The sequence below is a fragment of the Enterovibrio calviensis DSM 14347 genome (assembly GCF_000621165.1).
GTDB lineage: Bacteria > Pseudomonadota > Gammaproteobacteria > Enterobacterales > Vibrionaceae > Enterovibrio > Enterovibrio calviensis.
This window is the reverse complement of the sequence record NZ_JHZA01000010.1, coordinates 1-57,671: the sequence shown is the minus strand read 5'-3', so window position 1 is coordinate 57,671 and position 57,671 is coordinate 1. Positions and strand designations below refer to the sequence as shown.

Sequence of the window (57,671 nt, the reverse complement as noted above, 5' to 3'; positions counted from 1 at the left end):
TAGCGTGAAGTACTCTGCAGTAAGATTTTCCATGAAACTCCCGTACCAAAAAATGAAACACGCACACCACATCCATTAATAAGAATGATATCGCAAAGCAAGATCCAATAAAGCAATTAGCTACCTTGACCATTTAAAGGCTACAAGACGCTCTAAAAAGACAGTGTCTCACCATTCAGAAAAACAGTCTCATCCTAAGAGCCACTTGTGCTCAACCCTCTATCTATAGAGCCAAAATGAAGGTAATTGGAAGACAATCAATTCGGCTTCAATGTGAATAATTCATGCTACATGATTGGTAGACAACAGTGAGGTCGCGATAAGAGACCTACTATTTGCGTTTGCCGCAAGCAAGTGCTTAATGGGAAAGTAGACGACTCGGTTGCTCGATAGCATTGGCTGCTAGCGCAGCCAAGAGCGTTTTATTGCCTATTGACCGGAGAAGGGCTCATATCGATTGGGTTCATTTCGTCAGTGCTCGAATATCTAGGTCAAACTCTTTTTCTATGAACTCTATGGTTTCAGGCTGACCATCCAGCGAAGCTCGAACATGTGTCGTCGTATATAAACCAGATTTTTTTACCCATTTAGCATCTTCTCGACCCACAGAAGACAACCATTCAACAAGACAGACATATTCACAAAGATCATCTGAGTCTATATTGTCGCTCATGTTTTGACTGGATAATTCATACGATAGAAGAGGTTTACCCTGAATTGAAACTTCCCTAATTGGCCTTGCTACTTCTGAGATACGTCCTACACCGACGAAACCATGGGACTTAAGATAAGCCGAAAAAATGTCGCCTTTTTGAAAACCTTTTAGTGAATCTTTCCAGCGTACACCTTGTCCTGCTGAAATAAAGCCAAATCTTCTAAAGTCTTCCCAAGTTCTATGTTCTCCTTCCCCAACATTGTAATAAAAAATCCCATTCTTGTAATCAAAGCCGGACAGCTCCATGTGCATAGTATTATGAGGTCGAAATTTATCACTGAAATGCCCCGAGGCAACATTAGTAGTTAGATTCCCAAGTTTCCATAGAAGTGTTTTTTCTACAAGTAAGGCTTCTGATTCAGTCAAACCCTTCGCAATTACTCTGATTATTGGCTTTAAACCAGTGTTTTTTATCTCGTTAATTCTCTTAACTTTTTTCGAATCATTTTTATCAAAAAGGTGTTCATGTTTGCGCGAACCTTTTCCTTTGCCAAAATAGAACTCTTCATAATTTCTTGGGTCTACGTAAACATATACGTAGTAATTACCTGACATAACAAAGTCCTTTTTAAGTTACTTAACACTTATATAGCAAAAAAACACAACTCCTCCTCGTGCTGGTTCCCACGACAAGGGCATCATCTACAAATCAGTTATAGAGTTAAACCACTAATTACATTAGCAAATATACCAGTAATACGTATAGGCTTAGAAGCGTGTATTGACACGCATTATTGGGAAATCGAGAGAAGGAACAACAGGGACAGATACTTCAAGAGGCACGTAAATGACGTGTTAAACGGGAGTATTTTTAATCATCGTGTGCATCAAGAAAAATAAAAGGCGCTAAGAATAGGTTCTTAGCGCCTTTATACCGCATACAAGCAGCGGATTGCTGCTTAGTGGCTACTTACAACAATCGACTGCGCTTGGGTAGATCTACAGTTTGAACTGAGATGTCATTACATGTAGCTGATTGGCCAACGATGACAGATCTTCACACGCTTGCGTAGTTTGAACTGCACCTTCGGTAACCTCACTTGCAGCTTGCGTAATGCGCAGAACATTGCCACCAAGCTCTTCAGAAACAGCAGTTTGCTGCTCTGTTGCACTTGCAATTTGGCTGCTCATGTCAAAGATTTCGCTAACGGATAGGTTCATTTCGCGGATGACATCGCCGCTGCGGTTTACCGCTTCGACGCCTTTAGACATCTTCGCTACGCTTTCTGTCATTGTCATTTCAGCGGCAACAGCTTGTTCTTGCAGACGCTTAATGATATTCCCGATCTCTCCGGTAGAGTCTTGCGTACGAGTAGCTAGCGAGCGAACTTCATCAGCAACCACGGCGAATCCACGGCCTTGCTCACCTGCACGTGCAGCTTCAATCGCGGCGTTTAATGCGAGCAAGTTGGTTTGGTCTGCAATTGCGTTGATCACATCAACGATTGAACCAATGCGTTGGCTTTCGTCAACCAACTGGCGGATGCTGTCAGTTGTAATGGTCATTTCTTGTTCAACAGAGCGGATAGCAACGACAGTTTCATCGATAGCTTCGCCACCAACTTGCGCGTTATTCGCTGCACTGCTGGTTGCGTGAGCGGATGATTCCGCATTTTGAGCAATATCAGCTGATGTCGTGCGCATTTCTTCCATGGCTGCAGAAAGCGAATCCAGTTGCTCTTGTTGCGAGCGCATGTTTGCAGAAGATTGCACCGAGATAGCACTTACTTCTTCAGAGGATGAACTCAACTGCGCGCTAGACTCAATGATTTTGCCTAGTACGTCTTTGATGTTTAATCGCATGCTATCAATCGAGCGCGACAGCTCACCAAACTCATTTTGTCCATCGTCAACAAAACTCAGGCTGAGATCGCGATTACCAATGGCTTGAGCTGCAAGCAATGGGAATTGCAATTGCGCACTCATGCTTCGAACGACGATTAATGCAATCACCAGTGCAAGGACCAAAGAAGCGATCAACAGCGTGATAAGTAGATTGTTTTTTTCTTTCGAATCAAGAAGACGCTCATCAGCAAAGTGGAATCCTTGCTCGCCCAATCGGTTTTGCAACTCAGTTAGGGCTTTGTTCAGTTGGGCGCCAATCTCGATAGAGGAGCGGTGGGCGTTGTGATAAGCATTGATATCCTTATCAAGCATTTCCATCGCTTTTTGGTAGCGCTTTGCAGCTTCATACGCCTTAGCGGTAGCACTATCAGAGGGATTTTTTGCAAGAATAGTAACGGCAGCATCAATATTGTTAATCGCATTTTCGAGGTAGTTAATGCGCATGCCTGCTACAAAACCGTTGTAGTACAACGAAGCTGCTTGTAAATGGTTTACGGCGGTTAGTGCTTCCCTCTCCCATTGGCTGTCATAGACACCGTTTGAGATATGCAGTGCGTATTCGCGGTAAACATTGCCTGAGCCTACAACACCATACTTCACTGCTTTATCAACGGTCCGAAAATAATCAAACATGATTTTTGATTGAGCAATATACAGCGGTACAGTTTGTTTCAATAGCTGTCCAGATTCGCTTTGTGGTTTGTAGTCATTTGACTCTTCGCGTAGCACTTCCATCATACGCTCAGCGCTTGCAACGCGATCAAGATCGCGAGGATTTGACCATGTCATTATCAATGCGACGCGTGCCTGCCACAAATGGATACCGAAATCGGTAGCAATTTGTAAATGATCAACGCGGGTGACGCGTTGGCTTTGATAGGTTGCTTCATCATTTTTTTGATCGCTATACAGCCACCAAGAAAGACAAGCGATTACCAAGCCCATTAATAAGCTAGGTATTAGGACGGACGTGCGAAAGCCGATATCTTTTAATCGAAAGGTAAGCACTTTCATTAACCTCAAATAGGGTGTTTAAAATTTAGCCACCGTCCGTGGTGTTGTGGAATTGTTGCGTTCATGCAGCCAACTCACTCAAAAAGCCGCTATTTTTAACCCAAAAATGTGATTTAGCCAACATAAATATGGGGTTTTGAACAAATATAAAGAGACATGCGGCTGGGTGCTGAGATAGTGCATAATCAAGACGGTTTTATCTTCTTAATTTTCAATGAGGTAAGTTGATTTTTAACTGTGGGGTATGCGCTATGGATTGTACGTGATTAGTATTCTACGAAGCGGTTAATAAGGGGCGCTGGTTATTAATTGAACGCAATTAGTTTATTTATTGCCAGGATATGGTGTGTTGACTGATTATTTATTGCGCCTTTTCTCTGCGCTCTAAACCGACAGCTTCTATGCATTTTGCAGACGCCAATAATTGGGAAAATGCAGCATTGATGCTACTCCCTACTATCACTGTGTTTCTCGCTGTGTTCGTCGTTCATTTCTGTGTGGTTACGATGAACGAGCGCAGCAATCTTATGAACACCGAAGAGGATGAAAACACCGAGCCATGCCTATTTCCTTTTGCGGGAAATCCTCGACAAGAGATGCCCGACGGTATTCCTTTTCGTTTGATGGATTACCTAGAGCTTGTTGATTGAACTGGGCGTCAAACCCGAGAAGATAAACGCGGTCATATTGATAGTCAGGTGCCTGAGATACTCAATCGTTTAGGGTGTGATTCAGCTGAATGGCTCGACACTTACCAGCATGCAGAAAAAGGAGCCATGATTGGCACAGAGTCATCCATTAAGGTCGCCTTGCCGTTGCTCGGGCGAAAGCGACTCAGTGGATTTCGAATACCTGCTAGCTAGCGCCACGATAATTACCTTCAATTGTCTAATCCCCACCGTACAGGTGGCTTTCGCATATCTGATCTTTACTAATCCTCTGTAAATTGACCAAATTTCTATTCCAATGGTGAAAAATCCAGACGATGTTGCCTTAATGCCATGAATCAAAGAGCGCTCTTTGAGGTTGTTTGAGTTTTTTCCAAGTATGTGTGTCCCATTTTTACCATTTTTAATTCTTGTACTTTTTTTCATTCTAAATCAACTGTTTTCCCACCTATGATATAGCCCAATAAAAGAACTAAGAACTTGATTGCTATTCATTTCTCTTTGCTTATATTCAACAAAACCTCTAAAACAATGATAATAAACTTTTATAAGATCGAAAAAGTAATCCTTTAATATTTCCTCATTGACAACCTCATAAGTAACAAGGTGCGAAACTCTCTCAAAGTAATTGAATATGCAAACTAGAGATTCATGATGCTCTCTATTCTCTTTTAAAAATTCAGCAATCTGATTTCCATCCATATCCCGAACCCTATTTCGTATTTCGTATCCTTTAGTAATAATCTTCGACATTTCAGGGTTTTGCCATTCAGAAATCACCTCGGAAGAGTGCTTTTTCTTTTCAATCTCCAATATCTCCAAGTGATGTTTAGCACCTTGCTCCATAGCTAATTCGTTATAAGCCAGCACATTATGAAGATTCATTGCAGTATAAACTAGCGTTGCAAGTGCTACATTAGAGCCAATTATACCTAAAGCTATCGTTACTTCATTTGAACTCGAGAATAAATAGTACATTAGCACTGAAACTATCGAAGAAGCCACTGATAATATTAGAACCCAGTACTTCACTTCAAAATCAAAATTGATTTTGTCCATGAAACAAACCCCTAGTAAGATGCAACCAGAAAGATTAAATTATATACCACACAATAAAAAACCAATCAACTAAATGTAAATTCATCCCGCAATTGGTAAATTAAAATTAAATTTTCTCACAAATAAAAATCATGGCAAAAACTCGAGACCTTTTAATTGATTTAAGCACATGAAATCACATATTCTTTCGTGTTTAAAGAGAGGTTAAAATCAACGATTTCGGTATTATCACCGACTCGAAAAATACCGAATGTATAACAAACACAAGGGACACACACTCTAAGAAAATCATAACCCAGTCAGTTTCAATGGGTTTGTATATCTAGGCCTAAAAGCGTTCAGTGGAGATGAATGCTTGGTTGTTGAGCGATATGCTTTTTCGTAAAGTGCCTGTCTAGACATTCTTCCTGTCTAGGTATTCTTGCGAATCTCCGCAAGAAAAGTATATAAAAATGGACATAACTGGGCTTTTTATAACAAATGCCTAGTCATATATTCTCCTCATCATTCTCTCTTTTTTTCTTGCCTGTGTGATGGGAACATTTTTTCGCGAAAAATTGTGAAAACTCCCATCAAAATTGGAGGTGCGCGTTGCTCTTTGAGGCTATCTTAATAATGAGACGGCATGCAAAGAGAAGAAGATGAAAGGCCAACGAATTTCTAAGTCACAGTTACATAAAGGGTTATATGTCAAATTGCCTCTACGCTGGCACGAGCACCCTTTTTTAAGAAGTGCGTTTGAGGTGAGTACGGCGGAAGAAGTTGCGCTTATCAAGAAGTTGCCTCTCGATTACTTGTTGTACTTCCCTGAAAAGAGCAGTACGACGTTGAAAACAGTGGAAGAGGTGATCAAAGCGAAAGAAGAAACATTAGAAATTGAGCCAACCAAAGAGGAAGTCGTCCAACTCTCCGTGGATTTACATAAGCACAAACAAGAACAAATTAAAGAAATGGCAGCACTACGAAATCGCCAATCTGAGTGCGAACAGCAATACAAACAATCCATTCTTAAGCTCAGGTTAGGGATCAGTGAGATGGGACGAAATCCAGAGCGTGCTTGTACAGACATTAAAGGATTGTCTACGGAGCTCTCTTCGATTGCGAGTGCGGGTCCTCTCACCATGCATCTTATCGACAAGAAAATCGACAATGATGAACACTTCGTTCATACGCTAAACGTGGCCGTATTTGCTCTTATGATCGGAAAGATGCGTGGCTATTCAGAGCATGAAATGACAGAGCTCTTAATGGGGGCTTTTTTGCACGATATTGGGCTGATTGACATTAATCAACCTATGGGAGCAGATGGGAAAATGGCACTGGCGTCGGCAGCCAAATATCGCGAGCAGCACACCATCTTTGGTGTGAGAATGGTGGAAGATTTTGAGGTGCTTACACCCAATGTGCTAAATGTGATCCAGAATCACCATGAGTATTTTGACGGCAGTGGCTTTCCAAAAGGGCTGCAAGGCGATGCGGTGGACGATATGTCTCAAATCGTCTCGATTGCCAATATGTACGATGATATTTGCCAACCGCAAAAGTCAGGAAAAGCCTATCAACCTAGTTCAGCCATTGCTCTACTATACAAAAATATGAAATCGAAATTTCGGCCAGATTTGTTAGAGCTGTTCGTCAAAATGATTGGCATATATCCACCGGGGTCGATTGTGTTGCTCTCCGATCAAAATGCGGCAATGGTGCTTTCGAACAACCATGATGCTCTGCTAAAGCCCAACGTGGTTGTCTACGATGTTATGATCCCCCGCGACCAAGCACCGATTGTGGACTTAAGCCAAACTGATCTGTCTGTGAAGCAAGTGGTGAAGCAGAAATCGGTGCCCCAGCACATTTATGACTACCTTTGTCCGAGTTCCAAGTTTCATTACTTTTTTGACACCACAGTGTGACCCATTTTATGTCTGGTTTGTTATTTTAGTGTGCTAAATTAATAAGCATTCTTATACCAAATAGTTAGCATTTGAATTTTTTTACAATTTAAGTAACGCTTCGTTTTTTGCGAATGTGCCTTTTGGGTATTCCTCTGTCATATCACTTCCTCTGTTTTTGCAACTTGTAACGATGAACTCAATATACGCAGTGGTGGCAAACAACAGCAAACAACAGCAAACAACAGGGACACACACTCTAAGAAAATCATAACCCAATCAGTTTCAATGGGTTTGTGTATCTAGGCTCAATTACGTTCTGTGGAGATGAATGCTTGGTTGTTGAGCGATATGCTTTTCGCATTGCTCGATAATCGGCCATTTTGAATCACTATGACGAAAGCTCGCTCTTCCCTTATTAGCATTGATGCTACTCCCTACTATCACTGTGTTTCTCGCTGTGTTCGTCGTTCATTTCTATGTGGTTACGATGAACGAGCGCAGCAATCCTATGAACACCGAAGAGGATGGATTGAAAAGCGACTGTTAGCGCTTGCCAATGCATTTTGTATCGATGTTTGTGCCTACGCCATCATGAGTAACCACTATCACGTGGTGCTGCACATCAATACGAACAAGGCCAAAAAGCTCTCACAGACTGAAATCGTCGATCGTTGGCTCGCTTTTCATCAAGGCCCTGCATTAGTTCAGCGTCTGATAGCGGGAGATAAACTTTCAGATGCCGAAGCAGAACGATGCAGTGAAATCACTGAGGTGTGGAGAGAGCGCCTAACGTCAATCAGTTGGTTTATGCGTTTGCTCAACCAGCACATCTCATCAGAGGCAAACCGAGAAGATAAATGCACAGGACATTTCTGGGAAGGCCGCTTCAAAAGCCAAGCATTACTGGATGAATAAGCGTTGGCTGCTGCGATGGCGTATGTTGATTTGAATCCAGTACGAGCTGCGATAGCGGAAACACCAGAAACGTCTGAATATACATCCGTCAAAACGCGTATTGAGTCACTAAGGAAAGCAGAAAACACCGCGCCATGCCTATTTCCTTTTGCGGGCAATCCTCGACAAGAGATGCCAGACGGTATTCCTTTTCGTTTGATGGATTACCTAGAGCTTGTTGATTGGACTGGGCGTCAAACCCGTGAAGATAAACGAGGTCATATTGATAGTCAGGTGCCTGAGATACTCAATCGTTTAGGGTTTGATTCAACCGAATGGCTCGACACTTACCAGCATGCAGAAAAAGGATCCATGATTGGCACAGAATCATCCATTAAGGTCGCTTTTCCGTTGCTCGGGCGCAAGCGACTGAGTGGATTTCGAATACCTGCTAGCTAGCGCCACGATAATTACCTTCAATCGTCTAATCCCCACCATACAGGTGGCTTTCGCACATCTAATTTTTTCTAATCCTCTGTAAGTTGACCAAATTTCTACTCCAATGGTGAAAAATCCAGACGATGTTGCCTTAATGCCATGAATCAAAGACCGCTATTTGAGGTTGTTTGGATTTTTTCTAAGTATGTGTGTCCCATTTTTACCACCCGCTTTAGAAACAAACCGATAAAGCTTCAATCACGACCAAGCCAGATACATATCACTAGCTATGAAAATAGGTTTAGCTCGTCAAACCTCGAAGCAAAGTACATTCATTGAGAACATGGGATAACGCCTCAATCTAGCGAATCCCCTCAAAATTCCTTTTCTAAACAATGAGAAAGACGCGCACCGACCCTTTTGATCTAATGAATTTCGCCAAAAACCACATTCCACCAAAAGGGATGAACGATGCGCGATATTCAAATACTACAAGATACTTTACAAAATCAGTGTCCCACTATTCATAAAAAACGGCTTCACTCTCTGATACTTGCGACGCAATCCTCACTCGATGGGGCGGACCTTACGCTCACTAAACTTGGCCGCTCTCTGAACGTCATGACCACCGCTAAACATGCCATCAAGCGTATCGACCGTTTGCTTGGCAATACGCAATTGCATCGTGAAAAAGACGATATCTATAAATGGCATGCCAACCTTATTGCCCGCGCTAACCCTTGCCCGGTGATTTTGGTCGATTGGTCGGATGTTAGGGAGCAACTTCGCTATATGACATTGCGAGCCTCTATCGCTCTCGACGGTCGTGCCGTGACGCTGTACGAACAAGCCTTTGAATATGCGCAATATAACTCGCCCAAAACACATCAACACTTCGTTGATAAACTTCAAGAAATCCTTCCTCTTGGCACTACACCTATCATCGTTTCTGATGCTGGCTTTCGAAACACCTGGTTCCGACAGGTTCAGAATAACGGTTGGTTCTGGCTGGGTCGTGTCCGTGGTGAGGTCGCTATCAAACTCGACCGTCAAGATTGGCAATGCAATAAAGCACTCTATCCCAATGCGAGCAACAAACCCGCCTATCTGGGCACTTGCCAACTGGCACGCCGCTCTCCACTTGCTTGTCATGCTCATCTTGTAAAACAGACCCCGAAAGGACGTAAAGTGCAACGTCATGCCCGTACCAGCAAGAAGCATACGGCGTCTCGTCTCTTTGCCAAAAGCGCCAACGAGCCTTGGTTACTCGTCACTAACATCCCGGATAATACGCTCAACGCGGTTCAGATAACTCGCTTATATGAAAAGAGAATGCAGATTGAAGAAGCCTTCCGCGACTTGAAAGTCCCGCATATGGACTGGCTCTGAGACACAACCGAACGCGTTGTATTAAGCGCCTCAACATCTTGCTATTGATTGCGCTGTTGGCAGAGATACTCATGTGGTGGAACGGCCTCATTGCGACAAAAGCCAAATGGCAATACGACTTTCAAGCAAATACTATTAAGCATCGGCGTGTTCTTTCCATTCCTCGTCTGGGCCGCGAGGTGAGAAATCACCGGCGATATCGCATCAGTGAGCAGCAATATCAATGGGCTATGTTCGAATATCAAAGACTTGTACATACGGCAGGGCTGGGCGAATTATGAGGGGATCCTTCAGCGCCTCACTAAGAGGAAAATAGTTGTTGGTTAAAATAAGCGATGAAGAAACAAAACCAACTACTATTTGTCCTTTTAAGTGACTTGTTATGTTTGGGAGATTTTTACTATAATTTAAAGAAAATATGTCATACCAAATATGCTTTTTTGAGGTGCATCTATTTCCCTTTCAAGTGTTCTATTATCTCTATTTTGTCATCTTCGGTTAAATTTTTAGAACCGTTAAAAAGCGCATTTTTAACAGCAAATGAAATAGTTTTATCTAGTAAACCCTTGAACTCTTCAGAATCTTTAAATTGTGATTCTGAATTCCATGATTTTGTCCTTACATTTCTATTTCTGTGAGAAATTAGTCCAGCTTGTGTTTTTCCAACAAAGTTATAAAAGTGATCAATGTGACATTCTTCCACATATAAGTTATTACCTTTAGAATGATTGTATTTAATCTCGATAAAATAACATAACTCACCATCAAACTTATTAAATATTTCATCCCTCCATTTAACTGTGGTTGATAAATCTTGATTTGGATTAGTTATTTTTTTGCCAGTACTAAAAGCCACAGTGTTCCCAGCTTTAATATCAATAAATATTGGTAGTAAATATTGTTGATCAATAACATCTGGAACTTCGTTTTTGTTATCCGATTGGTCTTTGAATTCGTCCTTAGAAAGCAGACCATTATTAACAAGAAAATTTATTATCGGCTGCTCAACTTGCTTACCGAACTCTTTGTAATGCCAATGAAAATTTTGGTTCTCTTGAATAAATTTGTTAAGGTGGTCGGTTAGGTCTCCCATTACTCTTTGACGTTTTACAAGGTAATCACAAGGAATATTGTTATTTTTCGCCATTCATTTTTCTCTTTATAAGTACAAAATAAAGCATAATTTTTTTATAAATTTTCGGGATACTCCGAAACATAACAGTGTATTAGATGACAAAATGTCGGAATTAAACACGACACTTTGTCTCATAATAACAATGCATTATACCTTAATCGCTCGTTACCGCATGATTTTAATGATTTTTTTAATCACCCAAGATATCGATGTGTGAAAAAGCTCCAAAATGTCATATTTCATCACCATGCATTGGATCTCTGCGATGCTGTGGTTATCAACAGTAAAATCTCGGTTCAGATTAGAAAGAACAAGGCCAATGGGGGGGAGCTATTATCCGAGCAGAGAAAGAGCCAAGTTCACAATGAGGCATAAGCAATTTGGCGTGGTCGCGCTAAACCGATTTGAGGCAACAGTGAACGCTGAAGAGATCGTTAGATACAAAAAAGCCCCAGTCTTTCGACTGAGGCTTCGTTGTATTGGCGGAGCGGACGGGACTCGAACCCGCGACCCCCGGCGTGACAGGCCGGTATTCTAACCAACTGAACTACCGCTCCAATTCTGTATGAAATCCGGTTTTGCAACCCAACTTCTAGAATGTGGCGGAGAGATAGGGATTTGAACCCTAGGTGGGCTATAAACCCACGCCGGTTTTCAAGACCGGTGCTTTAAACCACTCAGCCATCTCTCCGTTGTTGCCGCGAATATTACTGCCCAATTGGAAGTGTGTAAACCCCTTTTCTACTCCAAACAAATCAAACGCTCAAAAAGCCATCAAACCGCGGTTTTTTCGCGTGATACGTGTCAAAAACATAACATCGTTGAACACTTTATTGAGAATTTTCACCTTTCTGAAATATGTTTCATCGCCTCCCCTCCCTCCGCTACAATATTGGCCTCGCCCATGATCCAAGAGCATTCTGATGCAACGCTACGTTATTGCCCTTTTACTTTCCCTTTTTACCCTTTCGACGTCATTTGCCGAAGAAACGACAGAAAGCAGTGCTGATAGCCGTGCAGTAAGCATTAAAGGCGCTGCTTGCCTTGTGTCTGATCACCAAGGGCGAGTGCTTGTTACGCGAGATATGCTCAACAACCGTATCTCCATTCCCGGTGGATACGTCGACAGCGATAACCCCGCCGATGCCGCCATTCGGGAAACATTGGAAGAAACGGGGATTCCCGTCGTTGCTGTGGGCGAGTTAACACGAATGGGCAGCGCGATCTTGTTTGATTGCCAAGCGACATCACCCATCCCTGTGGCAAACACCCCATCAGACAAGGCATCGGTCGCCGCATGGAGTGCCGAACATTTTGGTCGCGAAGTTCGCGCTGTGTATATGATGAAACCCAATCAGGAGATGCTTGATAACGCTCGATTCCCTGAGCAAGTCTCGCTGTTTCCGACTTTGCTCGAATCCGCCACACCAAGCCCGATAGAATCGTTTGACGATTTTAGCGCCCTCGCCTCACCGTTTACTGTGTGGAATGCAGATTTCAACCGAGGCTTCCAACAGGCGGTTATCGCGCTGCCAGCTCCACTCGCCACTGTGCTGATGAGTCTCTTGGACTATTCGTCGGCATTGGGCAGCGGCGTGCTGTTCTTTTTGCTGATCCCATTTGCGATGGCCACCGGCGGGATAAAGCGCGCTGCTGAGGTTTTGTTTGTCACGGTGGTTGCGACTGTCATTGTCACGTTCGGTAAGCTCTACTTCGGCGTTCCGCGTCCTTTCTATGTTTTCCCTGAGTTACAACTCAGCGGTGCATCAGGTTTTGCCTTTCCGAGCGGTCACACGGCCACTGCCTTTGTAGTTTGGGGATTGGTCTATTCATGGCTTAAACAATCAGGGCGCAACGCCTCGCTTGCAATTTGGCTGGTTCCCGCCACGCTTGTTGCGCTTAGTCGGGTTTATCTTGGCGTGCACTATGTCACTGATGTTATCGCAGGGGCGGTTGTGGGTGTGCTAATGGTGTTGGCCACGCAAGCTCTGTCACCTCGCATGCTGTCCCGTCGACTATGGTTGGGCTTAGGTGTGCTTGTCGCGCCTTTCGCGATGACTCAAATACAACCGCTCTTTCTTTACTGCATGGTCTTTTCATTGGCTTTCTCGGCAGTGTTATATTTTTCACGCGCGTCGAATGAACGTCTTACCGCACCTTTGGGAACGAAAGGGTTTGCCGTTAGCCTCGCGGGCACCGCTGCCATTGCAGCGACACTGTTTGTGGTGTCTCAGGTCTCTCGGTCTAGCATTGAAATCTTGGTGGCCAACACTGTTGGTATGGTGATACTTGCCATTTGGCTAGGCTGGGGAACGCTGAAGTGGGCTTCAAACGCTAAGTAATGGATGACTCCCATTAGCGCTAAATGCGCCGAAGCCTCAGATAGCAGACAAAAAAAGAGCGCCTTTCGGCGCTCTTTTCTCAACATGCATTCGAACTAGTCTTTAGCGGCGTCAGCCAACTCTTTCTCTGCATCGTGGTCAATCTCAACGTCCAAGATTGCACCCGCGTTTGGATCATTGAACACAGACTCGTCAAGCTTGCCTTCACTTTTCGCGACGATACAGCTCACGGTCGCATCACCGGTTACGTTAACCGCGGTACGAACCATATCAAGCAAACGGTCCACACCCAAGATCAAGCCAATGCCTTCTAGTGGAAGACCAACTTGCGCGAATACCATCGACAGCATGATCAAGCCAACACCAGGCACACCCGCAGTACCGATAGACGCCAATACCGCCATCACGATAACGGTCAGGTAGCCACCAATGCCTAGGTCAACGCCATAAATGTTCGCAATGAACACAGTCGCAACACCTTGCATGATTGCCGTACCATCCATGTTAATGGTGGCACCGAAAGGTACAGTGAATGAACCCACAGAGTTTTTCACGCCTAGGCGCTCGGTCACTGTGCGAAGTGTCACTGGGATCGTTGCATTCGAGCTTGCAGTACTGAATGCGAACACTTGCATGCTGCGTACTTTTTTCATGAAGGTCGCGATGTTCAAGCCGGTAAAGACTTTTAGGAACGTTGGCAACACAACAAAGAGGTGAAGAAGAAGCACACCGATCAACACCACAACGTAACCAATCAGTTCAGCAAACAGTGCCAAACCTAGGCTCGCCATGGCTTTTGCGATCAAACAAAAAACTGCATAAGGTGCGATTTCCATGATGACGGTAACCATCTTCATCATCACTTCGTTTAGCACTTCGACCAGCTCAACCACTTTCTTCGCTGGCTTACCCACCATCAAAATACACACACCCATCAAGATGGCGAAGAAGATGATTTGCAGCATTTCACCTTCAGATAGCGCACTGACTGGGTTATTTGGAATGATATCAATCAAGACCTGAGATAGCGGCGGCGCGTCTTTTCCTGTGAAAGCCACATCCGCAACCATGTTCATGCCAGCACCGATACCACTTAATGAAGACACGGTAATTGCAATGGCAATCGCAATCGCTGTCGTCATTAGATACAGGATGAAGGACTTACTACCCACACGCCCGAGCATTTTGATGTCGCCAATCCCACATACCCCACAAATGAGTGAGAAGAGTACGAGCGGAACTACCATCATTTTTAACGCGTTCACAAACATTTTGCCCACAACGTGGAACAAGCCGTTTGTGATGTATGTATCGACGAATCCACCTGCTGGATTTAAGCCGAGAATATTGATTGCCAACCCAAGGATAATACCGGCCACTAAGCCGATAACAACCTTGGCAGTCAGGCTCATCTTGCCATCACCGTTCGTTGTTGTGTTTACCATATTGCCTCCATGACTAGGTCTATTTTCCAGTCATGAAAACCCTTTCTTTTCGTCTTGTCTCATGGCGATCAGTGCAAGCTGATGAGCCGATCTTTGAATAATTAGTCACTATGGAGTGATATTCCATTCACAACATAATATAGAAGTGAGATCCGCTTAAAATTTAACCAAATGGAGAGACAAATGTCGGGGGTTTCCATAACGGGCCATAGATATATCCTGAAACGGAGAGCGGCACTGTCTCAATGGTGAGTCGATAACAACATTTGTTAATGTAACGTTAAATTCATATCCTGACGCGGCATAGCCCGAGCCAAAGTGTCTCTATTTTGACGTTACACTCGCTGCATGAAGCGAGCACTGTCACTGAATCGAGATGATGGGAGCATCTTGCGTTACAATAGCGGCATGAACCAAAAACGCGTTGTGACCATGAGCCAATGTCCTGAGTGCGGAGACGTACTGACTTGTACCGCTGAATCTGGAAGTTGCTGGTGTATGCAGTTTCCGAATGTACTGCCAGCCAGCGATAAGCCCGATCTGTCCTGCCTTTGCCAAACCTGCTTAGCGAAGAAAGTGAACGCCCAACTCGGCGAGATCTATCAAACCTACACCACCAACGAGCTTATTCGTCTGGCTAAGCCGTATGCGAAGAACCCACAGCTGATAGAGGGATTGGACTATACGATGGAAAATGGCTTTATGGTGTTTTCGGCGTGGTATCACCTAAAACGTGGCACCTGCTGTGGGAACGGCTGTCGTCATTGTCCGTTTGGTAAATTGCCAGATTCTTCCGTTCACCATGAAGATCCTTTTAACAACGTGGGCTAAGTCACTGACGAACGCGCGTTCTTCAACGACAATTCGCGCCCTCCGCATCACTGACAAAAGATAACGTCGAATCGATAACATGAAGATAGTTGCCGTCACCGCCTGTCCAACAGGCATTGCTCACACGTACATGGCTGCTGCCGAGTTGAAAAAGGCTGCACAGCAATCGGGCATTCACATCAATGTGGAAACGCAAGGTGCCATGGGTATCGAGAACCCGCTCAGCATTCAAGAAATTGCCCGTGCCGATGTGGTGCTGATCGCCTCAGATATTGAGATTGAAGATCGTGCTCGTTTTTCTGGCAGTAAAATCCACTGCGTCACGATTGAAGAAGTGCTGACTGACCCGCTTTCCGTATTGGCTCGCTGCAAAGGGTTATGATCACACGACGGATCACCTTCTTTATTGGCAAAGAAGGATTACCAGCATGGAGGCTGAACCGTTTAAAGACGTTGGCGGGACATTTCCGCTCGGTCACTGTGTTTGTGAATCTGTCACAACGTAAATCTGCCAACGCCGAACAGCCGATGCATGTTCTCAGTCTCAGCGTCCTTCCGAACGATCTCTGTCAGCTTCAAATTGAAGGCAATGACGCCGAACTGGCTTCCATGGTGTTAACCGATTTCATTGATGAAAATGCGATATTGATTTCAGGCGGGAAGTCGTCAACCCCTATCGTCCCATCTGAACACGAAACCTTACCTTTTTCCTGCACCATCCACAGAGTCGCTAATACAGAACATGATAAACATGGGCTGTTGGCACAGTTTGCTTTGCTGGTCGCGATAGATGAACACAAACAAAGGGCGAAGGAGCATGACGAGGGCTTGTTTGATGCGCTATATAAGCGAGAAACGGTCTCTTCGACTGGCATGGGAAACGGCATTGCGCTCCCTCACGTGATAACCAATGGTGTCACCAAGGCACACTTGATGATTGCCACAACACGATCACCTCTCGATTGGGCGTCTCAACGCGGCGCAGTGCGCTGTGTGATTGGGTTAATGCTACCTACACCCCCTGTGCGCGAACAATTGGTGGCGTTTTCTGGTTTTTCTCAACAGCTGATTGAAGCCGATTTTTGCCGCTACCTCACGGAAAACAAGCAAACCGATGTGCTTGAGCTCATCATTCTCAACGCGCTTAACGTGCCGTTTCACTCAGTCTCCTAAGTAAACGATTTGTTCTCGCCTCGATATTCCGAGGGCGTCATGCCTGTTTTCGATTTAAAGACGCGATAAAAGTAATTCACATCTTGGAAGCCACAGCGTGTTGCGACTTCATTCAAACGAAAATCGTAGCGTTTCAACATGAACTTGGCGCGATCAATCCTCACCCACGTAATGTAGTCTGCCATTCGCATGTGGCCTTGTTGGCGGAACAAACGCGAAAGGTGGTTGGGCGTCATGGTAAAGCGCTGAGCGATAGATTCCCGTGTAATTTGGCGGTGGAAGTTCTCTTGAATATAAATGCAAATACCTTGGTAGAGATCTTCCACGCGGTTGCGTGTGCCAGCCACTGGCGACGCTAACATTTGTTGGCAATAGCTCAACAGCGCATGCAGCAAATGTTCATCCATTGGCTTTCTTACCGGCTCGGTCGCCAAGGTGTTCAGGGCGCTGAGAATATGGTCGAGGGCATGTCCGGTTCGCGTTTGAATACTGAATTTCTGCACATCATAGAAGCCGGGCTGATTCTTGGCTTTACTCACCAAGCTAAACCCCAGCTGTCGCTTTCCAAATAGCAAACTCAGTACCGAGCAATCGGTGTCCCAATTTGGCTGATTCCAGCTGTTGGGTGGCACATACAGTGCGTCGCCCGCCAGCAACTTCACTTCACTGATGGTTTTATCTGGGTTTTCGAGTTGGTTGGGGTATTCCCCACTGATCACCAATTCTAAACGCGGAAAATTCACCTGATAGCTGAACGGAGGCGGTGTGACTTGGTCGCTGGCGAACCAGATTCGGTTGAAGTTCTCACGCTCTGTCAGCAAATTCTCCAATAACAGCTGAAAAACCTGACTCATCGATTGCCCCATAAATCCGCATTAGAATACCCAAACGACCTGAAGATGCAGGATTCAAGTCGCTTGGGTATTTTAACGAGGCGATTATGCGACCACCCTGCACGCACTGCTAACCATTCTCTGAGATATCACTCAATAGCGTGAACCAGCTCAACAAAACAGTCCTCCAACACATCAAATCTCTGTTACTTATTTCTAGCGACAATTATTTCCAATCGTCCATTCCGTTTATAGTCCATCGATAAGAATTAGCATAACTACATGTAATATATTTGAATTTACAAAAAATTCACGTAATCCATCAAACGTATTACAGTGAGAGTATGATCACATCAGGAATCCAGTGTTACAAAAATCCAGCAAAAGCCTTTTCTCTGCTCTATCTGATTTGGGGCAATACCTCGAAAATAGTCACATCGGCTTACGCCATCAATAAGAACTATTCATTTAGGGGTGACTTCATGATTACAAAGCTAATCAATGAAAATCTGATTTGCCTGAACCTGAGTGCAACAACCAAAGAAGCGGTATTTATCGAGATGATCGAACTGCTTCACGCTCAAGGTCGAGTCAACGACAAACAGCAATTTCTGGCAGATATTCATGCGCGTGAAGAGCTAGGTAATACTGGCTTTGAGGATGGCGTTGCCCTTCCTCACGCGAAAAGTGCTGCGGTCATTGAGCCTGCTGTTGCTATCGGCATCAGCCGTCAAGGTATCGAGTACGGTGCTGAAGACGGTCAACCTTCTAAACTCTTTTTCATGATTGCTTCGCCTGATGGCGGCGCTAACCACCATATTGAAGTGTTGGCTGAGCTATCTTCCAAGTTGATTGAAGACGGTTTCATCGACCAATTCATGAATGCGGAAAACTCTGCGCAAGCATTGGCTTTGCTACTAGAGAAAAAAGCGCAAGAAGACTCACCTGAAGCGAACAAAGGTTTGTTGATTGGTGTAACGGGCTGCCCTGCGGGTGTCGCTCATACCTATCTGGCCGCAGAAGCGCTTGAAAAAGGTGCAGCTGCGCTTGGCTACGAAATGAAAGTCGAAACTAACGGCTCGATTGGCGTAAAAAACAGCCCAACCGCCGAAGAAATTGCGCGTGCGGAAGCCATTATTGTCAGCTGTGATAAGCAAGTCGACATGGCGCGCTTTGCTGGCAAACGTTTGATTAAAACTGGCGTTAAAGCCCCAATCAAAGATGCGAAAGGCTTGATCAATCAAGCAGTGCAAGCACCAGAATATGTTGCCTCTGCGGACGACAACGCGACCAATTCAGGCGAAAGCAAAGCGTCACAAGCGCGCTCTGATTTGTATCGCTACCTGATGAATGGCGTGTCTCACATGATCCCATTCGTTGTGACGGGCGGTCTGTTAATCGCATTGGCATTGGCCATTGGTGGTCAACCGACGGAAGCTGGCATGGCGATTCCACCAGATAGCCTGTGGAACAAAGTGCTGGATGTGGGCGTGGTCGCGTTCACCCTGATGATCCCTATTCTGTCTGGTTACATTGCTTACGCCATTGCTGATCGTCCGGGTCTTGCTCCTGGCTTGATTGGCGGCTGGATTGCGAACAATGGCTCGTTCTACGGCGCAGAAGCAGGCACGGGCTTTATCGGTGCTATCGTTGCTGGTCTTTTGGTCGGTTACTTTGTGAAGTGGATTGCGACACGCGACTACCACAAGTTCATTCAGCCTCTTGTTCCAATCATGATCGCACCTATCGCGGGTAGCTTGTTCATTGCGAGTTTGTTCATCTTCGTTATCGGCGCGCCTATTGCGGGTCTGATGGAAGGTTTGAACGCAATGCTAACCAACATGAGCTCAGGCAACGTTATCCTTCTTGGTATCGTGCTGGGTGGCATGGCAGGTTTTGACATGGGTGGTCCATTCAACAAAGTGGCATTCCTGTTCTCGGTTGGCATGATTGCAAGTGGTCAAACACAATTCATGGGTGCGATGGCTTGTGCAATCCCTGTGGCTCCGCTTGGTATGGCACTGGCCACTGTGATTGGTCGCAAATTCAACATCTTTGAAGATTCAGAAATTGAAGCGGGTAAAGCATCAGGCGCTATGGGTCTGGTAGGTATCTCTGAAGGTGCGATTCCATTCGCAGCGCAAGATCCAATGTCAGTGATTCCAGCGAACGTTATCGGCTCAATGGTTGCAGCGGTTATGGCCTTCTCATTCGGTATCACTAACAGCGTGGCACACGGTGGTCCAGTGGTTGCGCTTCTTGGTGCGATGAACAAACCTGTGCTTGCTCTGGCTTGTATGGCGGCAGGTGCGATTGTTACCGCTCTGGTTGCAGTATCACTGAAGAAAATGCGCCAAGCGAAGGCACAACAAGACGTGGCGACAGCTAACGCAGCGTAATCAACACACTCTATGCTCCCTAATGTTTAGGGAGCATTCTTTGCGTTGAAGCACCCATCCCCTGTTTATCTTCTGGTAGAATTTCGCCCAGTTAAATGACGAGCCTAAGAATAAAAATGACTGCATACTTTTATCCTCTAAACAATGTGATTCAAGATTACGCTTGGGGCAGCTACTCCTCCCTAAATACTTTGTTTGGCATGGCAAACCCAGAGAACAAGCCACAAGCTGAAATCTGGATGGGCGCTCATCCAAACGGTTGCTCAACCATTCTTGTTGATGGTCAAGAAACCCTGCTTTCTGACTTCATCAACAAAGACATGGCTGCTGTGATTGGCGCGAAAACCGCAGAAACTTTTGGTGAGTTGCCTTACTTGTTCAAAGTGTTATGTGCAGAAAAAGCCCTATCCGTTCAAGTTCACCCAAGCAAAGCGCAAGCAGAAGCCGGCTTTGCTAAAGAAGAAGCAGCAGGTATTCCCCTAACGGCGAGCGTGCGCAATTACAAAGACCCGAACCATAAACCTGAATTGGTTTACGCCCTGACCTCATACACGGCGATGAATGGCTTCCGCGATTACGCAGAAATTCTGGCCTTCTTCCACCAGCTCAACATTGATGTGCTTTCCGAGTTGATTGCCAATCTTGATGCCAACCAAAACGAGCAAGGGCTAAGTGCATTCTTTGAAGCCTTACTGTCATTAGAAGGCGAACAGAAAGAACAGGCAGTGAACGAACTACTGGCGTTCGCGGCGGATAATCAAACTGACGAACTGTTTGCGCTATTGCTGACATTGTCTGAGCAATACCCTGGCGACATCGGCCTATTCTCGCCGTTGATCCTGAATACGTTAACGCTTCAGCCAGGCGAAGCGATGTTCTTGGATGCCTGTACCCCTCACGCTTACATCAAAGGCACTGGCCTTGAAATCATGGCAAATTCAGACAACGTATTGCGCGCAGGCTTAACGCCAAAGCATATGGATGTTGAAGAGCTCGTCGCTTGCACACGCTGTGTGCCAATGCCAAAAGACACCATTCTTCTTTCTCCAAGCTCGGATGCTAGTGGCAAAGGCAATGTGAAGCTCTACCCTATCCCGGTGCCTGATTTTAACTTCGGTGTTTACCAGCAAACCGAGAACGAGCGTCTGCATACCACCAGCGCAGAAATTCTCATGGCCATTGATGCACCAATGACGGTGTCTCACGCCAACGGTGAAACTGTCACTTTGCAGAAAGGTGAATCTGTGTTTGTACCGGCGTTTGTTGGCGAATACTCAGTGACTTGCAGCGGTTCATTTGCACGCGCATTTAATTAATCATTGAGCCATGGGTTTTCCCATGTCTCTAACCACCTAAATACCGCAGGTCTGTGCCCCCCTCACAGGCTTGCAACCTAACACCTTAAGTCTAAAGAAGCTCCGGCAAGCGTCGGGCTTCTTTGTTTTCTTCTCCTGTTACCACAGGTAACACCATGATTGTCTGCCCTCTCACCACGCCTTAATCGTTTGTTTTAATTACCTTACATTCCAAATTCGCGCCATTTATAACTCAACAGATTGCCTATATTTCAATGCTATATGTCTTGTTTTATTTAACACCGCTATTCCCTCTATTGAGAAAGTGTTGCGTAGAGTAAATACGCTACCATGTTTCACTCTTTAACTATGTTTAATGTATGAGTTTGCTCCTACCATTGCCCAGAGTTCTGGCGTCACTTTTCCGTAATCTGAAATTTGGCTGTCAAAACAAACGGCGTACTCGAGGGAGTATTTGATCAAACAAGAAAGCGCTTTCAGGTTTATTCGAATATTGAGTACTCAGTCGAAAGACAACAGAAGACCCTCGGAGGGGCATCATGCTCAAAGGAAAAATCATCGTGTTAGGAGTGACCTCGTTGGCCATTTTGTCTGGCTGCTTTTACGAATCAAAAGTACCTTACTTCCCAGACTGGCCACAGATAAACAGTGCGATTCCGAAAGACCCTGAAATCGAGCAACGTGTGTCGGACATTCTGGTGCAAATGACGCTGGAAGAGAAAGTCGGGCAAATGATCCAGCCTGATCTGCGCAGCGTGACACCGGAAGAAGCCAAAGAATACAAACTCGGTTCCATCCTCAATGGCGGCGGCGGTTGGCCTGATGGCAACAAATACGCCACCGCCCAAGACTGGGCGGATGAAGCCGACAAATACTACTTAGCATTAGAAGAAGGCTACGCCGACCGCGGTTTTCGTATTCCATTCATGTGGGCGACCGATGCTGTTCACGGGCACAACAATGTGTTCCGCGCGACCGTCTTCCCCCACAATATCGGACTCGGTGCGGCTAACAATCCAGCGTTGATCAAGAAAATCGGCCAAGCCACCGCAGAAGAAGTCGCTGCCACTGGCCTCGATTGGACATTCGCCCCCACCGTTGCCGCCCCACGTGATTATCGCTGGGGACGTGTTTACGAGGGCTACTCTGAAGACCCTGAAATCATCTATCAATACGCATCGCAAATGGTTGAAGGCTTACAAGGTGGCGTGAGTGGGCTGAAGAGTGAAAATCATGTCATCTCCAATGTGAAGCATTGGCTTGGTGACGGCGGCACCACTAAAGGGGCTGACCGTGGTTCAAATGAATACACCGAAGAGTATTTGCGCAACATTCACGCCACGGGCTATTTTTCTGGCTTGGACGCGGGCGCACAAGTGGTCATGACCTCGTTCAATTCCTGGGACAACGACGCCAACTATGACGTCATGGGAACTGACAACTACAACAAGAAACTTCACGGCAGCAAATACATCGTCAACGATGTGTTGAAAGACAAAATGGGCTTTGATGGGCTGGTCGTGACTGACTGGAACGGCCACAGTGAAATCAATGGCTGTACCGCCGGTAATTGCCCTCAGGCAGTTCTAGCAGGCAACGACATCTTCATGGTCACCGCCCGCAAAGATTGGCAAGCTTTCTATCGCAATGTGATTGACCAAGTGAACGACGGCACCATTCCTATGTCTCGCATTGATGACGCTGTCACCCGTATTTTGCGCGTGAAAATGCGGGCAAATCTATGGGAAAAACCACAGCCTTCGCTTCGTCGCCTTGCAGGTAAGCAAGAGATCTTGGGCTCTGACGCACACCGCAAATTGGCGCGGACTGCGGTGAGCGAATCCCTTGTACTGCTGAAAAACAAAGATAAAGTGCTGCCTCTTTCAAACAATCAATCTTACTTAGTGCTTGGTAGCGCGGCGCACAATATTCAGAAACAAACCGGCGGTTGGTCGCTCACCTGGCAAGGCACTGAGAACACCCTAGAGAATGATTTCCCGGGTGCAACCACCATGCTGATGGCCATGCAAGACCAAGTGGGTGAAGACAATGTTTATACCGATGCCGACGCCGCGCCCGATGACGCCATTGCGGTCGTTGTGATTGGTGAAGACCCTTACGCCGAAATGTTTGGTGATATCAACGCAACCAAAACCCTTGAATACGCCACGTTGAAATCAGCTTATGGTGCAGATCTTCGGTTGATCAAATCACTCAAAGAGCGCGGTATGAAAGTCGTCACCGTGTTCTATTCCGGTCGCCCTTTGTATGTGAACGACGAGATCAACCACTCTGATGCCTTTATCGCCGCATGGCTGCCCGGCACAGAAGCTGGCGGTATCACGGATGTGTTGTTCCGCGAAAATCGTCAAGATTTTCGTGGTCGCCTCTCGTTCTCTTGGCCTAATACCAAGTGCGCAACCACCATCAATCGCAAAGCGCCAAACCTGATGGATTATGAAACGCCAGAGATGGAACAAGATATTGAAGGCGATCATGCCCCGCTCTTTGCTTATGGCTATGGCCTGTCTTACAGCAAGAAAAAGAGCAGCAAGGTCACCACTGATCTCGATAATATTCCTCTCGACCCACGTGAGTATGGCTGTGGCTTAGATGCGCCAGATAACGGTATCGCAACCAACAACCTTGAGATCTTCGGTCGCTCTGCATCGGACGAATTCGTGCCGCGTATTGCTGGCTCGTCAAACGGTTGGGCGGGTGTCACTGTGTCAAACGGTACGCCGACAAGCATTGGTTCAATCACTACGACACCTATCGATCACCTGCATCAACAAGATGCGATCAACGTGAAGTTTACCGGTGAAGCGCCTGCACAAGTGTACATGCAGACACCTGATGAGCAGACGGTTGATAAACAAAGCTACCTCAACGCGGATGCCACACTGCAATTCGACATCGACATGAAATCTCAAGCGCCAGATAGCATGGTGCTCGCGCTTCACTGTCAATGGCCATGCTTGGGACAAGTGCCTGTCCACAAAGTGCTGCCTGCACCAACCGGTGCTGACGAAACGCAATGGACCACCATTAAGATCCCGCTTGAATGTTTCGCGGATGAAGGCATGGCCTTTTCTATCCTCAATACGCCATTCCTGATTTACGCAGACCAAGAGGTGGAATTTAACCTTGGTGAAGTTCGTTTCGTGCCAAAAAGCATTGACCCTGCTGACGATGCCATCAGTTGTGACGATCTGAAAGCGCCGACATTGCCGCCGCTAGAAGGCGACACGGTTGATGTCTGGGAAGCGTGGGAACCCAACCTCGTGACATGGCAGGCACGAACTGACACGTGGGAAGGTCTTGAAGATCATGTCATGGTATCAGGCAACGATCCGTCGGATACGACCCACGAGTTCACTGTCAGCTATGACCCTAACAGCCCTGAGTTCTTCAAAGGATTAGTGCTGGTGCAAGGGGAAAACCACAACTTGGTCAATTTCACTTCTGGGCAACTGACGTTCGACATCTATGTCGAAAGCTATGGCACACCAGCGAACTCTGGCGAAACCCAAAGTGACAGTATTGTGGTAAAAATGGAGTCCACGGCAGGCTCGGGTAACGATTATCCTTTGGGGTATTTGGCCACCGGAGAATGGCATCAAATTTCCGTGCCAGTTTCAGAGCTAAACACAGGCGCTTTGGACATCACCAAGGTGAACAAGCCCTTTGCGACGTTAGCTGAATGGGATGCATCTCAAGCAGGCGTTATCTATCGCGTGAGAAACATTACGCTCGAACAGTAGATTTCATAGTTAGTAGGCGTATTTGACGCTTAGCGATAGCATTTAGCACTAAGCAAAAAAAACACCTCAGCCTGACGCACGTGAGATAGGCTGAGGTGAAACTCCATCGATAGAAGTAATCGGTAAACGAGCCTCCCTCTCTGGGAGGCTCGTTTTTGTTTCAAATGCGAGTAAATCCTTGGCTTACAACGCTGGCAGCAACGGGCTGATATCAATCGAATCCGATTCAGAACGCGTATCAATGTTGTAGCTCTTCAATGCATCCCAAGCATTAGCACGGATGACAACGGCATTAACCGAATCAGGCGCGTATTCTTCATTGAAGAACGCCAATGCCTCATTCACCTTGCTCAAACGAACATAGCTGACATTTTGTGGGCTGCGATTTGTCCCCATTAAGTATGTTTCTAGAGATTCGCCGTCTTTCTCGTAAATCACATAGAATTGATACTGGTAATAAACGGGGACGTTTTCACCTGCCGATGGAAGGCTGAATTTCAACCAGCTTCCGTCTACTTTTTCGGTGCTAACATTGGCGCGTTTAACATCAGGGAATCCTGAATCGGTGCCGCTATAGAAATCATAGGTGTGGTAGGTTTGCCCATCCGTACCGAACACTGAATAAACATATAGACCTTGCTCAATGGATGTCTGCGTTTGATAGAAGGCATCGAGGTAGTTAATCAGCTCACCGAAATAGTCTTCAAGCTGCAATGAATTCCACAGGTTGAAGTCACCATCATTGATGTCATATTGGTCACCTAATGCCATGATTTCATTATAATCAACGTCATGTGTCACCACGTTGTCGAAACTGGAATTCACTTCATTGAAATACTGAATATCAACGCCATCAACAATCGGATCTAGCGGGCTAGCCGTGTGGTCTTCGACCATCTTTTCTGCACTAAATTGATAGATAAAGCTCGTGGTGGTTTCACTTCCTCGCTCTCTATTTCTTACATAGGTTCGCGTGAAATCAATACTGGCTTTGGCATTGCTTTGCGAAACAGGGACTTCATACAATTCTTTCAAGAACGTTCTCGCATAACCCTCTATATCGTCTGAAACCTCAACCAGTAGCGTCGAATCTGGGCGAAGAGTCAGTTGGTCATCTTCCTCTGCAATACGGTTACGCCCTTTCCTAAATGAAGATTGGTAATAGATGTTGCCATCACTGTCTTTGAGAGAAGCGCGAATGTTAAGGCTGTCAGACGGAATGGGGTAGCTAATGAAGTTGTCTATGTAGGGGTTGTTAACGGCTTCAACACCGCTACCCATAAACCAATCGATATTGACGTTTGGCGTAGCGCCGGGTGGAAAGAAATAATTCGACCCGATGATGGTGCCAGATTCGTCATCATTGTCACTGGCAATGGCTATCTCATACGCCCCCGTTTCCAGAAAACCTTCTTCGAAGGACAAACGGAAACGAATAATATTGGTGGTGCTTTCAATAATATCGGCGTCAGTAAGTTGGTGAGAGAAGTTTGGCCCAGTCACCACCAGATCATATTGCTCAAGCAATGTCGGTGAGAACGCAAACAGGGCTTCAAGTCTTTCTTCTACCGTACCATCCAGTTTGATGTAAACATATGCGTCACCATCAAGAATGGTTGGCCCACTACGAGCATTGACGTAGAAATCGTAAATATCGTCAATTTCGTCACTGTACGAGGAAATGTCACCTTGCCATTGTTCTTGGTAAGACAAAGCAATTGCATCAGCGTCAAAATCATCACTATTCATATCAACAATCTCTGTGAGCGTGTCAACGTCACTTAACAAGAGCCCTGTGATAGCCACCATCTCTTTTTCTGACGCAGAGCTATTGCTCTCCCCTCCGTGCAAAACGGTGAGACCCTGCCCTAACTGACGTGCAATCAACTGAGCAACACGATGAATCTGCTGGTAGTTTTCGTCATCAGCCTTGTCGATATAGTCATCAAACAGATCAACGTTGTCTGATAAGCCCATGAGTTGACGCATCGTCGCTGCCACGCCTTGAAGCGATGCATCAGATGTGCCGTCAGAATGAAGTGCCATGAGCGTGGTCATCGGGCTCACGAAGCGAAATTTCCCAGGTGGGGATACCAAGGTGTATGCATGCCTCACTGGCTCATTGGTATCTTTGTCGATGGTTTCAGTCGTAACGATGGCGATAAGCGGGTATTGGTTTGTTTCTGCTTCGGTTGCTTCCAACTCATAGCTGCCGTCAACCCCCGTCTGCGCGGTGGGTTCATCAGCATCACACAGCAAGTTGCCATTTTTATCGAAGCAAACTGTTGCTCCTTCTAGATACCCATCCGCTACTTTCCCTGTCGCGACATTGCTCTGAACCGGTGAAGATGGATTGCTAGGTAACTGGCCGCCTCCATCTGAGTCTGAACATGCAGTAAGAAATACAGCGAGAGCAGCACTAGCGATAATGTTGGGTTTAATCATCACCTTTCTCCTTCTTATGCGAATACCACTATTCACATTCCAAAGACTTCACTTTGGGAAAAAGAGAAAAGGTGCGCCTCCCCTATTTAGGGGATATGTCAGCATGTATTGAAACTGACACACGAAAACACGGGGAGGCCTTGCTCATAACGTCAGTCAAGCTCGCTGAATCCTGCATCTTCAGGTTGTTTGGGTATATCTCAACCGACTTGCCGTACCAAGATGTCATTTTCAATAATTTCACGAATTTTCAGCAGGATAAGAAAGTGACTCAAATGAGGTTCAACCTTGAGTTCAACATTCGGAAGCCGTTTCGCCAGTCGTTCAACAACCGTAAATGGCACATGTCTATCCTTTGCGCCGTGCCATAACGTCACGGGCGTATGAATTTCTTCAGGCGAAAAACTCAATTTCTTCATCAACAATTCCGTGTCTTTACAGGTTGCAAACAGACCTTGCTGCCACGCGTAGCCCAGTGAATCGCTATATATTTCAGCAAACCTTTTGTCACGAAAAATGGCGGCCTCCTCCAACACCACACTGTCTTCAATCAGCTCTAGAACCTTGCTTCGATCCTTTCGCATCGATTTAAACATCAAGCCAGCAACCAAACGATAAACGTTGGGGATATCTCGCGCTAAGGTCATGCTCATGCGCCACAGTGGATTCATGATTGCAAACTCTGACTTCTCGGTAGACGCCAATCCTGCACTCACACCGATCACTTTGGTGACTCGCTCAGGGTATTCTCGCGCAAACGCCATGCCATACAACGCACCCATCGAAAAGCCCAAGATATACACGCAAGGGATATCAAGGTGTTCGAGTAAGGCTTTGAGGTCTTGATTAAAGGCATTAAAACCCGGCTTTTTGTTAAGGCTGGATAAGCCATAACCGGGACGATCAGGGGCAATAATTCGACAGTTTAGGGCGGCGATGTCTTCAAACGACAACATGGTTTCAATTTCAGCACTCGCGCCCACCACGCTGTGTAAATAGAGAATAGGTACGCTGTTTGCTGCACCGATATCTCGATACGCCAACATACGATCATCGTTAACCCGGACACGAGAAATACCTTGATGCTCTATTTCTTCTTTAAGGTCAACGTACCGACGAACTTGGTCCAGCATTGATGTGGGGCTAGAAAAGAGAATCCGCACTAACTCAGCCTGTCGCTGTGTGCGCGTTTTTGCCATGAGCGATTTCAAGTGGCTTCGGCTGGTATGTTCTGAAATGAACATTTCGATGGAGATCTCTTTCACGCTAAAACCGCGCACCAAATAAGAGGCCACTTCTAGCTCTTTGGCCGTTAAGCCATACAACTGTGCGATAGAATCAGAAATCGTGATGGGTTGGGTTCGCGGGCTGGAAAGAAACAAGGCAATGTTATTGCAGCCTTCTGAATCATTCATGCCTTTCACCGCACTCACGAACACCATAATGCGCTCAAGTGAGAGTTCACTTTGGCCGAACATCAACGCCTTACTTGATACCTCCCCAGTCGCTGACGCAACATGCTTTATCGCGCTGTGTAATTTTGCGTTATCTCCGTCGCCATTTAACATCAGTCTGTTGTTTGCGATATCAAGAAGTGAATTATCACTAATCATTTGATTAGCCGATAAATTACTTTCAATAACATACCCATCTTGATCAACAATCATTACCGATATAGGTAAATGATCAAGCAATGCACCGATGACATCGCGATATTCTTCTTCTGCATTTAATTTCTGTGCGATCCCTAAGGCGCTTTGAAAATAACGTAAGAGAATAAGGTCTAGTTCAGGCTGACTGTAGTCAGTCATTTCCAAATCACTAGGGATAGACAGGTTAGAGACATTGGTGAGCGCATTGCCTAGCGGAACATCATCACTTTGATAATTGCCAATGTTGGCATAATTATTCTCTGACGTAAGTGACAGTTCCTTTTCCGCTGCTTTTTCAACGAGCTCTGCAACTGCTCTTATGAGTACGGGCCACTTATCTGGGTCTGCGGCGGCATCATAAATTTGAATCACGAGATCGTGAAATTCCTTATTTGCTATAAACATACAACAACCTACATAGCCAACGTTTTATTATAATATGAAGCCAAGCACACACTTCTTTATCCTAATTTAGCGTAAAGGCTTACAGGTTCTGTCACATTTAAAATACTCCCTATTATTTTAGAATATGATTGAATATTCATATTCTAAGCAAAGATATTCGGACATCGAGTTTTGAGACGATGAACGCTGAGAAATCAACAACATTGATGTAGCATTTCGCCTAATGCTGTACGGTATTTTGTGTACAAACATGCATTCTAAGAAACCACATATTCAGGCAAAGACGCCGAGACAATGAAAAAGGACAGACATGCCATTTGATACCATGACATTTTGCTATCCATGGCGTTCCTATCAGCGTCGCGTATTAGACGCCGTTCACGAACACTTGAGTGACCAACTTTTACATATCGTTGCGGCACCTGAAGCGCGGAAAACCACGCTCGGCCTTGAAGTCTTTCGTATCCTAAAAAAGCCAACCTTGGTGCATGAAAGCCTTCTCGTCGAATTTCAGTGATGAAGTCAAACGCCAAGACCGCTGAAATTGACCACAACCAGTCAATCAAACCGGCGGTTCATTGTGTTCGTTACCGGCTTCAGCAACATTGTTGCCATAACTTGTCATGGCTTGTCATAGCTTCGTCTACTATTTGAGAAATCATCAGTTTACCTCTGGTGATAGAGTAAAAACTCTGTGCAGACGTTCTCCCTATCGCCAAGATGGTTCAACGTGGCTATGACTCGAATACAAAAGGAATGAAGCATGAATCCAAAGCTGAGAAACGCAACGAACTTGTATATGGAAGGTATTCGTGACGGCAATGCTCGCCAAGCGGTGACGCAATATACGGGTGAGCGTTACACCCAACACAGTACGGGGGTGAAAAACGGGGTTGAAGGGTTCGTGGCGTTTTTCGAACCATTTCTCGAGCGATGCCCTGTCAGGGACATTCGCGTATTTCGTTCCGTGGTCGATGGACAATATGTGTTTGTTCAAGTGTTCCAAGACATCAATAACGGTGACGCGAAGTGGGTAACAACGGATCTCTTCGATACCGACGATAACGACAAAATCATTGAGCATTGGGATGTCATTGCAGCGTTTGAAGGCAATGAATCTGACGATAATCATCAATTGAGTGGCCCTATTGGCATCGAAGATGAAGACAAAACCGAAGCCAACAAAACGGTAATTCGCGACTTGATGTGTGACGTGATGGTACTGGGGCAAACTGATAACGTGGCCTTGTACGTTAATACCCAAGCGTTGGTAAACCACAACCCGTCTGACTCGGCTCCACTTCTCGAATGTATCGGTTGCTACGATCTCGTATTCAAAATCATCGGACAAGGAAACTTGGTGGTTGCTTATAGCCGTGTCGTCAAAGACGGCGAAGAAAATGCCCGATTCGATCTATTTAGGCTGAAAGACGGCAAAGTGGTCGAGGTGTGGGGAAATGAAGAAAAGATCCCACCAAAGCATGAATGGACCAATGGCGGAAAATTCTAAAGGCCAAAGGTAAACATACGCGTTTCCCCCGCGCCTTATCATAGCGATGAAGGCGCGTTTTCCCTCTCTCGTTAACGCCTCGGTGACGCTTCAATGAAGCCTAAATGGCGACTTATCCCATTAATTGTAAACGCCCTAACAGACTAAATTGAGACAAAAACCTCATAAAATACAATAACCCCTAAACTTACACGGCTGACCGCCGATACAGCATACGGTATGAATTTAAATGTCGGATTAGGGAAAAGAGATGCCTACAAAATTATCAGTACGCCAAAAGCTATACTTAGGATTTGGAGGCATCATGGCGCTTATGGTTGCCATGGTGGTGTTGGTTTGGTTTGAAGTCACAGGCCTAAAAAGTGAAGTGACAAAACTACGAACCGATGACGTGCCAGAAGTGCTTTCCTATCTTGTTTTGATTGATGAAGCCGGGGACGTCTATCGCGACAGTATTGGCGTTGTCACTGGTGTTGAAGGTTCAGCAGCCTCACTGAAAGAGAACAATAACGAGTTTCAGGCTGTAATTTCCCGCGCCATGCAACAAGAAGAACGAGGCAGTTCTGATTATCAAACCCTTGAGCGTGCTAGCCAAAAAATGCGAGATTTCCAAAGCGCATTTGACCGCGATGTTGCCTCCCAATTGTCACTCAATGAAAACAATCAAGCTCTGATCACCACACTTCATGCCCTCTACATTGAACACCTTCAGCCTATTGAGAATATGCTGGACCAAAGTTCTGTGATTGAAAACGCGCAAATGGAAGCCTCTTTTAACACTTTGATGGCGGATTTCGACGATATCAAAAAGATGAATGTGATCATCTCTCTCGTCGCCATCATGCTGTCTTGTCTCATTGCGTATTGGCTGTCTTCATCGATCACCAATCGCTTGACGGTGCTAGATGAAACGGCACAGAGAATTGCGAGAGGCGAACTGGTCAGCGAAGGCATTGAAGATAATACGGGCGACGAACTTTCCAGCCTCGCGGTATCTATCAATTCCATGCAACAGTCATTGATTGACTTAATCGGCGCCATTTCAAGCGTCACCAAAGACGTTCATCAATCCACGGTTGAACTGTCCGCCTTGGGCAATAACGTGGTATCCGGCGCATCGAGCCAGTCCGACAAAGCGGCCATGATTGCAACAGCCGCAGAAGAACTCAGCCTGACGATTTCAGAAGTTGCTCACCAAGGTACTTCGACATTCGATGAAGCCAAGAAATCCGAGATGCATGCGGTTGAAGGCCGTCAGGTTATCGGCGAAATGGTCAATAGCATTCAGCACGTATCAATTCAGATGCAAGATATGTCTGGCACCATGCAACAGTTAGGCGAACACAGCGAAGAAATTGGCAATGTGATCAAAGTGATCAGTGGCATCGCTGAGCAAACCAACCTACTGGCACTTAACGCCGCCATTGAAGCCGCGCGCGCAGGTGAATTTGGCCGAGGCTTTGCCGTGGTTGCAGATGAAGTAAGAGCACTGGCAGAAAGAACGACCAAAGCGACACAAGAAGTCGCGAACATTGTCCAATCTATTCAAACTGGCACCCAAGACGCCGTATCTCGCACTCAGGAAAACTATAAATTGGTCGAGTTGGGAGTGTCTCAAAGTGACGGTGCCGTCAAAGCGCTGGAAGATATCGTGTCGGGTGCTGCCATGGTACAAAGCATGATCAGTTCCATCGCGACTGCCGCTGAAGAGCAAACTGCCGTGACAAAAGAAATTGCATCCGATATTACTGCGATTAGCGATATCTCTAACCAGTCTCTTTCTCAAGCACAGCAAAGCGCCTCAAACATTTTGGTGTTGGAAGGCAAAGTGGAAGAGTTGAATCAGTTAATAAGCCGATTCAAAATTGCCTAAAGCTTAAGAGCCTTAAACACAACACTGGCTGTCTGACCATAGCATCATCCATTGTGCCATGTTGCGCCTGTTAGTCTGTTTACGCCTGCCCTTGGGTAGGCGTATTTATTTCCCTTCAAGTTCCAAAAAAAACATTCTGAACAGCATTTCAACCCCAAAAAAGACAATCTAGGGCAGCCCTAGACTTGCCAAAAACACGTCTCCCTACTGTGATCTATTCTTCCCTATTTCGTCAAAAAACCTCATCTCAATACATGCCATTTTGTTATCCATTGACTTAGTTAAACACGACGCTTACAAGCGCACAACTTGACCAATTAGGTAGATATATCCAACAAAAATTGTCATCTTTTTTCACGATTGAGATTGTTAAAACCTGATTAATTTCAACAACATGATTCTTATCTTAGAAACACGACTACTTGTTTTTTTCCTGTCATAGTCAGATCGCACGTCGAGCATATTTCACTAGACAGCTCTCAAAGGAGAACGATATGACAACAATCGTAGGAACGTCATGCGACGACACAATTATTAGTAACCATCACGTAGCCTGGATTTACGGAAATGATGGCAACGATTACATCCAAGCATACGGAAACGAATGCTTGATTGATGGGGGAAACGGCGACGATAAGATCATCGGCAGTCATAAAGGCGACCATATCAAAGGCGGTTATGGCAACGATTGGATTGACGCAGGCTACGGGGACGACAAACTTGAAGGTGGCGATGGTTGCGACACCCTCTATGGTGGATGGGGTTGTGATGTCATTTACGGCGGACATGATAACGACCACCTCGATGGCGGAAAAAACAATGACACGCTAAGAGGAGGAGAAGGCAATGATTACCTGTTAGGGGGATCCGGAGATGATCACCTATGGGGAGACCAAGGGAATGACAAGCTCTATGGCGGTAAAGGCAACGATTACGTCGATGGCGGCGATGGCAATGATTTGCTGCATGGCGGCGATGGCGATGACCGAATGATCGGCTGGCACGGTGACGATAAAATCTATGGCGGCAACGGCAACGATCACATTGACGGGCATTGGGGCGACGACCTCATTGTTGGTGGCGACGGTAATGACAAAATGTGGGCTGGCGACGGCAACGATTACATGACCGGCGGCAAAGGCAATGACCACGTTGATGGCGGTAGCGGGAATGATGTCTTATACGGCAATGAAGGTGCCGACAAACTCATTGGATATCATGGTGCCGATAGACTCTACGGCGGCGATGGTAACGATGAACTTCATGGAGACGAAGGCTACGACCACCTCAGTGGTGGACATGGCGACGACAAACTTTGGGGTGGCTCCGGCAACGATGCGCTGTTAGGTGGTGAGGGGAATGACGAACTCAGAGGTGAATGGGGAGACGACAAACTCTTGGCCGGCAAGGGTAACGATAAAGTTTGGGGTGGCGACGGCAACGATTATCTCTTCGGCGATTTCGGCGACGATAAACTTGATGGCGGTTGTGGCGACGATGAACTCGTTGGCTGCATGGGCGATGATAAAATCGACGGCGGCTGGGGTAACGACTACATCGTTGGTGGCATAGGAAATGATACGCTACAAGGTAACTGGGGTAGCGACACCTTCTATTTCTGCCGAGGTGACGGCAATGACACCATCACGGATTTCGATGGCAAGCACGACACCATTCAAATCGACACCTCTTTGGCCTTAGGTATCTGTGATATCAGCATCATTCAGACGTCCCACACTGTGACGCTCAACTTTACAGATGGCTCAGCACTTGAGCTAGAAAACTTCTGCGGTCACTTTAAGGAAGAATACATCGACTTCGTTTCTGGCTGCGAAATCATTGGCTAAGACAACATAACGTTCTGACTCCAATGTCCCTGCCCGCCCTCTCTGGCGGGCAGTTAACGTCCTATTATCTGCATGTTCCCAACCTTGGAAACAGTCGTCCGTTCCGCCTTGTTCGAGTCCGACCCCAGCTCTATTCTGACCTCAGTTCTATTCAGCATCGGTTCTATTCAGCATCGGTTCTATTCAGGCATCAGTTCTACTCAACAATAAGTTCTGGCAAGATACCCTTGTTCGATGAAACGAAAGGACTTCGTACTCCGCATGAAAGATAACCTCAGTATTCGCGCCTATACACGACAGCGGCAAGGTCACGCTCATGACTATCATCAGCTAGTGTTGCCCATCCAAGGAGCAATCCATATTGAACTGACCGATTACACGGGCAGGGTTGGGGTGGGTGAATGCGTGGTTATCCAATCCGGTGTATTACATCACTTCAAAGCCAATGAAGCGGCGAGGTTTATCGTTGCTGACCTTTCTATCTTGCCCAACCAACTCTCGACCCGTGATGTGGCTGTTTTCTCCATTACTCCCCCACTGCTTAGCTTTCTTCATTTTGTCGAGAAACAGTTAGAATTCCAGCTTGATGACAACCTTGAGAAATCCCTCGTCGACGTGTTCGTGCTGCTATTGCAGCAACAACATGGCGACCCGCTCATTGACCCTAGAATTCGCGCTGCACAAACATACATCGTGCAACAGTTAGACTCGCCCCTGTCCGTTGAGGCGCTAGCAATCATTGCCTGCCTTAGCCCAACCCAATTCAAAAAACGATTTAAGGAAGCATTGGGCATCAGTGTTTATCAATACATCATTGAACAACGAATGGAGAAAGCCAAAGCACTGCTTACTCATACGGATTTGCCCATTCAGTTGGTGGCAGAGCGTGCTGGCTACACCGATGTTTCCGCCTTCAGCCGACGTTTTTCTGCAAGTTTCGGTATGTCTCCAAGAGACTTTTCACGCTAGCCCAACATCGTCCAAGGCCAAAAGCGCCTTTCCTACCAAGTATTGCGTCCGATCAGCAAAGTGATCATTAAGCCTTTCCGTTACGCTTAGTCTCAATTCCGTACAGGTCAGGACGCGCGTTGACATGAAAAATACCTTCTTAAACTTAGATAGTGCGCTGCAAGGCAGCATGGCCATTTTACTGGCATCAGTACTTTGGGGAACCACAGGCACTGCGGCAAGCCTTGCTCCCGATGTCAGCGCATTTGCCATTGGAGCTTGTTCTACCGGCTTCGGTGGCCTACTTCTGGCATTCATTGCTCGAGATTCACTGCGCGCCGACAAGCAACAGCTTATTGCTCATCGGAAGGTATTGTTCGTGGGTGCGATCGCGCTGGCTGTTTACCCTCTGGCGTTTTACTCTTCCATGCGTTTTGCAGGCGTCGCTATTGGTACGGTCGTTTCTATCGCCAGCGCACCGTTTATGACCGCCCTTATAGAGCGTCGTTTCGGCACATCACAGGTACTGACAAGCCGCTGGGTGCTCAGTATTATGTTTGGCACCGTGGGCATTGCCTTGCTGACGTTTTCTGAAGCGTCACATGAGTCCTTACAACTCGAGGCTACGCAAATCGCCACGTCGCAGATGGAAGTGTTAACCGCGCAGCAATCAAACAAACTCATTGGAGTGTTGCTCGGGTTGCTTGCGGCGCTGTCATACGCCACTTATGCATGGGTCGCCCAGCGCCTGATCGAGCAGAATGTGCAATCTGAATCAGCCATGGGCGCCATATTCGGCCTTGGTGCACTCATCTTACTCCCAACCCTTGTGTTCACCGGTGATCATCTGCTTTCTAGCCTAAATAATATTGCCGTCGTCACCTACATGGCGCTTATTCCGATGTTTCTTGGCTACGTGGTTTTCGGTTTTGGGCTGCGACACATCAACGCCAGCAAGGCAACATTACTCACCTTGTTTGAGCCTGTTGTCGCAGCGTGTTTTGCGGTTTGGATAGTGGGTGAAGTAATAACCCCTGTAGGCTGGTTGGGCATGGCGCTGATCATGATTTGTCTATTGCTTCAAGCGACAGAACGAGCCAAGCCACAACACAGCATGATGATCGCGGAGTAAGATCAAAAAAGCGGCCAAACTGGCCGCTTTCAGCATCAACTCAACCACGTGTTGGCGCTGTTATTTCGCCATCAGTGTCACAAATTCAGGTTGGTTAATCGTTGCTTTAATCAAATCCTGAACCGCCGGAGAAAGTGCATCGGCCGTTGCATTGCACGCGGTAATAGCATCAAACCCGCTCTTGAATGTGTATTTATTACTTACATCCAATGATTTACCGTTAGAAGACTTAAGCTTCAAGCCAATATCCCAGTAACCGTTTGTTAAACCAGACACTGACGAAAACTCAATCTTGGTAATTTCGCCAGTAATGTCGATGCCTTCTGCAGAAAAACGATCAGCCATTTTGAGTTCATCGTTAAACGCTTTCGTGATGAAATCAGGAATGGAAAGCCCATCTGCAGGCTCGATAGGCCCCATTAAGCGACAGTTTGAAGAAAACTGCGCGGTTTGATTCAGGGAAACAAACTCCCCCTCTACGGTTTCTAACTGTTTGAGTTTCTGAATATTGTCCACGGATACCGCGTATCGTGGTGGTTGCATGGTTGAACAAGCACTTAACGCCAACGCTGCTGCTACAACAAGTAACTTTTTCATAGATCCCTCTGAGTCCTTTTTATTATTCATCCATTAAACGGATAATTTACATCGTACAACGATGTTATTGATTCAAGTGGGTGATATTTAAGACTCGGTTCATAAGCGGATCGCGTCCTATCAGAACGTTAGCGTTTTCTTATCCAACGTCGAAGCGGGTCTGCTCCGCGGTAAATCAGCAAGGAAAGCATGATGAGCGCACAGCCTGCCACCTTATGCGCAGGCATCGACTCGCTGTACCAAACCACACTCAATATCACTGTCCACACGGGTTCCAAAATCATAATGATGGCGGCATTTGCCGCACTTGCGCCTTTCTGACCCAAGGTTTGCATCAAATAACGCAGGCTGGTTGCCACTAGCACACTCAACGTAAACCAGCCCCAGATCGAAGGCGATATGGTGTCTGGCCATGTTTCTGTCAGCAATGAAGCAATGGTTGCCACTACACCCGTCGAGAACAATTGAACACAAGTGAGAACGAGCGTTGGAATGCGTTGGGCGTAACGGTTGTTTAAATTGAAGTGAACAGCAAGAAACAGCGCCGCAAGCAAGAACCAGATTTGGCTTGGTGACAATTGCCAACCCACGCCACCTAAAGACAACAACGCAAGACCGCCCACGGCAATTGGCATCGAGAACCAAAAGATACGCGGTGGCTTTTGTTTAAATAGCAACCATGCAATCGGCGGCACAATCAGCATGGACAAGCTCATAATGAATGCGCCTTCTCCCAGTGATGTACTGACAGACATGGCAAAAATCCAGAACAAGATCGCACATGCCAGCACACAACCCACGCCTGCTGCTCGCGCTAGCACTCCTCTATCCACCACTTTCAGTTGTCGAAAGCAAAACGGAAGAATACACAATGAGGCAAGAATAAAGCGTAGGCCGATGAACCCAAACGCAGGCATACCTTGAATGGCTTCTTTGGAGAATATCCATCCCCATGCAGCCAATACAGTCGCAAACAGCAAGATCAAAGAAGCACGTTTTTCGGGCAACATTTAACACCAATAGAAAAGGGAAAAAGAAAGGCGCGGGCATTATTCCACTGGAAGAAGAGATTGAACATCGCATATTCACGATTTAACCAAAAAATGAAAAAGCGGCACTGACGTGCCGCTTGGAGAGTCGGTGCGAATCGTACCTATTTATGCTGAGCGTTCAGCGCTCTAGGGGGAATTAAGAAGCGCCAAGTCGCTAATCCTGCATCACGATTTGACCACGAATTTCACCACTACCAACCGCGGGCGTGTGAACGTTAGTGTAGTAACCTTCTGCGTTAAGTGTCGCTTGCTCTTCGGATGATAATACGGTGCTAGCTGGCGTCACCCATGCATTGGCGCTGTCTATACTCTGTTCAAGCCCAATCACCACGCCACCATTCGTACCCGCCTCTCCTTGGTGAATATGCGCGGCAACGGCATCATCCACACCTTGTGTAATGAGTGTCAGTTCAAACTGACCATTCTCGCGATTCAATAGCGCATAGCCATCACCAGTTGCTTCTGTCGCAACGGTCGGCACTTCCTGCGCACCACTTAAAGGAAAGGTAAAGAGGGAATAGTCAGGCGAGAATATCTGCCCGCGTATCTCTCCACTCTGATGAGCGGGGGTATGAAAGTTGGTGTAATACTCACCTGAGAGCATGTCGGAAAATGTCTCCATACTCAACGATGTATCCTGAGGGGCAAGCCAGACATTGGCATCTTCAGCGCTTTGGTTTAACACCACCAGCACGCCCCCGTTATTTCCTACACGCCCATTATGAATATGAGCGGCAACGGCGTCTTCAATACCTTGCGTATTCACCTGCATATTTAGTGACTCTTGATCACTGTCGTAGGCTAAATATCCCTCACCGCTGCCATCGGTCGACACACTCGGTACCTGCTGGGTACCATTCACTTTAAATGACAAGATGGTAGTGGTTTTCGGTACGATCTGTGCGCGGATCTCGCCAGAAGGAACCGCATCGGTATGAACATTGATATACCAATCTCCGTTCAACAGAGCTTCCTTCTCGTTATAGCTCAACCCGTTTTCACGCACTTCCAAAAAACGACGGTCGCCATGCTTCCATTTGCGCTTTTTGGGCTCTTCAAAGGTGAATAGAACGCCGCCGGTTTGCCCTATTCCACCAGTGTGAATATGTGCAAACTTGAAACCTTCAATATCATCAACAAAAAGCTTTGCCCGCAACTTGCTACGTTTTTCATCTAACTTGACGTTGGCGCGAGTCGTTAACTCTGACCCATTCAACGGCACAGCCTGATCGCTGCTCAAGGTTAACTTATACGTCTGTGTGGCTTCAAAACCACATGCTGAGAGCAAAAATAGCGTCAGCACGACTAGTATGTTTTTCATCCATCGATCCTCATCTTTCCATAAATAAGGCCAAAACAGCCCTTCACAGAAAAAGACGCGAGATGACACACCACGGATGCAGTCAGGCGCGTTTTATTCCTTCATCCTTGTGATGCTCACAATCCCGAACCATGTCTATCAGGTTTGAGACAGTTTCACGCACATTAAAAAGCGATCATGTTGAATAAGCTTCGGGCGTCACGGCGACTGGTGGGGATTCCATCAAGGTTTAGTGAAATGCAGCATACCTTTGTCGATCACTGATGTTCCATTGCCCCAAGTGCCGACCAAAGATTGCTCGCCAGAAGACGCCAACATGCCTTTGCCTGATTCACTGCCCATCTTCCAATCAAAGTGAAGTTCAATGCCGGTCACCGCATCTGGTGTGGTATTGCTTCCCCAGACTGATTGCCCTCTTACCTTCTTGGTGTTCATCGTGACAGTTCCTGTTATCGTGCCACTGTTCATCACAGGGCCAACGCCACCTTGAATTGTGCCTTTGATTTTCCCGCCCGACGTGGCTCCCAAATCGATAAACACTGTGTCGTGTGAAATAGGAAATAGTGTTGATGATGTGCCCGACCAAGCGCCTTTGAGCAAGTTTGACCATACTTGTCCGCCGACACTTTTCTCGTAGAAGTTGGGATTCGTCTCTTCGTTCCAATTGCTGTTGATGTATTTGGCAATGGAAAATGACAACGACGGGTTGGCAACCAAATCTTTGTAAAATTGACCGCCAGTGCGATTGGCTTCCTGATCGGCATTCGAGTAAACGCCGGTTGTTTCTAAGCCAAAGCCACCCCCTTCGGTGCGTTCACTCTCTTCTTCCGCAGCGGCGTTACCGGTTTTCGCTTCAGTTTGAAAATAGGTCAGCCCCTGTTGGAAGAAATGGCCCAATTTGTCGCTACCGATACAGGTACCATGTACCTTCATTGTTGGGTTCAATATAGGAAAAATAGGGTTAGACCAAATACCGTAACTCACCCCTTTGTACTTAGTGCTGCTTTGCGCAGGAAGTGCGATTTTCGATGACGGCAGCGTATCCGCCCACACCTCAATCGCCGTTCGCCCAACGGACTGATTCACCGCTAAATCATTTGCGAGTCCTTTAACGACGATGCTTGCTTTGGGAGGTTTACCCGCGGACTTTCTCGCCATGGTCAGCGATGCATTCACTTTTTTATCAATATCAGATTCGCAATCTTTTAAACCCGCGCAATTACTTGATGTGTCTGTTTCGGCGCGTTGAATAACGCCGCTACTAAAACTCGATTGCTGTTGCATAACATGGGTAAGTTCATGGGCGATAAGCCTTCGCCCAACATCCGTCTGTGGTCGATATTGCCCCGCACCAAATACCACCTGACTGCCAACCGTATATGCGCGGGCATTAATGCTGTTGGCTGACTTTGCCGCATCGTCGTCGGTATGAATTCGAACCTGACTAAAGTCCGCCCCAAACCTAGGTTCCATGAATGAACGAGTTTGACTGTCTAATAACGCCCCTGGTTTACGCAGTGTCTGGTGAACCGCCGCAGGCACAGAGGATGTTTGTCTCGAAGGCCCTTGCTGCATGGAAGGGTTGTTAAGCAAGGGGGTATTCTGTGCTTTTCTTTGCACACCCAACTGGCTAGAACCGCTAGCGCTGTTACGCGCTGAACATACTCCCCCGCATGAACACGCTCCCTGAATGGCAGACGTTGGCATGCTCACCACCTTATCTGCAATCCGATCTGCCTCTTGCTCGAACACATCATGACTGCTGCCAATGGTCAGTTTGGCTTGCAAGGGCAATGGCCTTGCTGTGACTGGCATTGGGCGAGCCATCGTTGGAAAGCCGGAATGTGGGCTTGATACGCCATGGTGTGAGTCGCTGGTGATGTAACGTGGCTGAAAGCTAAACATAGTGGCCTCTTTAATTTCATGCAGCCTGCTAAAAGCTTAATCAGCAAAAATAGACACGCTGTCTTTATTTGGACACTAGCCGCCAAGAACCGATGTTCAACCAATCAAAGGGGTTCGTAAACGTTGGTTCATAAACGTCGGTTAATAGACGTTGGTTAATAGAAGTTGGTTAATAGTGGCTGGTTAATAAATTGTGACAATGTCACTTGTCTTGTGATTTTTCAGATTTGCCCATTAATGCGTCAAGCACGAGGTTTCATTGCTGTTAGGCTCAAAGTGACATCCATTACTGCAAGGGATAAGCATGAAAAAATTGTTATTGGTCGCGACAATAGCGCTATCTGCATTCGCGCACGCTGATCAGCTAGAAGACATTCAAGAAGCGGGCGTTATTCGCGTTGGCACTACGGGTGACTATAAGCCTTTTTCGTTTTTTGATGGCAATAGCTACTCCGGCTATGACATAGATGTGGCGCAGCATGTGGCCGACCAATTGGGTGTCAAACTCGAAATCGTTCCTACTACATGGAAGGGCCTTGTCAGCAATTTACAAGAAGACAAATATGACATTGCGATGGGCGGCATCACACGCCGTATGTCTCGTCAGTTGGCGGCAGAGCAAACCCAGGGCTACATGGTGTTTGGCAAATGTTTCTTAGTGGCAGACGGGAAGGTTGAACAGTTTGATTCCTTGGAAGAAGTGAACAAGCCGTCAGTCAGAGTGGGCGTGAATATCGGCGGTACCAACGAGAAGTTTGCCGAGGCCAACCTGCCCAATGCTACGTTCACCAAGTTCGAGAACAACCTTGATGTTCCTAAAGCGGTCGCTGCGGGCAAGATTGATGTGATGGTTACCGAAACCCCTGAAGGCGTTTTCTATGACGTCACGGATAAGCGACTTGATGCTTCTCGCTGTGATGAACCGTTCACGCGCAGCCAGTTTGGTTATCTGATCCCGAAAGGCGAGCAGCGTATGTTGAATACGGTTAATTTCATTTTGGATGAGATGGTATTGAAAGGCGTTCAAGACGACCTGATGGCAAAGAATCAGCTCAAATAAACCCGCGTAAGCGTCTATACCCATGCAACCTGAAGATACGCGGTTCAGGTTGCTTGGGTCAATTCACCTTGCAACTTGCGCGTTCATAAACACACACTTAGAAACATACATTTAGAAACATAGACAACAGCGTTAAATCAGATAAGGGGTCGATATGCTTCGTTTCTTCACCATCGAATCTGGCGTTATCACTGAAATTCATGCTTACGACTTTACCGACATGAATCAGCTGATCGCGAAAGCTGCATGGATAGATGCCCATGACCCTAGCGAACATGAACGAGAAGTGGTGAGTTCGCTACTGAAAATCGAACTTCCGGAATCTGACGATGTTGATGAAATCGAATCGTCCGCCCGCTTTTTCGTCGACCGACGCGGCTTGCATGTTCACTCTTTGTTTTTGGCGAAAAGTGAAGGTAAACACAATACGGTGTCTGTTGCCTGTATTTTGCAAAGTCAGCGACTCATTACTATTCGTGATGGTGATATTGCAGATTTTCGTCTGATGAGGCTTCGTGCTCGGCGTGGACAGATACGCTGCAAAGACATAGAAACCTTACTGCTCACCATGCTGGAACAAAAAGTCGAAAACCATGCAGACATGCTCGAAGATCTTCACCGAGGGTTAGAGAAAATCAGCCACGCTGTGTTGGAAGACGATGATTCCGACCTCGAAGAATGCATTAGCCAACTGGCAAGGCAAGAAGACAGCAACGGAAAAGTGCGCCTGTGTTTGATGGACACACAACGTGCGATATCCTTCCTACTAAGGCACTTACAATCACGCAGTGAACACCGCGAAGACTTGAATGAAATCGTACGAGACATTGATGCCCTGCTCTCTCACACCACCTTTTTATTCGACAAAATAAACTTCTTGATGGACTCCACCCAAGGCTTCATCAATATCGAACAAAACCAAATCATCAAGATTTTCTCTATCGCTGCCGTGGTATTTCTACCTCCAACGGTTATCGCCAGTATCTACGGCATGAACTTCGAACATATGCCGTTATTATCCTGGGACTATGGCTACCCGTTTGCGTTGGGATTGATGGTCGCTTCCGGCTTTGCACCGTTGGTGTATTTTAAGAAAAAAGGATGGTTGTGACGCTAACGCTAGGCCTACCTTAGGCTTAGCTGTTCACTTAACGAAAATCATCAATAATATTTTCACCCCATTTTTCGGATTTCCAAAGATAGGCATCAGGGGAGAGTTCCGATGCGCGAGCGTAAGCGACTCTGGCTTCCGCTTCCGTTTTTTCTAAATCTCCACCCAAGGTGATCGCCCAAACGAACGTCCCTTTTTTATCTGTGGTTTTATAAACTGCGATCTTGTATTCAAGATCTGCATCACCAACTTCTGCTAAATAATTGAGTAAGTCTGTCTCTCGATACGCTGAAGCAATAACAGGAAACCAATTATGCTGTGACACTTGGTTGTCATTAATCGCGCTGATATCTACTAAGGAATTCGATAATGCGGCAACGCTGACATTCGTGCTTTGAAGTGATTTAGGGTTGTTCGCCTCGTCTACTAAAGGTGAAAGCAATGTGGCTTGCACTCTTAACTCATTAAGCGTCGTTTCCGTCTGCTTTGCGACGAGCTTTAACCTCTCGTTTTCTTTTTGATGTTCCGCTACTTGCTTCTCTAGATCGCTTTTCGCTACCTTGTGTTGTTTTATTTCGCTTTCTAACTTTATCTGCGCTTGCCTTTGCTCGTATTGAAGCTCGTAGAGTTTTTTGATGTGGTCAATAGCAAATGCCCAAATCAACGCCCCAGCGACAATACCCGCAATACAAGCCTGGAACCAACGTCCATCGAACCACGAAAGCGGACTTCCCTGCTTCCCATTCTTCAGTGCCTCGACTTCAATTTTCAGTTTCTCGTATTCAAGCTGTTTTTTCTGCAGTTCTAGACTCTGTATCGCCGCTTCATGTTTACCATCGGAATTAGGCATAACTCACTCTCCTCAAAGTGTATCAATCAATTATGTCACCCAATTTCCATCGTCGGTTTTACATATCTGAGACGAGGCGGCTCAAATGGCTCGCCCCAACACAAATAAAACAGTTAAGCTCAAAACGGTAATATTTAGCAAAATAATGAGCCATACTGTTCACTCTTGGTTTGTAGCTATCGGTATTCTGGTGTCATTCATTACAAAGGAGTGCCACCATGAAAAAGACATTGTTAATCCCATTGATTGCCGCCATTTCATTTGGCAGCCAAGCACTGACATTAACCAGCCATGACATTCAAGAAGGGACGCGAATGGCAGATACATTCGCCTTTCAAGGATTTGGTTGTACCGGAGATAACCTTTCCCCGCAGCTGGAATGGAAAGATGCGCCGAAAGGAACCAAGAGTTTTGCGATCACCGCGTATGACCCAGACGCCCCAACGGGTAGCGGTTGGTGGCATTGGGTTGCCTTGGATATTCCCGCGTCACAGTACAGTGCTGAACGTGGCGCATCAGGCAAACTTGATGGCGTGCGTGAAATGACCAACGATTATGGAATGACGGGGTTTGGTGGCGCTTGCCCGCCAAAAGATCACGGCATGCACCGATACCAGTTTACGGTTTGGGCTTTGCCAACTGAAAAACTAGAACTGCCGAAGAATCCATCAAATGCATTGATTGGTTACATGCTTAACGCGTCAGCATTGGGCAGCGCAACGCTCACAGCAACCTATGTCAGTGAATAATTCAGAAGCAAACTTCTGTTGCAAACTTCGGTAGCAAACGTCCATAGCAAACGTCTGTAGCAAGTTTCGGCAGCAAACTAACGAGGAAAGTGAATGACGAAAACACTGGTGCAAGCAGGGCAATTTCGCGGTGCGACATCGCAACCGCTTCGCAATGTGCTGATTTACGCACCAACGATTATCTGGGTCAATCAAGGCCATAAGAAGCTTTGGTGGCACGACGAGCCTCGTCATTACACACAAGAAGATTGGCTGGTTGTGCCCGCCAATCATCACCTCACCTTTGTCAACGAGCCTTCCCATGTTGCGTTTTACTCACGCACATTGACCTTTCTTGTGCCGCCACCCGACGAATGGCTGGAAGCGTCTCGCCACGTGAACGCCAATCAAGAACCAAGATTGACTGTCACACCACAACTCGCCTTTTGCTTCGATCTGCTTTTTGGCATGAATGACAAGGCACTCGCGATAGAGACGCAGCAACAGTTTCTGATGGGGTTTTATGCCGAGTTGAAACAGCTTGGCGCGCTTCATCTGCTATTTCCAGACAAGGAAGGCGCGCTCAGGGAGCGACTCGCAAGCTACCTTAGCTTAAATCCCGGTGAACCCCACAGCGTGGAAAGTGTGGCATCGCACTTTTCAATGAGCCCCGCCACGTTGAAACGCAAGCTCTCCGCTGAAGCCACCTCGTTCAGACAAATTTTGACGCAGATAAGAATGGGCTACGCCCTTTCACTGATGCAAAAATCTGGCAACCAACTCAACGTTGCGCTGGCATGTGGTTATCAATCCGAAGTACGTTTTGCTCATCGTTTCAAGGACACCTTTGGCCTAACACCAAAAGAGTATGTGCGAACCCTCTAGCAAGACATTCAATGGTTGAGTGCCCGCGATGACGATGGTGTTACGCTACCTCGCCGATACCAAAATACATCACCCATTGACACAAGTAGAACGATCGCTCTACATTATAGGTAGAAGGTTCATTCTACTTGTGAGTATTTATGCTTGATGTTCAGATCGCCGAAAAACTTGAACTCGCGTTCAGCCAACATGGATTCGCTGAACCAAGCGTGTCGAAGCTTCAGGCCTCATGCGGCGTGAGCTTGCGAACACTCTACAAATACTACCCTTCAAAAGAAGCGATGATTGTTGGCGCATTAAACTACCGCCATCAAAGATACCTTTCCTTTCTGCTTGATAACGCGCCCTCTAACGAGCGAGATGCCGTGACGTACATCTTCGATCAGCTTGAAATGTGGATGGAAAACTACGCTCCCCATGGCTGTTTGTCGCTCAATGCGCTTGCCGCATTTCCGGACAACTCTTCGATATGTCAGGCCGTTAATCAACACAAGGAAGACGTTCGCCAGTTACTCGGAAAACAAAGTGGCCGACGTGACCTAGCCGCCGCGCTTTATCTTCTCCATGAGGGTGTATCCAACGCGTGGCCAGTGATAGGAACAGAGTCGGTGTCGGAAGCTAAGAAGATCATTCACGTATTACTGGGAGAAAAATAGATGTCAGATTTACCGAAAACGATGCACGCCGTTGAGCTAGTCGGACACGGTGGCCCCGAAATGCTTCAGTATCGTGAAGATGTGATTGTGCCGACACCGAAATCCAATGAAGTACTGGTAAAAGTGCACGCAGCTGGGGTCAATAATACAGACATTAATACCCGCATTGGTTGGTACTCAAAAGGCGATAACGACAGCGCTGATGCCAGTTGGTCTGGCAATGCGCTGCAATTGCCGCGCATTCAAGGGATTGATGTCTGCGGTGTCATTGTGGCTGTGGGTGAGAATATCGCGTCTTCTCGCATTGGAGAACGCGTTCTCCTTGAACCTTGCCTTTATGAAGGCGATAACCAGCCGCTCTCTCAACCTTGGTTTTTAGGCTCAGAATGTCATGGTGGTTTTGCAGAATATACCGTTATTGCATCTCGTCACGCTTATGCGGTCAATAGCGATCTCACCTCTATCGAACTGGCGTCTTTTCCTTGCTCGTATTCAACCGCTGAAAACATGCTGACTCGATCTCGTGTGTCAGCAAAAGATACCGTGTTGGTCTCGGGTGCATCTGGTGGCGTTGGGTCTGCAGCCGTCCAGTTGATTAAAGCACGCGGCGCGAAAGTCATCGCTATCACTAGCCCAAACAAAGAAGAACAACTGCGTGAGTTGGGCGCTGATGAAGTGATTTTCAGAGACCAAGACCTTGTGGCTGCATTGGGGTCGAATAGTGTTGATGTCGTGATCGATTTGGTGGCAGGTGCTACATGGCCAGCATTTCTGGACGTGCTGCGATCAGGCGGTCGTTACGCGGTGTCGGGCGCGATCGGCGGGCCTCTGGTCGAACTCGACGTCAGAACACTTTATCTAAAAGATCTCAGCTTTTTCGGCTGCACCGCGTTAGAGCCTGAGGTGTTTGGCAATCTTGTTTCCCTCATCGAAACAGGCAAGATCAAACCCATTGTCGCACAGATATTCCCGCTCAACGCGATCAACCAAGCCCAAGAATCCTTTGTCGCCAAAAAATACGTTGGGAAATTGGTGCTGACGATTGATGATCAGGCTTAACGCCATCACGCTTCACTCCTTGACGGTTAGCCCAATGGAGAGGCAACTCGCCTCTCCATTTCTTCATGCCTTAAAATTACTCTTTATCATTCTGTATAGGGAGAAATAACAATCTAGAAAAAGATGTTCATTCTAAGCAGTATTAACACCACACCTATTAACACACTCAACAAACCCGTAAATTCCCACATATCACCGGAATGTGCGCAGTTATCCGAACAAGATCCCACTTTCATTCTTACACTCAGCGAAATAAACCACATCTGTGACCATGTAAACAATGTGGTTAATTGCCATTTTAACGCTGTCATGAACAAGAGCCACATCACGAAATAGCCCTCAATAAACACGTACATTCAACCTGTATAGACAACTTAATAGATGTATAAGCAAGGTGATATGTATGCTTTCGACGCTGCTTTCTGAACAACGAATTTCCATTATTGATTCCGCATCAGATTGGGAAAATGCCATCAATTTGGTGTGTGCGCCATTGATTGAATCTGGCGACATTAAAGCGGACTACAAGGATGCGATCGTTAAGACCACGCAGGATCTTGGTCCCTATTATGTCCTCGCGCCAATGATAGCTATGCCACATGCACGTCCTGAAGAAGGTGTCGTCAATAACTCACTTTCATTGCTTATCGTCCGTAATGGCGTTGAGTTTCACAGTGAAGATAACGACCCAGTGAAACTGCTTTTATTGCTTGCCGCCAAAGACAGCAATCAACACATCGAATTGATCACTTCTATCTCTGAGTTTTTCTGTAGCGATGAGGATGTCCTCGCCGTTATCAACGCTCAGAACACACAAGAAATCATTGAAATAATTAAAAAATATTGAGGGAAACACTATGCGTATTATGGCCGTTTGTAGCACAGGTCTTGGTTCTTCTTTCATGATCGAAATGAAAGTAAAAGAAATCATGCGTGATTTGGGTATCGATGCAGAAGTAGAGCACACGGATTTGGGTTCAGTGACACCGGACATGGCTGACGTGTTCATTTGTACCAAGGATTTGGCAGACAGTATTCACGCTGGCGATGTTATTTCTATTCCTAACATCACCGACAAAGTCGCAATGAAAGAAAAGATTGAAGCTTACTTAAACCGTAATTAGAGGGTGTGGCTATGCTTGACTTCATCACTGATATTCTTAGTACTCCAGCTATTCTGATTGGCTTGGTTGCCCTATTAGGCTTGGCAATTCAGAAGAAATCGAGTTCCGACGTTATTAAAGGTTCAATCAAAACCATCCTAGGTTTTATTGTAATTGGCGGCGGTGCTGGCATTCTTGTTTCAGCGGTAACACCTATGGGTGTGCTCATGGAAGAAGGTTTCAGCCTACGCGGCGTTATCCCAAATAACGAAGCGATTTACGCGACAGCCATGGCGGATTTTGGTGCCTCAACGTCACTTATTATGGCGTTTGGTATGGTGGCTAATATCTTCTTTGCTCGCTTTAGTAAATTCAAATACATCTTCCTGACTGGCCACCACACGCTATACATGGCATGTATGATCGCCATCATTTTGAGTGTTGCTGGATTTAGCGGTGCCATGCTGGTGTTCCTAGGTTCCGTCACCCTGGGCCTTATCATGGTGCTTTTCCCTGCCATGGCACAGCCGTTCATGCGCAAGATTACAGGCAGTGATGATGTCGCGTTTGGCCACTTCTCAACCGTAGGCTATGTGGCTTCAGGTCTGGTCGGTCAGTTAGTCGGCAAAGGTTCAAAAAGCACCGAAGAGATGAACTTACCGAAGAACCTTGTGTTCCTTCGTGACTCTTCAATCTCTATCTCTCTTACCATGGGTATCATCTACCTTATTCTTGTTTTAGCAGCAGGCTCTGAGTTTGTTACAGAGAACTTGAGTAACGGTCAAAATCCTATTGTTTACGCGATTTTAACCGCGATTGGTTTTGCCGCTGGTGTGTTCGTGATCCTTCAAGGTGTGCGCTTGGTTCTTGCTGAAATCGTACCCGCCTTTAACGGTATTTCTCAGAAATTGGTGCCTAACGCTAAACCTGCACTGGATTGTCCAATCGTATTCCCGTACGCACAGAACGCGGTTCTTATCGGCTTCTTGTGCAGCTTCTTGGGTGGTTTGGTAAGCATGGGCATCTTGGGTGTGATGGAATTAACCTTGATTCTACCTGGCGTGGTTCCTCACTTCTTCACGGGTGCAACCGCGGGCGTTTTCGGTAACGCAACGGGCGGTCGCCGCGGCGCAGCAGTCGGCTCATTCGTCAACGGTGTTGTCATTACCTTCCTTACGCTATGGCTTCTACCGGTACTGGGTGACCTTGGTTTTGCCAACACAACGTTCTCTGACTCTGATTTCGCTATCACAGGTATCTTCCTTGGCTACCTCGCGATGATCGGCAAAGAAGCAGTGGTTCTGGGTATTGCTCTAGTAGCAGGTCTTGTACTGAGCACTAACTTCTTGGGCAAGAAAACACCACAAACTGCAGAAAACAACTAATTCCCAAGCGGGCTGAGTGCCAGCCCGCTAACCCAATTCCCCCGAGGTAACTATGCAATCTTCACTTGATCTGCGTGAGATTGAGTCATTCAATCTGTCTATCAAAAAAGAAATGGCAACAGCGCTTTTGAACATGGGTTATGGACATTTCGGTGGCTGTCTCTCTGTCACCGAAACCCTTGCCTGCCTTTATGGCCGATACCTAAAACACGACCCTGCCAATCCGCAAATGAAAGACCGAGATCTGTTTGTGCTATCAAAAGGTCACGCTGGCCCAGCACTTTACGCGACCTTAGCACTGCGCGGTTTCTTTGACCTGTCATGGTTAAAAACCATTAACGCCAATGGCACCAATTTGCCAAGCCACGCTGACATGAACAAAACGCCGGGCGTTGATATGACAACAGGCTCTCTTGGTCAGGGTATTTCATGCGCAACAGGCATGGCGGCTGGTTCAGATTCTAACGTATTTACCATTGTCGGCGACGGCGAGCTTCAAGAAGGCCAATGCTGGGAAGCGATTCAGTTTGCAGCCCACCACAAACTCAGCAACCTAGTGGTTTTTGTTGATAACAACAAACGCCAACTCGATGGTGACATCAACGACATTCAAGCGTCTTTTGATCTTCAGAAGAAGTTCGAATCTTTCGGTTTCCAATCGCTGTCTGTCGACGGTGGAAACGTTGAAGCAATTTGTCACGCCATCGAACAAGCCATCGCGACGGATGACCGCCCTACCGCCATTGTTCTCGATACCGAAAAAGGCCAAGGCATGCAGAGTGTGGTTTCTATTTCTGCCAACCACCATTTACGTCTAGACGACAATTTGCGCGCTGCGATTGAAGCAGACATTGCCCTGTTGGATGCAAAAATTGAGGAACTAAAATGAGCAAAGAACTTCGAGTTATCCACGCAGAAATGCTGATGGAACTGGCTGAACAACATGATGATGTCATGGTTTTGGAAGCCGATTTGATGGGTAGCGTCAGTACCCGCAAATTCGCAGACGCTTTTCCGAAGAATTTCCTGCAATGCGGCATCGCTGAAGCCAACATGATTGGCGTTGCGTCTGGTTTATCTGCGGTTGGTAAGGTGCCGTTTGTTCACTCTTTTGGCTGTTTCGCTACACGTCGTTGCTATGATCAGATTTTCCTCGCCGGCGGATATGCGGGACAGCACATCAACATCTTCGGCAGTGATGCGGGTGTCACAGCCGTGACCAATGGCGGCACGCATATGCCGTTTGAAGACACCGGTTTGATGCGCCTTGTCCCAAATGCCACAATTGTCGATGTGTCAGATGAGCATGTTTTCCGTGCAGCAATGCGCCATGCCTATCACCGTAAGGGTGTTAACTATATTCGCTCTACGCGCAAAGATGTTCCTGCACTGTATGAGTCAGAAAGTGATATTGAAATCGGCAAAGGTAACGTCTTAAACGATGGTGAAACACTAACAATTATTGCCTCAGGCATTTGTGTTCATGATGCTCTTGAAGCTGCGGAAATCATCGAAAACAATACGGACGCTACCGTTGCGGTGATCGACATGCACACCATTAAGCCGCTGGATACAGATCTCGTCGTGAAGTACGCGCAAAAAACAGGGCGAGTGATCACCATTGAGAACCACAACATTGTGGGCGGTTTGGGTGATGCGGTTGCAAGCGAATTGTTGTCTTCTGGTGTTGCGCTTAAGCAATTCCATAAGCTCGGTGTGAATGAACAATACGGTCAGGTTGGATCCTTAGATTATCTCAAAGATGCCTATGGGATTAGCGCCGAACGCATTGGCGATTTTTGCCTCACTGTCTTAGCTGAGAAGTAACGACTCCGTGATCAAGATCAGCGACTCGCGGTAAACCAAGCGTATTTGTTTTCACCGCGCAATAACATACACTGCTAACTGGTATCTTCTTTTAGATGCCAGTTTTTTTATCTGCACGACATCGCCGAAACGCGGCCATTTCAATAATCGAAAAAGATAATTATAAGAACACTATGACCATCAAAGTGACAGGGAAGCAGCAGGAAGTTATCGACTTTATTGAACACAAAATATCGTCAACAAACCTGAAGTCAGGCGACAAACTGGATACCGAAGCTGGCATTGCCAAACACATCGGCATTACACGTTCAACGGTACGTGAGGCCACACGTTACTTGGTTGAACAAGGCATCATCTATCGCGTTAAAGGTTCGGGGCTCTACGTTGGTTCAGGCCAAGCCGTGCAAAGCGGCAATTTTCATGAGCTTTCTCCTTTCGATCATCAAGCACAACAAGCAGGCCAAAGTGCTGTAAGACGTGTGGTTTCAAGCGCGATCATTCAAGTCCCTTCGGTTCAAATCGCCCACGCGTTGCGTATCAAGCCCAATGAACATGTCTACTATGTCGAGCGACTCATGAGCTTTGGCAATATGCCCGTCTCCTTCGAGCAAACGCACATCCCCGTTGCCATTTGCCAAGGTTTCGAGTTCAACCAAATCGAGCAATCAAAATACGGCTACATGGAACGGCTAACGGGCAAGAAAGTGCAAATGCGAGAGCAAGATATCTCGGCGTTTAACCTTCGTGATGTTGAACTGGCAGAAATGCTAGGTGTAGATACCGGACAAGCGATGATCGAGCTTAGAGAACTGGTTTCATTTGAAGACGGCACACCGTTTGAATACACCATTGCAATCATTAACAGCGACTTGTTCAATATTCATCAGGTGACTAAGCGTTAGTCTTGTTCTTCTGAGTAAAAGTCAAAACATCTAGTCTTGAGCTGATAAAGGCATAAAGGCCGCTGCATCTTTCACAAGAACAGCGGCCTTCCAAATTTGGTGGATCAAAGAAAAAAACAGGATTCACATAGTAGCTTCGCTCGGCCAAAGACTAGGCGTCCCCCCACCCTAGGGTTCTGCAACCCTATCTTTTTCGAGGCTTAAATATGCAAAAAGGCCGCTGAATTATCAGCGGCCTTTTTTAATTTGGCGGAGAGATAGGGATTTGAACCCTAGGTGGGCTATAAACCCACGCCGGTTTTCAAGACCGGTGCTTTAAACCACTCAGCCATCTCTCCGTTGTTGCGGCGAATATTAACGGCGACGTCGATTCCTGTAAACCCTTTTTTTGCACATACTGTTCGTTCGGTGATTTTGACAGCAACATGGCGATTATCGCCGCAATGACACACAGATTCGGAAAGAAATATTCATTGCAACCGCATTTACTTATCTCAACTCTATGCCGTTTGAACAGCCAAATCACAGGAATATCTTCAACAACCCTTTCTTTTAGCCACACATCCTGATAGAAGTGACGATAATAGACACATGAAGTACAGATTTTCGCGCAAATGATCCACTAGAATTGGAAAAATAGCGCTTTAATTACATGTATCCAAACACGTGATGCTCAAACAAATTAGGATAACAATGCAACTTAACGACTTTCTGTTAAAACTCGCTAACACGCCGGAACTTGTCGAATTCGAAGAGACAATGAGTGTAGTTGACGGGCTTTACGACTTTTCCCCAAGCCAGTTTGTAAATGGAAGCCTGACCAACAAAGCAGGCCAAAATTCTGGATCGTGCAAGATCATGGCCTTTGGCAAACTGCATGGACTTGATGAGCGATCTGTTCTTGCGTGTTTTGGGCGTTATTACCGAGAAGACGTGCTAGGTCACCCTAGCGGAAGTGATCACCAAAATATTCGTAATTTCATTGCCACTGGCTGGAAAGGCGTGTCTTTCGACCGTGTTCCGTTAACACCAAAATTTTCTGTCGCTTAATCGTTGTTCTAATTCTAAAGAGCAAACATAAAAACACAGGCTCCTAAGAGCCTGTTTTTTTTCTAGCAATTCGTATTGCTGCGTTTATCCGTCTTGGTTAATTTTCACAATCAGTTCATCTTGAACACGGGCCGCATGTTCGTTCGGAACCTGACAAGTGCCCGCATTTTCATGACCACCGCCATTGTAGTGAAGCATCAACTCCCCAATATTGGTTGTTGATGAGCGATCAAAAATAGACTTGCCGCAAGCAAACACGGTGTTCTGCTTCTTCAAACCCCAAAGCACGTGAATGGAGATATTGCACTGCGGGAATACGGCATAGATTTCAAATCGATTGCCCGCCCAAATGGGATCTTCATGCCTTAAATCGAGTAGCACTAGATTTCCGCAAACCGAGGCGCAACGTCTTAACTGTTCTTGGAATTTTTCACGGTGCTCAAAATAAACATCGGCTCGCTCTTTCACGTCCGGTAACGCCATGATCTCGGTTATCGACTTATCTCGACAATGTTCTATCAAATCCATCATCAATTCATAGTTCGAGATCCGAAATTCTCTGAAACGCCCCAAGCCCGTTCGAGCATCCATAATGAAGTTAAGTAACCCCCACTCTTTGGGGTAGAGCACTTCATCCTTGGTGTATTGTGCAGAGTCTCCTTTGTCCACCTCTTCCATCATTTCATCCCATTCATTGGGAAAGGTGTTTTCTCCGCCAAAGTGCTTCCATACAACTCTCGCCGCTGACGGGGCATCAGGGTCAATAATATAGTTAGCATTGAGGTCCTGATTACGGATCAACTCTGAGGCATGGTGGTCAATACAAAGGTGCGCCTTAGCGTTATAGGGCAGGTTTGTGGTGATGTCATATTCGTTGATATCGATTACGCCATCTTGCATGTCTTTCGGGTGTACAAATTTGATTTCGTCGATTAAATCAATGTGCTTAAGCAACACTGCACACACTAACCCGTCAAAGTCGCTTCGGGTGATAAGACGGTATCGTCTTTCTGACATAGCATTGCTCCATCTCAAGAGTTCGGGGGGACCCCTTTTCGCTCAATAGCCTATTGTGCTTCATTACATACTCTCTTAAGAATAAGACGAATACCCAATTCTGCAACTTGAAGACGAGACCGAGTTCACTTAGTTGGTTGGCAAAAAAGAAAAAAGCCGCAACGCGGCTTCTATTTTGGAAGGAAATTTTCAGCGAGCATACACCTAACGCTTCCGCCTCCGATGGTCTCAATCGTCGACACATCGATGGGTACTAACTTTCCATGTCTGCGCAATATGCTTTTTTGCTCAAGCGTGAATGCGTTATAGGCAGAGAGTGACATGGCGATGAGTCGCTCATCTTTATCATTTTTCAACTGCAAAACGTTACCGCAAAACTGCCCCATTTGTTCTTCACTAATCGAGATAACATCTTTGGTCTTCTGAAGTGAAGTCAATACTCGACGACGTTCAAATTCTTCAATGATTTCGTCACAAATTACTGCAAAACCTTCCCCGACGGCCATCATCACGTTGGTGTGATAGACAGGCGACCCAGATGACATCTTAGTATCAAAGTAAATGACCTCTCGAAATCCAACTGCATCGACGTATTCTTGAAGCAGTTGTCGATCGCATCGCACGGATAAGGCGGCATAAACCGTTGAGTTGCTGTGGTCCATGATCATCACGCCTGTACTTTCCAAATATCTCTGAGGTAAAGTGATATTTCCGATGTCATGAAAGGTTGGGGCTTTAAATCCTGACGCTATTAAAGCCTCAGTAAGTGCTTGCGGACGAACTTCTCGACGTCGATTTTCACAGGCCATTGGGAACAGATAGATCTCACCATCGAGCGAGGTAGAAAACCAATTGTTGGGAAATACAGCATCAGGTGTTTCGACGCCATTTTTGGCGTAGTCCATGACGGTGACTGTCACACCATGGCTTCTCAGTAGTTCAACCATTTGGTTAAATTCTGCCAATGCCTTTTCTTTGACCTGAGTTTCAGGGAGAGTCAGCGACGTTTGGAATTCATTGTCAGCACTGGTTTCTGTATTGAACTTAAAATCAACGGGCGGCACCATCACAACAGCGTTCGTTGTATGTACAGCATGAAACTGAGAGTGGATCGATTCTCTAGGAAATGATGCGACCATAAAAACACCTCAACATCTAATTAACATTATTGTAATAAGGTTTATTTTAGTCATTGGATCGCAGAAAAGTTGCCTAAATGAGAGAGCAATTCAAGCGTCGGCATCAATATATAACTTAAAAGTCATTGATTCATAGTTAATGTACCTATGAGGCACGTCTTATGCCCTTCACTTTATCTTAACGTATTGCCATTAGGACAGGGTGATAAGATCGGGATTGATACCTGCACTTCGCTTGTATTCGGCAATCACGATTTCACTTCGAGTTTGGATGACCCCTGGCAGTTGAATGATTCTGGTCGACATAAACTGTTGATAGGATTTTATATTCTTGACTCTCACCTTCACCATGGCATCAAAGTCGCCTGACAGTGAGTAACACTCCTCAATCTCAGGGATCAACATGGCAGATTTGGCAAATTTATCGAAGATTGAAAGATTGGTTTGGTCAAGACGCATATGGATAAACACCACCACATCCAAACCCAATTTCTCAGCTGAAATATCAGCATGGTAGCCAGAGATATACCCTTCCCGCTCTAGCCGTTTCACACGCTCAGAGCAAGGTGTGGTGGTAAGGTTCACACGCTTGGCAAGCTCAACAACGGGCAAGCGTCCGTTGGTTTGCAGAATACGGAGAATGTCGATGTCGGTGCGATCGAGGGTGGAGGTGTTGTTTCCTGACATAGCGCGCCTTTCGGAGAAAGTCCTTTTAGTCATGAGATTGTATTCAGTTTCACAAACAAACGACACCTTTTGTGGCATCTAATCGAAATAACGTCAAACGATTGTCTGACGTTTGGAGTGCGCAGGGCTACACAGGAAGTTACTGAAATTCAAGATTTATGCGTGACTTCAACACTGGCTAAGCGACACCCTGTATAATCAGGAGCAATTTGCCATCACAGGCTTCAAATCAATTGATTTTAGAAGAAGAAATTCGAGACAAAAAAAAGCCCAGCCAACTGACTAGACGTTCGAATAAGTGGTGCGGGAGCTGGATTTTATCGGGCAAACCCTTTGCAACGGCGTGAGGGTTGTGAGTCCGACGAACTGCTAG

Annotated in this window: 45 protein-coding genes, 3 tRNA genes and 3 pseudogenes (1 of these 51 running past the window's edge); 30 read left to right on the top strand and 21 right to left on the bottom strand. The window is 46.4% G+C overall.

Translation table 11 applies throughout. The annotated features are described in order from the left end of the window. From Q365_RS0110095 to Q365_RS26125, 3 genes are all read right to left on the bottom strand, one after another. On the bottom strand, positions 1 to 33 hold the beginning of the coding sequence (locus tag Q365_RS0110095) for a hypothetical protein (RefSeq protein WP_028023232.1). The gene continues 432 nt to the left of window position 1, outside the view; 33 of the gene's 465 nt are visible here — the first part of the coding sequence; it begins with the start codon at positions 31 to 33; the stop codon falls past the left edge of the window. Between the two features lie 430 nt (positions 34 to 463). After that, on the bottom strand, positions 464 to 1,270 hold the full coding sequence (locus Q365_RS0110090; protein WP_028023231.1) for a GIY-YIG nuclease family protein: 807 nt from the start codon (positions 1,268 to 1,270) through the stop codon (positions 464 to 466). 384 nt (positions 1,271 to 1,654) lie between these two features. Further along, a complete protein-coding gene (locus Q365_RS26125) occupies positions 1,655 to 3,574 on the bottom strand; it encodes a methyl-accepting chemotaxis protein (RefSeq protein WP_051563780.1) in 1,920 nt (639 codons plus the stop codon). Positions 3,575 to 4,134: 560 nt separating this feature from the next. Here Q365_RS26125 and Q365_RS27375 point away from each other — a divergent pair. Continuing rightward, positions 4,135 to 4,437 (top strand): annotated as a pseudogene (locus Q365_RS27375) (alpha-amylase family glycosyl hydrolase); the annotation flags it as partial. Here Q365_RS27375 and Q365_RS26885 read toward each other — a convergent pair. Together Q365_RS26885 and Q365_RS0110070 are read right to left on the bottom strand one after the other, a co-directional pair. Then, on the bottom strand, positions 4,366 to 4,668 hold the full coding sequence (locus Q365_RS26885; protein ID WP_028023230.1) for a hypothetical protein: 303 nt from the start codon (positions 4,666 to 4,668) through the stop codon (positions 4,366 to 4,368). The pseudogene Q365_RS27375 and the gene Q365_RS26885 overlap by 72 nt on opposite strands. 6 nt (positions 4,669 to 4,674) lie before the next feature. Then, positions 4,675 to 5,301, bottom strand: a complete 627-nt coding sequence (locus tag Q365_RS0110070; protein WP_028023229.1) for a DUF4760 domain-containing protein — start codon at positions 5,299 to 5,301, stop codon at positions 4,675 to 4,677. Between the two features lie 641 nt (positions 5,302 to 5,942). Between Q365_RS0110070 and Q365_RS0110065 the strand changes: the two genes are divergently transcribed. From Q365_RS0110065 to Q365_RS25595, 3 genes and pseudogenes are all read left to right on the top strand, one after another. Continuing rightward, on the top strand, positions 5,943 to 7,211 hold the full coding sequence (locus tag Q365_RS0110065; protein WP_028023228.1) for an HD-GYP domain-containing protein: 1,269 nt from the start codon (positions 5,943 to 5,945) through the stop codon (positions 7,209 to 7,211). A 372-nt stretch (positions 7,212 to 7,583) separates the two neighbouring features. Further along, positions 7,584 to 8,546: pseudogene (locus tag Q365_RS25600) on the top strand (alpha-amylase family glycosyl hydrolase). A 450-nt stretch (positions 8,547 to 8,996) separates the two neighbouring features. Further along, positions 8,997 to 10,195: pseudogene (locus Q365_RS25595) on the top strand (IS4 family transposase). 170 nt (positions 10,196 to 10,365) lie between these two features. On the opposite strand, the gene Q365_RS0110050 reads toward Q365_RS25595, so the two are convergent. The 3 genes from Q365_RS0110050 to Q365_RS0110040 form a co-directional block, all read right to left on the bottom strand. Further along, a complete protein-coding gene (locus tag Q365_RS0110050) occupies positions 10,366 to 11,061 on the bottom strand; it encodes a hypothetical protein (protein ID WP_028023227.1) in 696 nt (231 codons plus the stop codon). Between the two features lie 468 nt (positions 11,062 to 11,529). Beyond that, positions 11,530 to 11,606: transfer RNA gene (locus tag Q365_RS0110045), tRNA-Asp, on the bottom strand. Positions 11,607 to 11,649: 43 nt separating this feature from the next. Then, positions 11,650 to 11,740, bottom strand: a tRNA-Ser gene (locus tag Q365_RS0110040). Between the two features lie 232 nt (positions 11,741 to 11,972). On the opposite strand from Q365_RS0110040, the gene Q365_RS0110035 reads away from it, so the two are divergent. Next, positions 11,973 to 13,391, top strand: coding sequence for a bifunctional NUDIX hydrolase/phosphatase PAP2 family protein (locus Q365_RS0110035; protein WP_035024772.1), 1,419 nt, complete (start codon positions 11,973 to 11,975; stop codon positions 13,389 to 13,391). 95 nt (positions 13,392 to 13,486) lie between these two features. Here the strand turns inward: Q365_RS0110035 and Q365_RS0110030 are convergent, their stop codons facing one another. After that, complete coding sequence (locus Q365_RS0110030; RefSeq protein ID WP_028023225.1) at positions 13,487 to 14,836, bottom strand: dicarboxylate/amino acid:cation symporter; 1,350 nt, start codon at positions 14,834 to 14,836, stop codon at positions 13,487 to 13,489. A gap of 390 nt (positions 14,837 to 15,226) precedes the next feature. On the opposite strand from Q365_RS0110030, the gene Q365_RS0110025 reads away from it, so the two are divergent. The 3 genes from Q365_RS0110025 (at position 15,227) to Q365_RS0110015 (ending at position 16,840) form a co-directional block, all read left to right on the top strand. Beyond that, positions 15,227 to 15,667 carry a cysteine-rich CWC family protein gene (locus tag Q365_RS0110025; RefSeq protein WP_245621536.1) on the top strand — a complete coding sequence of 147 codons (441 nt, stop codon included), beginning with the start codon at positions 15,227 to 15,229 and terminating at the stop codon, positions 15,665 to 15,667. A 79-nt stretch (positions 15,668 to 15,746) separates the two neighbouring features. Then, on the top strand, positions 15,747 to 16,049 hold the full coding sequence (locus tag Q365_RS0110020) for a PTS fructose transporter subunit IIB (RefSeq protein WP_028023223.1): 303 nt from the start codon (positions 15,747 to 15,749) through the stop codon (positions 16,047 to 16,049). Continuing rightward, the gene (locus Q365_RS0110015) at positions 16,046 to 16,840 is read left to right on the top strand and encodes a PTS sugar transporter subunit IIA (RefSeq protein WP_028023222.1); all 795 of its coding nucleotides are present in this window, start codon (positions 16,046 to 16,048) and stop codon (positions 16,838 to 16,840) included. Before Q365_RS0110020 ends, Q365_RS0110015 begins: the two co-directional genes overlap by 4 nt. On the opposite strand, the gene Q365_RS0110010 is transcribed toward Q365_RS0110015, so the two are convergent. Next, positions 16,837 to 17,694 carry a helix-turn-helix transcriptional regulator gene (locus Q365_RS0110010; RefSeq protein ID WP_028023221.1) on the bottom strand — a complete coding sequence of 286 codons (858 nt, stop codon included), beginning with the start codon at positions 17,692 to 17,694 and terminating at the stop codon, positions 16,837 to 16,839. The two genes, Q365_RS0110015 and Q365_RS0110010, sit on opposite strands and share 4 nt — an antisense overlap. Before the next feature lie 461 nt (positions 17,695 to 18,155). Between Q365_RS0110010 and Q365_RS0110005 the strand changes: the two genes are divergently transcribed. The 3 genes from Q365_RS0110005 to Q365_RS0109995 all read left to right on the top strand — a co-directional run bounded on the left by Q365_RS0110005 (position 18,156) and on the right by Q365_RS0109995 (position 25,152). Further along, a complete protein-coding gene (locus Q365_RS0110005; protein ID WP_028023220.1) occupies positions 18,156 to 20,072 on the top strand; it encodes a PTS fructose transporter subunit IIABC in 1,917 nt (638 codons plus the stop codon). A 116-nt stretch (positions 20,073 to 20,188) separates the two neighbouring features. Then, positions 20,189 to 21,388, top strand: coding sequence for a mannose-6-phosphate isomerase, class I (manA, locus tag Q365_RS0110000; RefSeq protein WP_028023219.1), 1,200 nt, complete (start codon positions 20,189 to 20,191; stop codon positions 21,386 to 21,388). Between the two features lie 539 nt (positions 21,389 to 21,927). Next, positions 21,928 to 25,152 carry a glycoside hydrolase family 3 protein gene (locus Q365_RS0109995; protein ID WP_028023218.1) on the top strand — a complete coding sequence of 1,075 codons (3,225 nt, stop codon included), beginning with the start codon at positions 21,928 to 21,930 and terminating at the stop codon, positions 25,150 to 25,152. 183 nt (positions 25,153 to 25,335) lie between these two features. Here the strand turns inward: Q365_RS0109995 and Q365_RS26120 are convergent, their stop codons facing one another. Further along, complete coding sequence (locus Q365_RS26120; RefSeq protein ID WP_028023217.1) at positions 25,336 to 27,597, bottom strand: FtsZ/tubulin family protein; 2,262 nt, start codon at positions 27,595 to 27,597, stop codon at positions 25,336 to 25,338. A gap of 200 nt (positions 27,598 to 27,797) precedes the next feature. Next, positions 27,798 to 29,621 carry an alpha/beta fold hydrolase gene (locus tag Q365_RS0109985; protein ID WP_028023216.1) on the bottom strand — a complete coding sequence of 608 codons (1,824 nt, stop codon included), beginning with the start codon at positions 29,619 to 29,621 and terminating at the stop codon, positions 27,798 to 27,800. A 343-nt stretch (positions 29,622 to 29,964) separates the two neighbouring features. Between Q365_RS0109985 and Q365_RS0109980 the strand changes: the two genes are divergently transcribed. The 6 genes from Q365_RS0109980 (at position 29,965) to Q365_RS0109950 (ending at position 36,964) form a co-directional block, all read left to right on the top strand. Continuing rightward, positions 29,965 to 30,171 carry a hypothetical protein gene (locus Q365_RS0109980; RefSeq protein WP_028023215.1) on the top strand — a complete coding sequence of 69 codons (207 nt, stop codon included), beginning with the start codon at positions 29,965 to 29,967 and terminating at the stop codon, positions 30,169 to 30,171. Between the two features lie 246 nt (positions 30,172 to 30,417). Continuing rightward, the gene (locus tag Q365_RS0109975; protein ID WP_028023214.1) at positions 30,418 to 31,164 is read left to right on the top strand and encodes a nuclear transport factor 2 family protein; all 747 of its coding nucleotides are present in this window, start codon (positions 30,418 to 30,420) and stop codon (positions 31,162 to 31,164) included. 250 nt (positions 31,165 to 31,414) lie between these two features. Next, positions 31,415 to 33,037: a methyl-accepting chemotaxis protein gene (locus Q365_RS0109970; RefSeq protein WP_028023213.1), complete on the top strand. Its 1,623-nt coding sequence runs from the start codon at positions 31,415 to 31,417 to the stop codon at positions 33,035 to 33,037. A 494-nt stretch (positions 33,038 to 33,531) separates the two neighbouring features. Beyond that, a complete protein-coding gene (locus tag Q365_RS0109965) occupies positions 33,532 to 34,884 on the top strand; it encodes an alkaline phosphatase (protein ID WP_028023212.1) in 1,353 nt (450 codons plus the stop codon). A gap of 261 nt (positions 34,885 to 35,145) precedes the next feature. Next, positions 35,146 to 35,853 (top strand): AraC family transcriptional regulator, encoded by a 708-nt coding sequence (locus Q365_RS0109960; RefSeq protein ID WP_028023211.1) that lies wholly within the window; start codon positions 35,146 to 35,148, stop codon positions 35,851 to 35,853. Between the two features lie 124 nt (positions 35,854 to 35,977). Then, positions 35,978 to 36,964 (top strand): DMT family transporter, encoded by a 987-nt coding sequence (locus tag Q365_RS0109950; protein WP_028023210.1) that lies wholly within the window; start codon positions 35,978 to 35,980, stop codon positions 36,962 to 36,964. Between the two features lie 60 nt (positions 36,965 to 37,024). Here Q365_RS0109950 and Q365_RS25585 read toward each other — a convergent pair whose 3' ends face one another. The 4 genes from Q365_RS25585 to Q365_RS26115 form a co-directional block, all read right to left on the bottom strand. Beyond that, positions 37,025 to 37,561, bottom strand: a complete 537-nt coding sequence (locus Q365_RS25585; RefSeq protein WP_051563779.1) for a hypothetical protein — start codon at positions 37,559 to 37,561, stop codon at positions 37,025 to 37,027. A 128-nt stretch (positions 37,562 to 37,689) separates the two neighbouring features. Continuing rightward, positions 37,690 to 38,571 carry a DMT family transporter gene (locus Q365_RS0109940; protein ID WP_028023209.1) on the bottom strand — a complete coding sequence of 294 codons (882 nt, stop codon included), beginning with the start codon at positions 38,569 to 38,571 and terminating at the stop codon, positions 37,690 to 37,692. 196 nt (positions 38,572 to 38,767) lie between these two features. Beyond that, positions 38,768 to 39,934 (bottom strand): CHRD domain-containing protein, encoded by a 1,167-nt coding sequence (locus Q365_RS0109935; RefSeq protein WP_028023208.1) that lies wholly within the window; start codon positions 39,932 to 39,934, stop codon positions 38,768 to 38,770. A 222-nt stretch (positions 39,935 to 40,156) separates the two neighbouring features. Beyond that, complete coding sequence (locus Q365_RS26115) at positions 40,157 to 41,839, bottom strand: eCIS core domain-containing protein (protein ID WP_051563778.1); 1,683 nt, start codon at positions 41,837 to 41,839, stop codon at positions 40,157 to 40,159. Positions 41,840 to 42,143: 304 nt separating this feature from the next. Here Q365_RS26115 and Q365_RS0109925 point away from each other — a divergent pair, with 304 nt between their 5' ends. Both Q365_RS0109925 and corA read left to right on the top strand, forming a co-directional pair. Next, positions 42,144 to 42,899 (top strand): transporter substrate-binding domain-containing protein, encoded by a 756-nt coding sequence (locus Q365_RS0109925; protein WP_028023207.1) that lies wholly within the window; start codon positions 42,144 to 42,146, stop codon positions 42,897 to 42,899. 154 nt (positions 42,900 to 43,053) lie between these two features. After that, positions 43,054 to 44,010 carry a magnesium/cobalt transporter CorA gene (gene corA / locus Q365_RS0109920; RefSeq protein ID WP_028023206.1) on the top strand — a complete coding sequence of 319 codons (957 nt, stop codon included), beginning with the start codon at positions 43,054 to 43,056 and terminating at the stop codon, positions 44,008 to 44,010. Between the two features lie 37 nt (positions 44,011 to 44,047). Here corA and Q365_RS0109915 read toward each other — a convergent pair whose 3' ends face one another. Continuing rightward, positions 44,048 to 44,860, bottom strand: coding sequence for a hypothetical protein (locus tag Q365_RS0109915; RefSeq protein WP_028023205.1), 813 nt, complete (start codon positions 44,858 to 44,860; stop codon positions 44,048 to 44,050). 218 nt (positions 44,861 to 45,078) lie between these two features. Here Q365_RS0109915 and Q365_RS0109910 point away from each other — a divergent pair, with 218 nt between their 5' ends. The 10 genes from Q365_RS0109910 (at position 45,079) to Q365_RS0109865 (ending at position 53,405) form a co-directional block, all read left to right on the top strand. Beyond that, complete coding sequence (locus Q365_RS0109910) at positions 45,079 to 45,609, top strand: YbhB/YbcL family Raf kinase inhibitor-like protein (RefSeq protein WP_028023204.1); 531 nt, start codon at positions 45,079 to 45,081, stop codon at positions 45,607 to 45,609. Between the two features lie 93 nt (positions 45,610 to 45,702). Then, positions 45,703 to 46,473, top strand: a complete 771-nt coding sequence (locus Q365_RS0109905; protein ID WP_028023203.1) for a helix-turn-helix transcriptional regulator — start codon at positions 45,703 to 45,705, stop codon at positions 46,471 to 46,473. 140 nt (positions 46,474 to 46,613) lie between these two features. Continuing rightward, entirely contained in the window at positions 46,614 to 47,129 is a 516-nt protein-coding gene (locus Q365_RS0109900; RefSeq protein ID WP_028023202.1) for a TetR/AcrR family transcriptional regulator, read from the top strand. Beyond that, complete coding sequence (locus tag Q365_RS0109895) at positions 47,130 to 48,188, top strand: alcohol dehydrogenase family protein (protein ID WP_028023201.1); 1,059 nt, start codon at positions 47,130 to 47,132, stop codon at positions 48,186 to 48,188. A 403-nt stretch (positions 48,189 to 48,591) separates the two neighbouring features. Beyond that, on the top strand, positions 48,592 to 49,035 hold the full coding sequence (locus tag Q365_RS0109890; protein WP_028023200.1) for a PTS sugar transporter subunit IIA: 444 nt from the start codon (positions 48,592 to 48,594) through the stop codon (positions 49,033 to 49,035). 10 nt (positions 49,036 to 49,045) lie between these two features. Next, positions 49,046 to 49,312, top strand: a complete 267-nt coding sequence (locus Q365_RS0109885) for a PTS sugar transporter subunit IIB (RefSeq protein WP_028023199.1) — start codon at positions 49,046 to 49,048, stop codon at positions 49,310 to 49,312. Positions 49,313 to 49,323: 11 nt separating this feature from the next. Next, complete coding sequence (locus Q365_RS0109880; RefSeq protein ID WP_028023198.1) at positions 49,324 to 50,676, top strand: PTS ascorbate transporter subunit IIC; 1,353 nt, start codon at positions 49,324 to 49,326, stop codon at positions 50,674 to 50,676. A gap of 52 nt (positions 50,677 to 50,728) precedes the next feature. Continuing rightward, the gene (locus tag Q365_RS0109875) at positions 50,729 to 51,565 is read left to right on the top strand and encodes a transketolase (protein ID WP_028023197.1); all 837 of its coding nucleotides are present in this window, start codon (positions 50,729 to 50,731) and stop codon (positions 51,563 to 51,565) included. After that, positions 51,562 to 52,503 carry a transketolase family protein gene (locus Q365_RS0109870; RefSeq protein ID WP_028023196.1) on the top strand — a complete coding sequence of 314 codons (942 nt, stop codon included), beginning with the start codon at positions 51,562 to 51,564 and terminating at the stop codon, positions 52,501 to 52,503. Before Q365_RS0109875 ends, Q365_RS0109870 begins: the two co-directional genes overlap by 4 nt. Before the next feature lie 173 nt (positions 52,504 to 52,676). Beyond that, positions 52,677 to 53,405 (top strand): GntR family transcriptional regulator, encoded by a 729-nt coding sequence (locus Q365_RS0109865; protein WP_028023195.1) that lies wholly within the window; start codon positions 52,677 to 52,679, stop codon positions 53,403 to 53,405. Between the two features lie 247 nt (positions 53,406 to 53,652). On the opposite strand, the gene Q365_RS0109860 is transcribed toward Q365_RS0109865, so the two are convergent. Then, positions 53,653 to 53,743: transfer RNA gene (locus Q365_RS0109860), tRNA-Ser, on the bottom strand. 355 nt (positions 53,744 to 54,098) lie between these two features. Between Q365_RS0109860 and Q365_RS0109855 the strand changes: the two genes are divergently transcribed. Then, positions 54,099 to 54,455: a HopJ type III effector protein gene (locus Q365_RS0109855; RefSeq protein WP_028023194.1), complete on the top strand. Its 357-nt coding sequence runs from the start codon at positions 54,099 to 54,101 to the stop codon at positions 54,453 to 54,455. Positions 54,456 to 54,539: 84 nt separating this feature from the next. Here Q365_RS0109855 and Q365_RS0109850 read toward each other — a convergent pair whose 3' ends face one another. The 3 genes from Q365_RS0109850 to Q365_RS0109840 form a co-directional block, all read right to left on the bottom strand. Next, positions 54,540 to 55,472 (bottom strand): DHH family phosphoesterase, encoded by a 933-nt coding sequence (locus Q365_RS0109850; protein WP_028023193.1) that lies wholly within the window; start codon positions 55,470 to 55,472, stop codon positions 54,540 to 54,542. A 170-nt stretch (positions 55,473 to 55,642) separates the two neighbouring features. Next, entirely contained in the window at positions 55,643 to 56,611 is a 969-nt protein-coding gene (locus Q365_RS0109845; protein ID WP_028023192.1) for an arginine deiminase-related protein, read from the bottom strand. A gap of 192 nt (positions 56,612 to 56,803) precedes the next feature. Continuing rightward, complete coding sequence (locus Q365_RS0109840) at positions 56,804 to 57,298, bottom strand: Lrp/AsnC family transcriptional regulator (RefSeq protein ID WP_028023191.1); 495 nt, start codon at positions 57,296 to 57,298, stop codon at positions 56,804 to 56,806. Positions 57,299 to 57,671: the final 373 nt, after the last annotated feature.

Excerpts from the sequence above, each read along its gene's own strand:
- Q365_RS0109890 (WP_028023200.1), top strand. The coding sequence starts at position 48,592 with ATGCTTTCGACGCTGCTTTCTGAACAACGAATTTCCATTATTGATTCC.
- Q365_RS0110005 (WP_028023220.1), top strand. The coding sequence starts at position 18,156 with ATGATTACAAAGCTAATCAATGAAAATCTGATTTGCCTGAACCTGAGT.
- Q365_RS0110090 (WP_028023231.1), bottom strand. The coding sequence starts at position 1,270 with ATGTCAGGTAATTACTACGTATATGTTTACGTAGACCCAAGAAATTAT.
- Q365_RS0110065 (WP_028023228.1), top strand. The coding sequence starts at position 5,943 with ATGAAAGGCCAACGAATTTCTAAGTCACAGTTACATAAAGGGTTATAT.
- Q365_RS0109995 (WP_028023218.1), top strand. The coding sequence starts at position 21,928 with ATGCTCAAAGGAAAAATCATCGTGTTAGGAGTGACCTCGTTGGCCATT.
- Q365_RS0109895 (WP_028023201.1), top strand. The coding sequence starts at position 47,130 with ATGTCAGATTTACCGAAAACGATGCACGCCGTTGAGCTAGTCGGACAC.
- Q365_RS0109965 (WP_028023212.1), top strand. The coding sequence starts at position 33,532 with ATGACAACAATCGTAGGAACGTCATGCGACGACACAATTATTAGTAAC.
- Q365_RS0109925 (WP_028023207.1), top strand. The coding sequence starts at position 42,144 with ATGAAAAAATTGTTATTGGTCGCGACAATAGCGCTATCTGCATTCGCG.
- Q365_RS0109875 (WP_028023197.1), top strand. The coding sequence starts at position 50,729 with ATGCAATCTTCACTTGATCTGCGTGAGATTGAGTCATTCAATCTGTCT.
- Q365_RS0109970 (WP_028023213.1), top strand. The coding sequence starts at position 31,415 with ATGCCTACAAAATTATCAGTACGCCAAAAGCTATACTTAGGATTTGGA.
- Q365_RS0109865 (WP_028023195.1), top strand. The coding sequence starts at position 52,677 with ATGACCATCAAAGTGACAGGGAAGCAGCAGGAAGTTATCGACTTTATT.
- manA (WP_028023219.1), top strand. The coding sequence starts at position 20,189 with ATGACTGCATACTTTTATCCTCTAAACAATGTGATTCAAGATTACGCT.
- Q365_RS0110010 (WP_028023221.1), bottom strand. The coding sequence starts at position 17,694 with ATGAGTCAGGTTTTTCAGCTGTTATTGGAGAATTTGCTGACAGAGCGT.
- Q365_RS26115 (WP_051563778.1), bottom strand. The coding sequence starts at position 41,839 with ATGTTTAGCTTTCAGCCACGTTACATCACCAGCGACTCACACCATGGC.
- Q365_RS0110020 (WP_028023223.1), top strand. The coding sequence starts at position 15,747 with ATGAAGATAGTTGCCGTCACCGCCTGTCCAACAGGCATTGCTCACACG.
- Q365_RS0110070 (WP_028023229.1), bottom strand. The coding sequence starts at position 5,301 with ATGGACAAAATCAATTTTGATTTTGAAGTGAAGTACTGGGTTCTAATA.
- Q365_RS0109915 (WP_028023205.1), bottom strand. The coding sequence starts at position 44,860 with ATGCCTAATTCCGATGGTAAACATGAAGCGGCGATACAGAGTCTAGAA.
- Q365_RS0109950 (WP_028023210.1), top strand. The coding sequence starts at position 35,978 with ATGAAAAATACCTTCTTAAACTTAGATAGTGCGCTGCAAGGCAGCATG.
- Q365_RS0109905 (WP_028023203.1), top strand. The coding sequence starts at position 45,703 with ATGACGAAAACACTGGTGCAAGCAGGGCAATTTCGCGGTGCGACATCG.
- Q365_RS0109855 (WP_028023194.1), top strand. The coding sequence starts at position 54,099 with ATGCAACTTAACGACTTTCTGTTAAAACTCGCTAACACGCCGGAACTT.
- Q365_RS0109940 (WP_028023209.1), bottom strand. The coding sequence starts at position 38,571 with ATGTTGCCCGAAAAACGTGCTTCTTTGATCTTGCTGTTTGCGACTGTA.
- Q365_RS0109880 (WP_028023198.1), top strand. The coding sequence starts at position 49,324 with ATGCTTGACTTCATCACTGATATTCTTAGTACTCCAGCTATTCTGATT.
- Q365_RS0109850 (WP_028023193.1), bottom strand. The coding sequence starts at position 55,472 with ATGTCAGAAAGACGATACCGTCTTATCACCCGAAGCGACTTTGACGGG.
- Q365_RS0109960 (WP_028023211.1), top strand. The coding sequence starts at position 35,146 with ATGAAAGATAACCTCAGTATTCGCGCCTATACACGACAGCGGCAAGGT.
- Q365_RS26120 (WP_028023217.1), bottom strand. The coding sequence starts at position 27,597 with ATGATTAAACCCAACATTATCGCTAGTGCTGCTCTCGCTGTATTTCTT.
- Q365_RS0109900 (WP_028023202.1), top strand. The coding sequence starts at position 46,614 with ATGCTTGATGTTCAGATCGCCGAAAAACTTGAACTCGCGTTCAGCCAA.
- Q365_RS0109980 (WP_028023215.1), top strand. The coding sequence starts at position 29,965 with ATGCCATTTGATACCATGACATTTTGCTATCCATGGCGTTCCTATCAG.
- Q365_RS0109975 (WP_028023214.1), top strand. The coding sequence starts at position 30,418 with ATGAATCCAAAGCTGAGAAACGCAACGAACTTGTATATGGAAGGTATT.
- Q365_RS0109845 (WP_028023192.1), bottom strand. The coding sequence starts at position 56,611 with ATGGTCGCATCATTTCCTAGAGAATCGATCCACTCTCAGTTTCATGCT.
- Q365_RS0110030 (WP_028023225.1), bottom strand. The coding sequence starts at position 14,836 with ATGGTAAACACAACAACGAACGGTGATGGCAAGATGAGCCTGACTGCC.
- Q365_RS0109935 (WP_028023208.1), bottom strand. The coding sequence starts at position 39,934 with ATGAAAAACATACTAGTCGTGCTGACGCTATTTTTGCTCTCAGCATGT.
- corA (WP_028023206.1), top strand. The coding sequence starts at position 43,054 with ATGCTTCGTTTCTTCACCATCGAATCTGGCGTTATCACTGAAATTCAT.
- Q365_RS26885 (WP_028023230.1), bottom strand. The coding sequence starts at position 4,668 with ATGAAAAAAAGTACAAGAATTAAAAATGGTAAAAATGGGACACACATA.
- Q365_RS0110035 (WP_035024772.1), top strand. The coding sequence starts at position 11,973 with ATGCAACGCTACGTTATTGCCCTTTTACTTTCCCTTTTTACCCTTTCG.
- Q365_RS0109910 (WP_028023204.1), top strand. The coding sequence starts at position 45,079 with ATGAAAAAGACATTGTTAATCCCATTGATTGCCGCCATTTCATTTGGC.
- Q365_RS26125 (WP_051563780.1), bottom strand. The coding sequence starts at position 3,574 with ATGAAAGTGCTTACCTTTCGATTAAAAGATATCGGCTTTCGCACGTCC.
- Q365_RS0110015 (WP_028023222.1), top strand. The coding sequence starts at position 16,046 with ATGATCACACGACGGATCACCTTCTTTATTGGCAAAGAAGGATTACCA.
- Q365_RS25585 (WP_051563779.1), bottom strand. The coding sequence starts at position 37,561 with ATGAAAAAGTTACTTGTTGTAGCAGCAGCGTTGGCGTTAAGTGCTTGT.
- Q365_RS0110050 (WP_028023227.1), bottom strand. The coding sequence starts at position 11,061 with ATGGCGAAAAATAACAATATTCCTTGTGATTACCTTGTAAAACGTCAA.
- Q365_RS0109840 (WP_028023191.1), bottom strand. The coding sequence starts at position 57,298 with ATGTCAGGAAACAACACCTCCACCCTCGATCGCACCGACATCGACATT.
- Q365_RS0109885 (WP_028023199.1), top strand. The coding sequence starts at position 49,046 with ATGCGTATTATGGCCGTTTGTAGCACAGGTCTTGGTTCTTCTTTCATG.
- Q365_RS0109870 (WP_028023196.1), top strand. The coding sequence starts at position 51,562 with ATGAGCAAAGAACTTCGAGTTATCCACGCAGAAATGCTGATGGAACTG.